This window comes from Serratia symbiotica, assembly GCF_000821185.2.
In the GTDB taxonomy this organism is placed as follows: domain Bacteria; phylum Pseudomonadota; class Gammaproteobacteria; order Enterobacterales; family Enterobacteriaceae; genus Serratia; species Serratia symbiotica.
The window spans coordinates 1-54,748 of sequence record NZ_CP050857.1; the positions used below are offsets into that span (position 1 = coordinate 1).

The 54,748-nt window shown below is 57.5% G+C and carries 65 protein-coding genes and 1 pseudogene (1 of these 66 cut by a window edge); 5 read left to right on the plus strand and 61 right to left on the minus strand.

The genetic code is table 11. From position 1 onward, the window contains the following. The 54 genes from SYMBAF_RS16755 to SYMBAF_RS16995 form a co-directional block, all read right to left on the minus strand. On the minus strand, positions 1 to 900 hold the full coding sequence (locus SYMBAF_RS16755; RefSeq protein WP_040264815.1) for a hypothetical protein: 900 nt from the start codon (positions 898 to 900) through the stop codon (positions 1 to 3). 638 nt (positions 901 to 1,538) lie between these two features. Further along, a complete protein-coding gene (locus SYMBAF_RS16760) occupies positions 1,539 to 2,069 on the minus strand; it encodes a phospholipase D family nuclease (RefSeq protein WP_040264750.1) in 531 nt (176 codons plus the stop codon). A gap of 60 nt (positions 2,070 to 2,129) precedes the next feature. Beyond that, complete coding sequence (gene trbC / locus SYMBAF_RS16765; protein WP_040264749.1) at positions 2,130 to 4,313, minus strand: F-type conjugative transfer protein TrbC; 2,184 nt, start codon at positions 4,311 to 4,313, stop codon at positions 2,130 to 2,132. 12 nt (positions 4,314 to 4,325) lie between these two features. Continuing rightward, a complete protein-coding gene (locus SYMBAF_RS16770) occupies positions 4,326 to 5,342 on the minus strand; it encodes a thioredoxin domain-containing protein (RefSeq protein WP_052447708.1) in 1,017 nt (338 codons plus the stop codon). A 3-nt stretch (positions 5,343 to 5,345) separates the two neighbouring features. Further along, entirely contained in the window at positions 5,346 to 6,566 is a 1,221-nt protein-coding gene (locus SYMBAF_RS16775; protein ID WP_052447707.1) for a secretion/conjugation apparatus DotM-related subunit, read from the minus strand. 114 nt (positions 6,567 to 6,680) lie between these two features. Then, the gene (gene excA / locus SYMBAF_RS16780; RefSeq protein WP_152609077.1) at positions 6,681 to 7,337 is read right to left on the minus strand and encodes a plasmid IncI1-type surface exclusion protein ExcA; all 657 of its coding nucleotides are present in this window, start codon (positions 7,335 to 7,337) and stop codon (positions 6,681 to 6,683) included. A gap of 66 nt (positions 7,338 to 7,403) precedes the next feature. Next, entirely contained in the window at positions 7,404 to 9,545 is a 2,142-nt protein-coding gene (locus SYMBAF_RS16785) for a DotA/TraY family protein (protein WP_040264747.1), read from the minus strand. A 65-nt stretch (positions 9,546 to 9,610) separates the two neighbouring features. Next, entirely contained in the window at positions 9,611 to 10,189 is a 579-nt protein-coding gene (gene traX, locus SYMBAF_RS16790; RefSeq protein ID WP_052447706.1) for a conjugal transfer protein TraX, read from the minus strand. Beyond that, entirely contained in the window at positions 10,164 to 10,910 is a 747-nt protein-coding gene (locus SYMBAF_RS16795; protein ID WP_237162999.1) for a prepilin peptidase-dependent protein, read from the minus strand. Before SYMBAF_RS16795 ends, traX begins: the two co-directional genes overlap by 26 nt. Before the next feature lie 34 nt (positions 10,911 to 10,944). Continuing rightward, entirely contained in the window at positions 10,945 to 12,165 is a 1,221-nt protein-coding gene (gene traW / locus SYMBAF_RS16800) for a conjugal transfer protein TraW (RefSeq protein ID WP_040264745.1), read from the minus strand. A 22-nt stretch (positions 12,166 to 12,187) separates the two neighbouring features. Further along, positions 12,188 to 15,241, minus strand: coding sequence for a conjugal transfer protein (locus tag SYMBAF_RS16805; protein WP_040264744.1), 3,054 nt, complete (start codon positions 15,239 to 15,241; stop codon positions 12,188 to 12,190). Continuing rightward, positions 15,213 to 15,833 carry a hypothetical protein gene (locus tag SYMBAF_RS16810; RefSeq protein ID WP_052447705.1) on the minus strand — a complete coding sequence of 207 codons (621 nt, stop codon included), beginning with the start codon at positions 15,831 to 15,833 and terminating at the stop codon, positions 15,213 to 15,215. The genes SYMBAF_RS16805 and SYMBAF_RS16810 overlap by 29 nt, the downstream gene beginning before the upstream one ends. 112 nt (positions 15,834 to 15,945) lie before the next feature. After that, positions 15,946 to 16,548: a hypothetical protein gene (locus SYMBAF_RS16815; RefSeq protein ID WP_052447704.1), complete on the minus strand. Its 603-nt coding sequence runs from the start codon at positions 16,546 to 16,548 to the stop codon at positions 15,946 to 15,948. Between the two features lie 230 nt (positions 16,549 to 16,778). Continuing rightward, positions 16,779 to 17,345: a GNAT family N-acetyltransferase gene (locus SYMBAF_RS16820; protein WP_226020497.1), complete on the minus strand. Its 567-nt coding sequence runs from the start codon at positions 17,343 to 17,345 to the stop codon at positions 16,779 to 16,781. 9 nt (positions 17,346 to 17,354) lie between these two features. Beyond that, positions 17,355 to 18,164 (minus strand): sulfite exporter TauE/SafE family protein, encoded by an 810-nt coding sequence (locus SYMBAF_RS16825; RefSeq protein WP_040264743.1) that lies wholly within the window; start codon positions 18,162 to 18,164, stop codon positions 17,355 to 17,357. Between the two features lie 7 nt (positions 18,165 to 18,171). Next, entirely contained in the window at positions 18,172 to 19,083 is a 912-nt protein-coding gene (locus tag SYMBAF_RS16830) for a TauD/TfdA family dioxygenase (protein ID WP_052447702.1), read from the minus strand. Between the two features lie 108 nt (positions 19,084 to 19,191). Next, complete coding sequence (locus SYMBAF_RS16835) at positions 19,192 to 19,578, minus strand: DUF6750 family protein (protein ID WP_040264742.1); 387 nt, start codon at positions 19,576 to 19,578, stop codon at positions 19,192 to 19,194. Between the two features lie 94 nt (positions 19,579 to 19,672). Beyond that, the gene (gene traQ / locus SYMBAF_RS16840) at positions 19,673 to 20,212 is read right to left on the minus strand and encodes a conjugal transfer protein TraQ (RefSeq protein WP_006709145.1); all 540 of its coding nucleotides are present in this window, start codon (positions 20,210 to 20,212) and stop codon (positions 19,673 to 19,675) included. Between the two features lie 10 nt (positions 20,213 to 20,222). Further along, positions 20,223 to 20,963, minus strand: a complete 741-nt coding sequence (gene traP, locus SYMBAF_RS16845) for a conjugal transfer protein TraP (protein ID WP_052447701.1) — start codon at positions 20,961 to 20,963, stop codon at positions 20,223 to 20,225. Further along, positions 20,956 to 22,281 (minus strand): conjugal transfer protein TraO, encoded by a 1,326-nt coding sequence (gene traO / locus SYMBAF_RS16850; RefSeq protein WP_040264740.1) that lies wholly within the window; start codon positions 22,279 to 22,281, stop codon positions 20,956 to 20,958. The genes traP and traO overlap by 8 nt, the downstream gene beginning before the upstream one ends. 6 nt (positions 22,282 to 22,287) lie before the next feature. Then, positions 22,288 to 23,226, minus strand: a complete 939-nt coding sequence (locus SYMBAF_RS16855) for a DotH/IcmK family type IV secretion protein (protein ID WP_237163000.1) — start codon at positions 23,224 to 23,226, stop codon at positions 22,288 to 22,290. Positions 23,227 to 23,235: 9 nt separating this feature from the next. Continuing rightward, positions 23,236 to 23,925: a DotI/IcmL/TraM family protein gene (locus tag SYMBAF_RS16860; RefSeq protein ID WP_052447700.1), complete on the minus strand. Its 690-nt coding sequence runs from the start codon at positions 23,923 to 23,925 to the stop codon at positions 23,236 to 23,238. 10 nt (positions 23,926 to 23,935) lie between these two features. Beyond that, on the minus strand, positions 23,936 to 24,286 hold the full coding sequence (locus SYMBAF_RS16865) for a hypothetical protein (RefSeq protein ID WP_040264739.1): 351 nt from the start codon (positions 24,284 to 24,286) through the stop codon (positions 23,936 to 23,938). Positions 24,287 to 24,311: 25 nt separating this feature from the next. Beyond that, a complete protein-coding gene (locus tag SYMBAF_RS16870; protein WP_052447699.1) occupies positions 24,312 to 27,773 on the minus strand; it encodes an LPD7 domain-containing protein in 3,462 nt (1,153 codons plus the stop codon). A gap of 27 nt (positions 27,774 to 27,800) precedes the next feature. Next, the gene (locus tag SYMBAF_RS16875; protein ID WP_040264738.1) at positions 27,801 to 28,091 is read right to left on the minus strand and encodes a hypothetical protein; all 291 of its coding nucleotides are present in this window, start codon (positions 28,089 to 28,091) and stop codon (positions 27,801 to 27,803) included. Further along, positions 28,084 to 29,253 (minus strand): plasmid transfer ATPase TraJ, encoded by a 1,170-nt coding sequence (gene traJ, locus SYMBAF_RS16880; RefSeq protein ID WP_040264737.1) that lies wholly within the window; start codon positions 29,251 to 29,253, stop codon positions 28,084 to 28,086. Before traJ ends, SYMBAF_RS16875 begins: the two co-directional genes overlap by 8 nt. Next, positions 29,253 to 30,077 carry a type IV secretory system conjugative DNA transfer family protein gene (locus SYMBAF_RS16885; protein ID WP_040264736.1) on the minus strand — a complete coding sequence of 275 codons (825 nt, stop codon included), beginning with the start codon at positions 30,075 to 30,077 and terminating at the stop codon, positions 29,253 to 29,255. The genes traJ and SYMBAF_RS16885 overlap by 1 nt, the downstream gene beginning before the upstream one ends. After that, positions 30,074 to 30,520 carry a DotD/TraH family lipoprotein gene (locus SYMBAF_RS16890; RefSeq protein ID WP_237163009.1) on the minus strand — a complete coding sequence of 149 codons (447 nt, stop codon included), beginning with the start codon at positions 30,518 to 30,520 and terminating at the stop codon, positions 30,074 to 30,076. The genes SYMBAF_RS16885 and SYMBAF_RS16890 overlap by 4 nt, the downstream gene beginning before the upstream one ends. A gap of 25 nt (positions 30,521 to 30,545) precedes the next feature. Next, complete coding sequence (locus SYMBAF_RS16895) at positions 30,546 to 31,061, minus strand: lytic transglycosylase domain-containing protein (RefSeq protein ID WP_052447698.1); 516 nt, start codon at positions 31,059 to 31,061, stop codon at positions 30,546 to 30,548. A gap of 127 nt (positions 31,062 to 31,188) precedes the next feature. After that, positions 31,189 to 31,530, minus strand: a complete 342-nt coding sequence (locus SYMBAF_RS18620) for a hypothetical protein (protein ID WP_082026897.1) — start codon at positions 31,528 to 31,530, stop codon at positions 31,189 to 31,191. A 198-nt stretch (positions 31,531 to 31,728) separates the two neighbouring features. Next, positions 31,729 to 31,923, minus strand: coding sequence for a hypothetical protein (locus SYMBAF_RS16905; RefSeq protein WP_040264734.1), 195 nt, complete (start codon positions 31,921 to 31,923; stop codon positions 31,729 to 31,731). Positions 31,924 to 32,228: 305 nt separating this feature from the next. Then, positions 32,229 to 33,203: a YadA-like family protein gene (locus tag SYMBAF_RS16910; RefSeq protein WP_237163010.1), complete on the minus strand. Its 975-nt coding sequence runs from the start codon at positions 33,201 to 33,203 to the stop codon at positions 32,229 to 32,231. Beyond that, positions 33,203 to 33,520: a hypothetical protein gene (locus tag SYMBAF_RS16915; protein WP_185899945.1), complete on the minus strand. Its 318-nt coding sequence runs from the start codon at positions 33,518 to 33,520 to the stop codon at positions 33,203 to 33,205. Before SYMBAF_RS16915 ends, SYMBAF_RS16910 begins: the two co-directional genes overlap by 1 nt. A gap of 75 nt (positions 33,521 to 33,595) precedes the next feature. Then, positions 33,596 to 33,886, minus strand: a complete 291-nt coding sequence (locus SYMBAF_RS16920; RefSeq protein WP_040264733.1) for a hypothetical protein — start codon at positions 33,884 to 33,886, stop codon at positions 33,596 to 33,598. A 204-nt stretch (positions 33,887 to 34,090) separates the two neighbouring features. Further along, positions 34,091 to 34,579 (minus strand): lytic transglycosylase domain-containing protein, encoded by a 489-nt coding sequence (locus tag SYMBAF_RS16925; protein WP_040264732.1) that lies wholly within the window; start codon positions 34,577 to 34,579, stop codon positions 34,091 to 34,093. Next, positions 34,564 to 35,172 carry a prepilin peptidase gene (locus tag SYMBAF_RS16930; protein WP_040264731.1) on the minus strand — a complete coding sequence of 203 codons (609 nt, stop codon included), beginning with the start codon at positions 35,170 to 35,172 and terminating at the stop codon, positions 34,564 to 34,566. The genes SYMBAF_RS16925 and SYMBAF_RS16930 overlap by 16 nt, the downstream gene beginning before the upstream one ends. Further along, on the minus strand, positions 35,166 to 35,606 hold the full coding sequence (gene pilM / locus SYMBAF_RS16935) for a type IV pilus biogenesis protein PilM (RefSeq protein ID WP_040264730.1): 441 nt from the start codon (positions 35,604 to 35,606) through the stop codon (positions 35,166 to 35,168). The genes SYMBAF_RS16930 and pilM overlap by 7 nt, the downstream gene beginning before the upstream one ends. Positions 35,607 to 35,751: 145 nt before the next feature. Next, positions 35,752 to 36,840, minus strand: a complete 1,089-nt coding sequence (pilV, locus tag SYMBAF_RS16940) for a shufflon system plasmid conjugative transfer pilus tip adhesin PilV (RefSeq protein WP_052447844.1) — start codon at positions 36,838 to 36,840, stop codon at positions 35,752 to 35,754. 3 nt (positions 36,841 to 36,843) lie between these two features. Further along, on the minus strand, positions 36,844 to 37,785 hold the full coding sequence (locus tag SYMBAF_RS16945; protein ID WP_040266450.1) for an ATPase, T2SS/T4P/T4SS family: 942 nt from the start codon (positions 37,783 to 37,785) through the stop codon (positions 36,844 to 36,846). A 45-nt stretch (positions 37,786 to 37,830) separates the two neighbouring features. Beyond that, positions 37,831 to 38,334 carry a type 4 pilus major pilin gene (locus SYMBAF_RS16950; RefSeq protein WP_040264729.1) on the minus strand — a complete coding sequence of 168 codons (504 nt, stop codon included), beginning with the start codon at positions 38,332 to 38,334 and terminating at the stop codon, positions 37,831 to 37,833. Between the two features lie 47 nt (positions 38,335 to 38,381). Beyond that, complete coding sequence (locus SYMBAF_RS16955) at positions 38,382 to 39,449, minus strand: type II secretion system F family protein (protein ID WP_040266452.1); 1,068 nt, start codon at positions 39,447 to 39,449, stop codon at positions 38,382 to 38,384. Further along, positions 39,446 to 40,825 carry a GspE/PulE family protein gene (locus SYMBAF_RS16960; protein WP_237163011.1) on the minus strand — a complete coding sequence of 460 codons (1,380 nt, stop codon included), beginning with the start codon at positions 40,823 to 40,825 and terminating at the stop codon, positions 39,446 to 39,448. Before SYMBAF_RS16960 ends, SYMBAF_RS16955 begins: the two co-directional genes overlap by 4 nt. A 189-nt stretch (positions 40,826 to 41,014) precedes the next feature. Further along, entirely contained in the window at positions 41,015 to 41,431 is a 417-nt protein-coding gene (gene pilP / locus SYMBAF_RS16965) for a type IV pilus biogenesis protein PilP (RefSeq protein ID WP_237163012.1), read from the minus strand. Then, entirely contained in the window at positions 41,382 to 41,867 is a 486-nt protein-coding gene (gene pilO2 / locus SYMBAF_RS18625; RefSeq protein WP_419789511.1) for a type 4b pilus protein PilO2, read from the minus strand. The genes pilP and pilO2 (SYMBAF_RS18625) overlap by 50 nt, the downstream gene beginning before the upstream one ends. Beyond that, complete coding sequence (locus tag SYMBAF_RS18630; RefSeq protein WP_419789512.1) at positions 41,807 to 42,412, minus strand: type IV pilus inner membrane component PilO; 606 nt, start codon at positions 42,410 to 42,412, stop codon at positions 41,807 to 41,809. Before SYMBAF_RS18630 ends, pilO2 (SYMBAF_RS18625) begins: the two co-directional genes overlap by 61 nt. Further along, positions 42,354 to 42,737: a type 4b pilus protein PilO2 gene (gene pilO2, locus SYMBAF_RS18010; protein ID WP_237163014.1), complete on the minus strand. Its 384-nt coding sequence runs from the start codon at positions 42,735 to 42,737 to the stop codon at positions 42,354 to 42,356. Before pilO2 (SYMBAF_RS18010) ends, SYMBAF_RS18630 begins: the two co-directional genes overlap by 59 nt. 5 nt (positions 42,738 to 42,742) lie before the next feature. After that, positions 42,743 to 43,435 (minus strand): type II and III secretion system protein, encoded by a 693-nt coding sequence (locus SYMBAF_RS18015; RefSeq protein WP_237163015.1) that lies wholly within the window; start codon positions 43,433 to 43,435, stop codon positions 42,743 to 42,745. Continuing rightward, entirely contained in the window at positions 43,374 to 43,658 is a 285-nt protein-coding gene (locus SYMBAF_RS18020) for a hypothetical protein (protein ID WP_237163016.1), read from the minus strand. The genes SYMBAF_RS18015 and SYMBAF_RS18020 overlap by 62 nt, the downstream gene beginning before the upstream one ends. Continuing rightward, the gene (locus SYMBAF_RS18025; RefSeq protein WP_237163017.1) at positions 43,658 to 44,017 is read right to left on the minus strand and encodes a hypothetical protein; all 360 of its coding nucleotides are present in this window, start codon (positions 44,015 to 44,017) and stop codon (positions 43,658 to 43,660) included. The genes SYMBAF_RS18020 and SYMBAF_RS18025 overlap by 1 nt, the downstream gene beginning before the upstream one ends. Before the next feature lie 96 nt (positions 44,018 to 44,113). After that, on the minus strand, positions 44,114 to 44,446 hold the full coding sequence (locus SYMBAF_RS18030) for a hypothetical protein (protein ID WP_237163018.1): 333 nt from the start codon (positions 44,444 to 44,446) through the stop codon (positions 44,114 to 44,116). A gap of 149 nt (positions 44,447 to 44,595) precedes the next feature. After that, positions 44,596 to 44,760, minus strand: coding sequence for a hypothetical protein (locus tag SYMBAF_RS16980; RefSeq protein WP_160289789.1), 165 nt, complete (start codon positions 44,758 to 44,760; stop codon positions 44,596 to 44,598). 446 nt (positions 44,761 to 45,206) lie between these two features. Next, positions 45,207 to 45,479 (minus strand): TcpQ domain-containing protein, encoded by a 273-nt coding sequence (locus SYMBAF_RS16985; protein WP_185899949.1) that lies wholly within the window; start codon positions 45,477 to 45,479, stop codon positions 45,207 to 45,209. After that, positions 45,479 to 45,910: a hypothetical protein gene (locus SYMBAF_RS16990; protein ID WP_185899946.1), complete on the minus strand. Its 432-nt coding sequence runs from the start codon at positions 45,908 to 45,910 to the stop codon at positions 45,479 to 45,481. Before SYMBAF_RS16990 ends, SYMBAF_RS16985 begins: the two co-directional genes overlap by 1 nt. Before the next feature lie 56 nt (positions 45,911 to 45,966). Continuing rightward, on the minus strand, positions 45,967 to 46,365 hold the full coding sequence (locus tag SYMBAF_RS16995) for a hypothetical protein (RefSeq protein ID WP_040264800.1): 399 nt from the start codon (positions 46,363 to 46,365) through the stop codon (positions 45,967 to 45,969). A gap of 693 nt (positions 46,366 to 47,058) precedes the next feature. Between SYMBAF_RS16995 and SYMBAF_RS17000 the strand changes: the two genes are divergently transcribed. Next, the gene (locus tag SYMBAF_RS17000; protein WP_052447718.1) at positions 47,059 to 47,607 is read left to right on the plus strand and encodes a helix-turn-helix domain-containing protein; all 549 of its coding nucleotides are present in this window, start codon (positions 47,059 to 47,061) and stop codon (positions 47,605 to 47,607) included. A 151-nt stretch (positions 47,608 to 47,758) separates the two neighbouring features. Beyond that, positions 47,759 to 48,457 (plus strand): 7-cyano-7-deazaguanine synthase QueC, encoded by a 699-nt coding sequence (queC, locus tag SYMBAF_RS17005; RefSeq protein WP_040264799.1) that lies wholly within the window; start codon positions 47,759 to 47,761, stop codon positions 48,455 to 48,457. Between the two features lie 3 nt (positions 48,458 to 48,460). Here the strand turns inward: queC and SYMBAF_RS17010 are convergent, their stop codons facing one another. The 4 genes from SYMBAF_RS17010 to SYMBAF_RS17025 all read right to left on the minus strand — a co-directional run bounded on the left by SYMBAF_RS17010 (position 48,461) and on the right by SYMBAF_RS17025 (position 51,425). Then, on the minus strand, positions 48,461 to 49,315 hold the full coding sequence (locus tag SYMBAF_RS17010; RefSeq protein WP_040264798.1) for a queuosine precursor transporter: 855 nt from the start codon (positions 49,313 to 49,315) through the stop codon (positions 48,461 to 48,463). Continuing rightward, positions 49,302 to 49,892, minus strand: coding sequence for a helix-turn-helix domain-containing protein (locus SYMBAF_RS17015; protein WP_040264796.1), 591 nt, complete (start codon positions 49,890 to 49,892; stop codon positions 49,302 to 49,304). The genes SYMBAF_RS17010 and SYMBAF_RS17015 overlap by 14 nt, the downstream gene beginning before the upstream one ends. Before the next feature lie 225 nt (positions 49,893 to 50,117). Next, positions 50,118 to 51,044, minus strand: a complete 927-nt coding sequence (locus SYMBAF_RS17020) for an Rpn family recombination-promoting nuclease/putative transposase (protein ID WP_162483244.1) — start codon at positions 51,042 to 51,044, stop codon at positions 50,118 to 50,120. Beyond that, a complete protein-coding gene (locus tag SYMBAF_RS17025; protein ID WP_152609086.1) occupies positions 51,045 to 51,425 on the minus strand; it encodes a DUF7609 family protein in 381 nt (126 codons plus the stop codon). A 245-nt stretch (positions 51,426 to 51,670) separates the two neighbouring features. On the opposite strand from SYMBAF_RS17025, the gene umuD reads away from it, so the two are divergent. Then, the gene (umuD, locus tag SYMBAF_RS17030) at positions 51,671 to 52,162 is read left to right on the plus strand and encodes a translesion error-prone DNA polymerase V autoproteolytic subunit (protein WP_082026905.1); all 492 of its coding nucleotides are present in this window, start codon (positions 51,671 to 51,673) and stop codon (positions 52,160 to 52,162) included. Positions 52,163 to 52,185: 23 nt separating this feature from the next. Then, positions 52,186 to 52,269: pseudogene (locus SYMBAF_RS17035) on the plus strand (Y-family DNA polymerase); the annotation flags it as partial. A gap of 6 nt (positions 52,270 to 52,275) precedes the next feature. Here the strand turns inward: SYMBAF_RS17035 and SYMBAF_RS17040 are convergent. Beyond that, a protein-coding gene (locus SYMBAF_RS17040; RefSeq protein WP_152609001.1) for an IS3 family transposase occupies positions 52,276 to 53,444 on the minus strand; the annotation gives its coding sequence in 2 pieces (ribosomal slippage) (positions 52,276 to 53,195 and positions 53,195 to 53,444; 1,170 coding nt in all). Between the two features lie 81 nt (positions 53,445 to 53,525). Here SYMBAF_RS17040 and SYMBAF_RS17045 point away from each other — a divergent pair. Beyond that, complete coding sequence (locus SYMBAF_RS17045) at positions 53,526 to 53,816, plus strand: hypothetical protein (RefSeq protein ID WP_040264791.1); 291 nt, start codon at positions 53,526 to 53,528, stop codon at positions 53,814 to 53,816. 127 nt (positions 53,817 to 53,943) lie between these two features. Here the strand turns inward: SYMBAF_RS17045 and SYMBAF_RS17050 are convergent, their stop codons facing one another. Further along, on the minus strand, positions 53,944 to 54,453 hold the full coding sequence (locus SYMBAF_RS17050; RefSeq protein ID WP_040264790.1) for a hypothetical protein: 510 nt from the start codon (positions 54,451 to 54,453) through the stop codon (positions 53,944 to 53,946). A gap of 88 nt (positions 54,454 to 54,541) precedes the next feature. Further along, positions 54,542 to 54,748 carry the 3' portion of a hypothetical protein gene (locus SYMBAF_RS17055; RefSeq protein ID WP_040264789.1) on the minus strand. The gene runs 108 nt beyond the window's last position, so only the last 207 of its 315 coding nucleotides appear in the window; the start codon falls outside the window, past its right edge; its stop codon occupies positions 54,542 to 54,544.

A 54,748-nucleotide genomic window follows, 5' to 3' on the forward strand; every position in this document is an offset into this window, starting at 1 on the left:
TTACGGCAGGGGAACACCCGCACGCTCTAGCAGCAGTCGGTAATACTGTTCAGCATCCGTGGTTTGCAGGTGGGGGAATTCCGTTTTCAGGGCGCTTTCCATTTTCAGGCGCATCACCGGTGTACAGGCGTCACTGGCCGTCCAGCGCCACCAGGCTTGCTGGTAACGCGTGTCGCTGCTGCGACGGGACGCGCGGCGTTGTGCGTGACCGACCAGCGACGCGTCAATCTCTGCGATGATACGCTGCTTCTCGGCACGCAGCTCCGGGCTGACCACCCAGCGTTTAATGCTCTTTAGCCGGTTTTTCAGCGAATGGTAGCGGTCAATATCAATCCCCAGGCGGGCCATCTTCAGTTGATGCCGTTCATATTTCTCCCGCAGGGATTCGGCGACGCCCGCCGCTATCGCCCACTGACGGTAGTTATGCAGCCACTGACGCACGCTCTCGACGGTCATCCCACGTGAGGTGAAAAAGCGTTCCGTCAGGAAAACCCGCATCGGCTTGTGCTGGCCAGAATCGCTGTCGCGGTCACGGTGAACCACCACGTAATCCAGTTGCTCAAGCACACGCAACGCATTGAGCAGCACGTCATACGCCTTGCGACCGTTGTCATACACATGCAGTACCCCCATGCGCCGCGCCATTTCTTCCACCGGCAGCATGACTTCAAACATATACTCGCTGTCCGGGCTGTAGTCACAGTTCGCCGCCAGCACCAGTGACAGGGCGCTGAGCGCCTCGCGACTCTCGGAGCGGGCGGTGATGCGCAGGGGTTTCGGTTGAAATGACCGGTCAAACATCCGCGAGTAGGGCGTATAGCCCTTTTGGCGCAGCGCTATCAGGTCTGTATTGCGCCGCCAGTCATGGTGACGAATGCAGGCCACGACTTTAGACGCCATGCCGCGCGGCGGTTTGCCGGTAAAGTGGGGTTGGTGGTTACGGTGTGTTTTGGTCTGACCTTTACGCTGGCGATTGGTCTCGCCACGCCGGGTCGGGCGATATGAAAACGGGGGGGCGCCTGAAGCGCTACACTGTTGTCATTCACCCTGTCCCAATCTTATGGCGGACAGGGGTTGTCTTCTGATAGGCATGCGTTATAATCCTTCACAGGCCAGCAGCCTGCTTACGACCCCTCGATATCTGATTCAGCCGCCAAGTTGACACAGAATCGGGGGGTTTTTGCATTCGGCGACCGGTTAAACCAGGCCGCGTCTCCCGGACGTTTAAGGATACGTCCCATCCATCAAGTCTGTTCCGCTGTCCGGAAAACGGGGGCACACATCGGTATAAGGCCAGAATACAGCCACCACACACATGATCCCGTCCGGCTAGGCTGATATTGGTCAACAATATTACAGCGCGTGCCAGAAAGCATACCTGCTAAATCGCCCTTGATCCAGCCCGATCCCCTATTATGGTGAAAAATACAGCGCATACGGGGTGAAATTAGCCAGGCAGGGTAGGGTGGGCAGCAGGGCAGGCAGACCGGGGCATATCACCCGCAGGCGGGCGGGTGATACCCAGCGGAAGTCACAGACTAGTAGGAAGAAGTCCAGTCGGCTCCCTCATCCCAACGTGACTGCCAGTGCGCCAGATAGATTTGGGCCAGCGCCGGCACATCACGCACCACCAGGACGTTCTCGGAATTGGCGCGGGCACGCCGTGTAAAGTTAAAGGAGCCGACCTGCAGATTCTGGCCATCGGTGACAATCATCTTGTCATGCAGGAGGGGGTAACGGTCATTGGTTCGCAGCGGTATCCCGGCATTAACGACCAGGTTCATCGCCGCCTGGCTGGCTTTGCTGCGGTTGCCCTTTTCGTCGACCCCCACCCTGACGTCCACGCCGCGCCGGCGGGCAGCCATCAGGGCGCGTACCACGTCTGGCGATGTAAAGCTGTAGCCCATTAGCCGAATGCTCGTCTGGGCCTCCGCCAGTAAACGGATAACCCGTTGCTGCGCAGTTCCCTCCGGTGAAAATCCGACATCAAAGGACGGCGTGGCCCAGGTTGCGCCCGCAGGCAAGATCAGGGTCGCCATCAGCGCCCCGATAAATAGGTGTTTTCTCATTCCTGTTTTCCTTGATGTTACGTGACCTTGTCACTCGTAATCTTTTATTCATGAGCAATATCAGGCATCGGCAGCCCCTGTCAGCACCACATGATACTGCTCTGCCTGCTGGATTGCCTTGATGCTCGTGGTCAACCGCCGGGGTTCGCGCAAACGGACGCGGTAACCCCGACCCCGTTTCGGCAGGCTGGCCAGGACCATACGCCACAGTACGGCCGAACGCACCGCCGCAGACGGCGGACGCGACCAGCTGTATTCACATTCAAGCTCAAACTCACAGACCGCCGCCAGCGCCGGGTCGGTCAGCACCAGGCCGCCGGTGTCCTGCGATCCCGGTTCATTGTCCAGGACACGCAGAATATGCTGCACCCGCTCGGCACGCACGTAGCCGCGGCGCTGCCTGAGCGGAGCCGCTGCCAGCAGGGCTGCCTCAGTTGGCGGGGCCACCTCCACGAAGCGGTTGATACGCACCGCCTCCGATGCAAACTTGTCCGCATCCTTGATATACAACGCGCTGCAACGCAGCAGGGTGCCGTTAAACAGGGTCACATTCTCCCCCTCCTGCAGCGCCTGCACTTCTTCCACCTCCACTTTTTTCTGCTCACGCAGGATCAGCCGGTTATCGTCACGCCAGTGGCTGCCCGTCAGGCCCGCCTGCTGCACCATGGCCTGCATCTCCGGCCGGTACTCCGTACCCGCCATCAGTTGCAGGATTTCCAGCGTGTCCTTCGGATCCCGGATCTTCCCCGTAATGCGGATGCCCATATTGGCGACAAGCGTCCAGATTTCGTCGCCCGCCGCTGATTTCAGGCGTTGTACCTCCTGACCAGCCAGCAGCAGGCAGTAGCCCAGTGAGCGGAGCTGCGTGGCCAGCTCGCCCAGCTTTTCGCTATAACCCGCCCCCACTTCATCAATGATCCACAGGAACGGAAACCGATCCATGAACTTGCGGATCTTCATGATATCCTGCGGCCGCCCCTCCAGTTTCTCACCCAGATCCTGACTCAGTATCATGGCCAACTGGGACTGATAGAGACGCCCCAGCGTGGCCCCTTCATTGGCTGACATCTCCAGTGCCGGCACCAGTACGGTCAGGATGCGGTCGTTGTGCACCACATCGCGCAGGTCGATATCACCTGCATCACGGGCGAAGACATGGCCATAGGTGTCATTGAACAGGCTCAGCATGCGGGTAAACTGCTGCATCAGATAGCCATGCTGGCGGAGCGCTTCCAGATCCCATTCAGACGGGGTGGCGACCTTGTCCATGTCGAAGCCGGCCAGCGTACTGAGGTAGTTCTCCAGGACCCGACAGATATCTTCATGCCACTGCTCTTCAACCGCCTGCGTGTATAGCCCGGCCATCTTTCGCAGCGGCAGGTGTGACTGGATGGTACGCTGTGACATCACCGTTCCTTCGCGTCGACACTTGTAGACCAGGGCAAAAATCAGCGCCTGATTCATGGCACGCGCCTTTTCCTGCCAGCTGCCATCACCACTGCCGGTTTTAGGCAGCATCGCGTCCATCAGGTTGACGATGTAGGTTTCCTGCGCGATACCAAAGGCGTTGGTGGTGTTGGTCTGGGGGCGTCCCCTGACATCCTCCAGTAGCTCCTGCGCCCGCGAGCGCCCGCCCGTGATGAAGTTCATGGTACGCAGGTCATCCTCACGCCCAAAACGCCGGGCAAGTGACGCCACGGCCAGCGCCACATCGTTCTGCGCCTTGTGGTCAGAGAAAATCACGCCCTTGCCCCAGCACAGGGCGTTAAACACCCACCCCAGCAGGGTCTCGGTTTTACCGGCACCGGTGGTACCGAACATCAGGACGTGCCGGCACAGATCTTCCATCGACAACCAGAGCTCGCGACCGGCATCCTTCCCTCGCAGATGGCCTGCGTAGAGGATACCGGCGGCCCGATCAGTGTGAATACGCATCCGCGTGATGGGCAAAAACCCCAGCATTTTCGTGGGAGCCTGCCGGGCGGTGGAGGGGTCGTCCCGGGTCATGTCGGTGGGCATACGCATCGGCATCTGCCAGCGATCGTCCAGTACGGAAACCAGTGACCAGAACAGCAGCACCGGCAGGCTAAACAGCAGCGTCGCCGGGTAAACCATACCGCCGGCCACTACCGTGCACAGGCCCCACGCCAGCGTACCCGGTTTTGCCAGCAGGTCACCCAGCCAGGGGTTGCCGACACGCCGCCTGACGCGGTCGCGATCAAGCGCAGTGGGAATGTCTGTCATATTTTTTTCCTGTCAGGACGTGGGGGTAGCGGGTATTCCAGACGCGCCCGGCGGTGCCGGTGTCTCCAGAAATGCGTCGAGTGCAGACGGCGAGCTCAGCACCGCCTGCGGAACGTAGCGGCCGTCATCGGACAAGATCCAGGGGGTGCCCGGCAGGCGGTAAGCGCGGAAGGCCACGTCGTTAACACCGAGGGCCGCCGTGGCGGTTTCGCAATGTGCCGCGTCAGCCGTGTGTCCCGCCTCCTGTCCCGGCACGGCGATGCCGACGTCGGCCGCGAACAGTGACGTCCAAGCCCCCGCCCGCGACGCGGCCGGCAAGCACAACACCGGGGTCAACCGGGTCAGGGAGTCGGTCCCGCCAACGGACGTGACCGGGAAAATCACCACATTGACACGGCCGGCGGCGGTCTCAATATGGCGCTCCATCCGTTGGCAGTTGATGCACGCCGGGTCGGCAAACACATACAGCGTGCGCGCATGACCGGTGGACAAGGGCACGGTAAAAAGCCCGCGCGACGCCGCATGGCCGAGCCTGGCGGGCAGGTGGGCGCGCACTGACGCCGACAGCGTCCAGTTATCCGGGGCGGCCGGGTTCCCCCCGGCGGACACCGCTGACCGGAGCGGCTTTATCCCGGGGCGGTCGTTTATCCGGACACGCTCCCTTGCCTGTGAGGGCCGATCATCCACCGGCGACAACACCGCCCACAATGACAGCGTCAGCACAAGGGCCATCCCCCCGGCAAGAAGGGCGGCCAGCCCGGCAATCAGGCGACGACGCCAGACACGGCTTTTTTCCACCGTGGCCAGTGCCACCGTAAGGCGATTCAGCAGCGTCACGGCATCGTCGCCACGGTACAGGGGCGTCAATGCGCCATGAGTCCGTTGCGCATGGAGTCCATCGCGATGTAACACCAGGCCCGGCAGGTCACGCAGGCGCAAGGTAAACAGGCAGATGCCGTGCTGGCGAGCCACAAGCAGGCCGCCGCAGATTTCAACGGTGAACGGATCGGTAATAGGGGGCGTTTTCATCAATCACTCCGGGGCGGGCCTGCCGCCATTGAATGAAACAGTCGTGGTGTCCTGCGGCCGGTAAAGGGCGTCCAGGGAAAACGTGTCGTGTTCAGGCTGAGGTCGTGGCGGCCGCCTATCGCGGGCATGGATCAGACCCAGGGTCTCAAGCTCCATACGCAGCCCCGCCACGGCCTGATCCGTCATCAGCGGCGGACGGGGCAGACCAAGCCGGCAGGCCTGCTGCTCCGCGCGGGCCTGGGCAACGATACCCGCCCCCTCAACGAAGACTTTTGCCGCGTCCGCCGTTTGCAGGCCGTACCACAGCGTCCGGTCGATCCCCTTGAGCCAGCGAAAACGGGCCGGGGGCAGACGCAGATCACGCCCATAAAGCCCGGCCAGCGCCGAGCGCACCGTGCCGTGCGTGGCCAGCCAGTCGCTGACCCCTGCACAGGCCAGGACTCGCGCCACCTGTGCTTCTGACACTGACCAGTCGGGCTGGCTGCGGAACACCGGAGCCCGGAAGGGACGGCGTACCAGGCAGGAACGATTCAGGCCATCAAGCAGGGTCGAGGCCGCCGCGCGGTCATCGGCAAACACCTGCAGCCCGAAGACGGCGAGCAAGGCCCGCTCATGTGGCTGCCACTGGTCAGGCGGCGTCATCGCCGGCCCCGTCTGCGCATCAAAAATGGCACGGGCCGCCTCGCGATCCAGCAGACGCTGGCCAACCAGGCCGTGCTGCGCCGCAAAATCCTCCGGTGTCAGCGCCCAGGCGTTCTCAGGCGTGGTGTCGTTCATCAATCCATCACCCTTGTGGCCTGCCAGCACCGGGATCACCGAAGGGGCGAAGGTGACCATCACACGCGGCAGCGTGTGAATGGTTAACCAGCGGCGACTATGAAAACCGAGCGCCGGATGGCGAGCGACTCCCCACCCGGCCAACATCAGCAGGGGGAAGCAGGGCACCAGCAGAATGTGGGCAGTGCCGTTCATGACAGCCAGCCACGTGCTGACGCTGACGGTCGTCGCCCCGTTGCCGGTCATGGCCAGCAGGTTGATGCGTTGAGCCGCGTAGTGGTGGATCTGCGGAAAGTCGGTGAACCGCCACAGCCAGTAGAGCAACCAGCAGCTCCAGTGCACCAGGTCGGCGAAGTAGAGCCAGCACAGCACGGCGGACAGGCACAGCGTGATCACTGCCACAGCCGGCTCATTATGACCGGCGGCACTGGGATAGGGCGTTTGCATAAGGGGATCCGGAAAGGGAAGCCGGGACGAACGGCCTGCTGAAATAATGACGAAAAAACACCGGCACGGAGCCGGTGTCAGTCGAAAAGCCTTGATTCAAGCCCTGATGGGCGCTCAGGCCACCTGCGGCACCACCACGTCGTGCTCAAATTCAATGAAGCGGCTCTGCTGCTTCACGTATTCCGGCCAGGCGTCCGGGAACGGATCGTCATAATGGTTGTGACTCATCGCGTCCAGGGTATCAAACAGTACCCTGGCCACCGACGGATGCGCATGGATACTCAGTACCGGCATATCGGGCATCCGGGTGTACAGACGCAACGCGCTACCTTCCAGTTGGCGTCTGGTCCAGTCCTTCATGGACAGGCCGATGACATCGATGACGTCTTTCTTCACCCTATGGATATAGAGGAGGGTGCCATGCCGCGTATCGATACCGAAATACTTGCCGTCACCGACATCCATCACCTGATGCTGTTTCTGTGGACTGAATCGGTCAGGACGGCTAAGCAAAGCAACCATTTTCTCAAGTTTACGACGTTGATTTCTAAAGCTGCAGCGACGTATAGCAAGAGGAATCAATATCGTCAGCCACAACATAGTCAATAGGAAATAGTCAGTGGTGAATAGTTTGAAAGAACTGCTTATAACAATAGGTAGTGTAATTACTGAAAAGAGTAATGCACACGGTAGCAAGACAAAATAGTAAAGCATTCGAACAAGTGCCCAAATAAAATCCAGCCAATTATCATGTCGTTGTACGGTTTGCATGGCATCCTCCTGCCACAGTTCTTCTGATTAAATTATACCCTAACCTGGGTATAATGCCAGGTGTAGTTACCGTACACCATCCTGGTTGCCCGGCTGCAAGTCGCGGTTGGGGGCATCCTGCAGTCCCGGTGTTTTCCGTGAGTCGCTCCCCGCCTGAACAAACATCCCTTTGACGTCATCCACCATGCCACCCATGATACCGGCCATGCGCGCCCCTCCCAGAAACGTAATGACATGATCGGCCAGCATGGCCTGCAAACCAAACACCCGCGTCACTCCGAAGGTGGCGATACGGGCATAAATCATCAACCAGCCTATCATCTTGAACAGGCCAATAATGGAGTCAGCGTTGGCATTGGCCAGCGCCGAACCAAACAGCAGGTCTAGCAGTGTGCCGCCCGCCATCACCGCCATTGAGGCAAAAAAGAACCCCAACACCATCAGCGAGGGCCGCAACATCATGTCGATCAGGAAAATATAGCCATAGGCGCTGCGACTCCCCCTGTCCTCCTCGGCTCCAAGGTGCGTGGCCGACCACATCGGCCCCGCCGCACACCCCACCATGACGCTCACCAGCCAGTTGAAAACCCCGACCATCCAGTACAGGAACGGCACCGCCGGCAGGAAAACCGCCAGCGAGAAGCCTATCGCGAACAGCAACAGCAACAGGAAGTAAAACGGGGGAGACAGCTCGGTCAGGACATCCTTGACCACGGCGGGCAGATTGATAAAGGTAAGCTTACCGATGGCACCCAGCACCGAGTTGTCCGCCGTCGAGGCGGCCGCCAGCGTCAGAGAGTAGGCCGTCAGGGCGCTTTCTGCCACGCCCAGGGTATAGTCTCCAATGGTCTGCATCTTGATAAGTGGGTTAACCTGATCAGAAAAATCTCCATAGGTTCCTATTTTACTTGTCGCGAAAAAGTTGGTTAGACGCTGAATTGGACTTCTAAATAAACCAACAAACACGGCATCCGGATCAGTGGCGCTTAGCGCCGCCCCATCATCAGGGGAGGTTTGCGATCCCAGCGGCGCGGTGTAAGGACTGTTCTGTACCTGCGCCCGGTAAGCTGCAAAGACCTGATGATACAGATCCCCGGTGCCCGTTTCGCCCTGCAGTCCCGGCCCGGTGGTGATCGGCGAGGCATTGGCCACCGCGTTGGTCTTGCTGTTGGCCGTCGCAAAGGTGTGATACCAGGCACCCAGCGACAACCAGCCCCGGGCTTTTAACTGGGTGGTCAACTGGCTCTGCAGGGCCGCGTGGTAATTCAGCTGGTTCAATGCCTGGTTCACGGTGTGTTCATAGGTGGCGGCCGCCGTCTGGATCAGGGTTTCCGCGTCAGCGAGCGTGCCGGTGTCCTGGTCGCGGCGACTCAGGTACGTATCAACAAACGCCCCCGCTGCGGCGTCAAGCGTCGACTGCAGGGTGTCCAGCGCCTGCCGCTCGGCGGCCGTCACGTTGTCGGTATTGACCGGAGACGCAAGGCTCCCCTCCAGCCCCCCTTCTGACGTTTTGGGGATACGGGCGCTTCCACAGCGCGCGCTGCCATTGTCAGTGAGGTAGGATCCGTTACCGCCCCTCGTCTCCATGGGCAGGGTGCGCGCCTGTCCGTCCTGATAGAGCATGGCCAGTTCGCGATTGGTGGCGTACTTGCAGAGGTTCATTTCAAACACGGCCCGCGCGGCCGAGCGGGTCGCGGGAGCCGTAGGCGGGACGACCAGGGACATGCCACTGCTTATCATGTCCGCCGCCTTGTCGGTGAGCTGGTTCGCCCCGCCGATCCCCATGGTCGAGGCCGCCCACAGCATCACCAGTTGGGAGAGTGACCAGCCCGACGCCGTGGGGATCAGGGTGATAAAGCCGGCGAAGCTCATCACGGGATGCAACATCGTGCGCCCGCTACGAAACACCTGCCCCTCCTGCCCCCCCTGGTAGAGCGATTTCAGGGTCACGACCAGGAACCACACCAGCGCCACCGTGCACAGCACGCCGTTGAGCATGGCGAAAAGCGAGCCTATCAGCGTGGGCTGGCCGGGCTGGAAAGGGGACAGCACCACGTCCCCAAATATCATCACCAGCGCCTGTCTGGACAGGTCACCCGTCTTCTGTGCGGCATCGCTGATGGTCTGATAGTCCACATCGGCGGCGAACGCCGGGCAGGATACGGCGCACAGCAGCGCCGCCGCCTGAAGGGGTTTCAGTAGCTTCATGGTAAACCTTAAGGAATGTGAGAGGTGAGACTGCAGAAATCGCCCGAGGGGCGGCAGGCAATGGGCTATCGCCGTAAACCGGCGGTGAGTACCCGGCGACACCAGCGCGTCTCCCGCAGGAAGGCCTGAAACCCGCCCTGCTCTGACGCCGAAACCCGCTGCGCGTCCAACTGCCACAGCCGGTAGTTTACTCCCAGTGCCTGCACAAAACCGGTGGCGCTCAGCAATCCCATGACCAGTAACACACTGCCGATGCGCAGCCAGCCAGTCGGGCTAACGCTCCCCCCCGCTGTCACCAGCATCAGCAGGAGCCCGATGGCCGGCAGGGCCGTCAGCCACATCAGCCCCCACCAGATCCACAGACTGAAGCGATAGTGCCGGTATAGCGTCGAGGCCGGCAGGCCGGTGTCCGCCACAGCCTGAGACCAGTTGGCGGGACGATAGTCATCCACAGCCCGGCACGACGTGACAGTCCGGATACGCTGCCAGAGCCGGGCAACGTTGTGGCCGGTGTAGCGCCCAACCTGAGCGATGTCGGAGACCGGCACCAGCACGTTGAGGGCAAACCAGCCTGCACGTTTCGCAATCGGTACGGGCGGTTTTTCCTCCGGGAGGCGATCACGCCCCCTGCTTTCTGTCTTCATGGCCCGCCCCCTGATGCGTCAATGTCGGTTGAAACAGCGTGAAGGGCTGATAGTGCAGCACACTCAACGCGCGCAGCGCCCCCGTAATAAAGGCGTACACCGCCATCAATGCGGGATCTTCCAGACAGCGGATCCCCGGTGTCAGGAAAAGTATCTGGCCAGGCCGGGCGCGCAGCGTTTCAAGCCGGAATCCGTATCCCGCCAGGAATGTCTCCGCCACGTGTGGATGGTGATAAACCGCCATACGCTCACGGATAGCCTGTGCCGCCTCACCGGCACCCCACTGCGTCAGCAGGGTCTGGGCTGCCTGCAATGCCGGGTGAACGCGATACTGCCGACTCCAGCGGGCAATAACCGCCCACAACCGCCCGGCCAGCGTCGGCAGATCGGCGCAGCAGCGGGTGTCCTCCGCAAAGGTCAGTATGCAGACCATGAGCCGATGCGTCAGCGACGCCGGCCCCTCACCGGGAAAAAGCGCCCCGGCCAGCGCCGCTACCCCCTCCTTGGCCTTCACCCCCTGCAGCTCGCGCAGAACGTCCCAGTTGTCTCCCTCCGGCGTCTGGCCGGGCATCAGTCGCCAGGCCTGCCAACATCGCCAGCGGCTCGCCTGCCAGAACTGCGTCCAGAGTTCACCACACGGATCCAGCACCAGTAATGGGCCGTCAGCCGCGTCCAGTGCCGCAGTCAGCGCGTGGCTGTCTGGCACGAATACGCTGCTCATCGTCATTTTTTGCTCCCTTTTTTTCCTGATGTCATCACGGTGACGTGACGCCCGCGCTCATCTGTGCAGACAGCGCCTGCAACTGCGGGGCATAGTCCGCCCTGGCGGCCAGTGCCAGCTGTTGGCCCGCCAGAATGTTTGCCTGCCTCAGCTCGTTTTTGATACCTAATGCCAGCCAGTTGCCCAGACTCTGCTGGCGCGCCAGTTCGCGCAGCAGGTTATCGCCGCTCATGGCCTGCAGGTCGGTGACCCAGGCAGTATTGGCATAACGGCGTCCCACCTCGAAGGCGTCGAACTCGCGTTCGCTCATCTCGCCCGTCTGCTTCACCTGCGCCGAGGCGGTCTGCTGGTAATAGGTCTCGGCGGACGGTGTCTGACGGGCTTCACTCAGTGCCTCGCGCGTGGCCGCCAGCGGCTGGCTCGCGGCCACCATATCCAGTTGCGGCTGCGCCGCCGCGCTCTGGATGGCCTTGTATTGCGTCAGCAACCCTTGATACGCCTGCCCGGTGGCGGTCTGGATCTCCCCCTTGCCCGGCGAGCGGCCCGCGTTATGGCGCGCCGTGTTACTGAGGTACGCCATCGCCGCGTCCGTCTGCTGGGGTGTAAACGTCAGGTCTGGCACCTTGCCAGGCGGCCCCGCGCCATCCAGCAGGGAGCGTATCTCGGTATCACCACCCGGCAGCGGTGACACACCTGAACACAGCCCCGTGCCGCCGTACGCCCTGGCCTCCTCAGCCGTACAGTAGGCCGCGTGTATGGCGGCACTGCGATAGCTCCCCTGCCGTGGCGACACCGGCAGACTGGCCAGCGTATCCCGCACAGCCGGGCTGCTTACGCCCCCGCCCGAGGTCAGGCGTGACGCCGCCGCCCGTGTGGCGCGGCTTACCTGTACCGCCGTGCCCGATGCTGACTCGCTGCAGATACTGTCCGGCAGGGTATAGGCCTTACGGGCTTTCTCCAGCCGGTCTGCCTGGCGGTTAAAATTGTCCGCCTCCCGCTGCATGCGTGCCGTCTCGGTGATGGCCGTGGTGATCTTTTCGCCGGACTGCACCACCGCCGTACCGGTTTCGGTCTCGGCCGAAAGAATTTCGCCGAGCGTGTCCTGTATCTTTCGCAGCGCCGGCATCACCTGCTGCTCAACCGGCTGACTGCTGACAACATCGACCGCCATGGCCTGAGCCTGTGGGGTCAGCGCGGCGAGCAGGCAGGTCGCCTGCAGCCCTTGCCGCACGCTTGCGTGTAATGCTCTGTTCATGGATTGGATCCTCCTGACGGGTTCAGAGGTCATAGCCCTGTTGCCTGACGAGTTCGTCCGCCAGTATGCGAATGGCGTTGTCGCTGCTGATCTCACCCGTGGTGCGCCGCCGGTGCGCAATGACTTTCGCCGCGCTGCCGCCGGGGAAAAAACGCCCGAGGATGCGTCGTGCCGTCTCATCGCCCACGTCTTTTTCCAGCATCTCGCGCAGCGCCCTGTCCTCCGGCGTGGTACTCAGCGCCCACAGTTCCTGCGGCCCCACGGTATGCTTCATGATATGCGCCAGCGTGCTCCCTCCCTTGATTTTAAAAATCCCCAGGAAGGGCACGCCGCTGCCGTCCGCCGCGGCCCCACTGCCCATGCGCATGAATCGCCTGAGCGTCACCGTAGGAACCTGGAAGCGATCCCGCAGCACCGCCTCATCATCCGGATCGACCGCCACCATATAGACCGAGTTGGCGGAGCGCTGGACAGCCTCCGGAAAGTCACGCAGGTACTGGGATGAGAGCACCGTGCGCACGCCGTGCTTGCGCTGCTCGCGGTCAGCGGTCTCCAGCATCGGGAAGATAAACGGCACATGCCTGGCGTTGTGCAGCTCGTCGTACACCCGGGTTTTTACCTCCTGGTCAAGCTGCTCCACGCGCGCCCTGTGCAGCGCATGCCAACGTGGGTTCAGCCCCGCAAACAGCTCACCGGCAAACTGGGGCAGGACAAAGTCGCCGCCCGAGATATGCCCGGCAAACAGGAACATGATCCCGGTCTGCAGGTGACCGACCCTGGTCTCCTTGCCGACCACATACTGCAGATCCACATTGATGACCCGCGCCTGCGGACTGATCATGAACCGCGTGCGGCCCGCAAACATGCGATACTGGCGACAGGCGTCGCGCAGACAGCGGGCGAGGTAGTCGACAAGCAACTCCCGGCTCCCGTCACGCTCAATGGTGCCGTAGATACTGGTCAGATCCGCGCTGCCAAGCAGCGGGGGCATGTCTGCCAGTTCCGGCACCGCCTGAAATTGCGCCCGCTGCGCGGCAAGCGTTTCCCCCACATCCTGCAGCACATCGCACAGCTCATACCAGCTACAGTTTTCGCGGTAGTCGGGAAACCTGTCCCACAGCGCGGTTTTCTCTATCGCCCGATCCACCTCCGGCACCAGACCAGGCTCGTAACGACGTGGCGTGTTGCGGGCGGCGTTGAAGGCTTCGCACACCAGGCGTCGCAGGATCACCCCGGTGTCTTTGCTGTTAGGCGGATCACCCGTGGCCGGATCGATGCACAGTGCCGTCAGCAGGTTCGTCATGAAGTCTTCCTCGTAGCCGAGCGGCGCGCGCAGGCCGAGCTGGATATCGAACAGGTTACGGCAGTACGCCGGCTCATTGCGCAGGATGATGTTCAGCACCTCGTCCTGCCGCGCGAGCGGCAGCGCCGATCGCATCAGTGAGACCATGCCCGTTGCACTCAGCCCTTTATCCGTCACTGAAACGAAGGGGAGGTGATGATTCGCACTCGTGGCCATGATGGTGGTCAGCCGGTTGAGCAGCACCGATTTGCCGCCCCCGGAGTCGCCCGCCAGAATCGTGGTGAGTTTGGTCTGCTTCGGCGTGGCAAGCCCCACTGGCATGATTTTGCCATCGGGCGTTGGAAACAGGGCGTTGCCGTCTTCGTTCCACGCCGAGGCGGGCCGGGTCAAGGGCAGCAGGTTCAGTGCCGCTGACAGGGGCGGGTACAGCAGACAGGGGCCACTCGCCGCCGATGAGGCGGTCAATGTGGCCACCCACGCACGCACCGGGTCACCGAAGGTCTGCGTCACGCCACACACGCCCCAGGAGTCCAGCGCCTGTTTCACTAGCGTCAGATTGCGCGTCACCGTTTTGGGCGAATCGCCCCAGGTGGCGACAGTGATGCTCATCACACACACCGGGTCGTGCCTGTCGCGTGCCGCGAGCAGTGACACCGACTGCCAGATAGGCTTGAGTCCCGGCACCCATTGGGTGAAGTCCAGCACGCCGTGCTTGAGGCCCAGCTTGCGCATGCCGCCGGGCATCAGATCCAGCCGAATGCGCCAGGGCACGCCACGGGGAAGCAGCTTGCGCAAACACCTGAAACTCTGCGGATCCTGCGGCCCGAGGCTGACGGCCAGCGTGCCGTGCCAGACGCCGTTGATTTCCAGCATGTTGTTGCGGATCTGCTGCACACCCGCTCCCATCACCTGCACGTTCAGCCAGGGGGCCAGCAGCGCCGTCACGTCCTTACCCTGACGCACCCCTCGCGGCATCACGGGGTCGTCCGGCAACAGCGGCTGCCAGTCATTCCCGGTGCCCAGTGGGTCGGTCTGCGCGCGCAGCACGCGGCCCACCTCGTGTGCATCAAGGCGACGGAGCAGCACGCCCTTGCCGCTGTCGCCGAAGGCACGCTCCACCTGGGCAATGAAGGCGTCGTGACGGATTTTGAGACCCGCCAGGTCTGTGAGCAGTGGGTTCTGGCCGAAAGCGGCCGGCGGACTGGCCTTGATCAGCTCGCCCAGCCGCGCGTTTTCGTCGCGCAGCTCGTGCCCGGCCAGCACGCCGCGCCCGGTGTAGCACACAAGCCAGGTACGCTCGCGGTTCACCCAGGGGGCCAGTTTCTCTACCTGCTCGTCGAGCAGATACGCCAGGTCGAGGCCGGTACGCGTCAGCGAGCGGTACTGGGGGGCAAGCAGGTGTTGGATTTCCGCGCGCCCACCGTCCGGATCGCACTCGTGCACCAGACTGATCTTGTGCCCGGTTTTACGGTAATGCGCTGTCAGGGCCTCGGTCATGCGCGCGAGACGCCCCTGCCAGGCATCCGTCTGCCCTTCGGGCAGCGTTTCGTCTGACTCGCGATAGCTGCCAACGACCTCGTACACCGTCAGGTAGTCGCCGTTATGCGTGACCATAATATAGGGGGCTATGAGGTCGGGATTGTGAACGCGATCGTCGTCAGTCAAGCGGATAATTGTTTGCAGGTCACAGTAGTCAGGCAGATCACGGGAAACGGCAAAGCGCGTAACAGCGGTGATGACATCTTCAGTCCAGCGGATGAGGCGGTTTGGCATACAGGTCGCTCCGTGTGTAGGTCTGCCAGCAAGGCGTCTGCACCGCGTTCTCCGCCGTGCGGCCCTCTGGCAACAGCAGGGTCAGGTCGTCAAAAACATCAGGGGGAAGGATAAGCACGCAGCCTTCGAGGCGGTGCTGCATGGCCTTGCGGCGGGCGGGTGACAGTCGCTGCATCGCGCGGGCGAACTCTGACGCCCGTGCGGTGCCCCACATGTTCACCACTTCCCGCGCATGGCGGGACAACCAGTTCCACACGCGTCGACCGTCCCTGCGGGTGGCGCGGTCATCACTGCGCAGCGCAATCAGCGCCCGCCGCTGCAGATTTATCAGGTCAGCGGCGGGCGCATCCGGGAGCCACGCGAGGTGCCCGTGCAGGGCCGTGGGACTGTCAAGATGACCGGTGAGCCAGCAGAGCGTGCACACGGGCAGGGCATGCGGCCCCTGCCACAGCCGCTGTGCATGGGTGGCGCAGCCACAGCAGGCCGGCCCGGCCGTCATCGGCACCGGGCGCGGCGGGTCGTCTTCGCCGCTGATATCCGGCACAAGTGGCAGCAGCCCGCCTGCCGGGGCGGGTGCATCAAAAACAGACATGAGGAGTCCTTACAGGCCGGGCCTGATGAGATAAAAAGACGGGTTGGGTCAACGTTTGACTGTCAGGGGTCATCCCGTCGTTATGGCAGATGCACTCCCGGGTTGAAACTTTTCAGAGGCCGTTTGCTGCGGTGTAAAAAAACGCCAAGGCCAGCCCGACTGCCGTCACGAACAGCACCGCCAGTGTGATCGCCGCAAACAGAGGTGAAAATTTGTCCTGGCTCAGCGTTTCCGCTGCCCCTGCCAGCAGGCCATAAACAATCAGCGCCAGGACGCAGAACCGGGTGGGTGGCAGGTACAGAAGCAGCCCGAAAAATACGGGCGACATCAGCATCAGTATTATGCTGGCCAAACCCGCCCACTCACCGTACCTGTGTGACCGTGACACGCTGACGGGACGTGCCTGAAGCGCGGCCGCCTCCAGCCGTTTCAGTGCATCAATCAGACACTGAATCTCCGCCGCCGCTGAATCACCTCTGCCCCGCTCGCGAACGATGCGGAACTTCTCGTCACGGATGCAATGGATCAGCATCGATATATCTGCAGGATCCGGATAGCCTGAAGGATGTGCGCTCAGACGCATTGCAGTAACCTGCCTCAGCACATTGTTTCGGGCTGTGATGTCTGCAAATTCATGGGCACTGGTCCACTTTATGACGTACCACAGGTACAGACTGATGTTTTTCTCACACGGCAGGGAGAATTGGTTAATCACAATTTTGCCCCTATAATCAAAGACTTTTACATGCGGGATTAAGTCGTGGAAAAACGCGATTTCTGATCCGTAGAGCTGATTAATCGACGGTGACGCCGGTCTGTGCACTCTGGTTCAGCACGGTCAGTATCTGCTGCAGGCGGGCAGCCGGATCTCCGTCAAGAGAAAATGGGGGGTGTTGTTGCACCTTAATCAGTCAAATGCCCAACTTTTCGGGTGCAGGTCAGTATTTAATCGTGCAGCGTGGGGATCACCAGCATATGATAGTTGTTGCCGTTGAACTGAAATTCACCAACATCAGCAAATCCCGCACGCATATGGAAAGCATACGATCTCGGATTGACCTTGTTGACAAATGTCACCACCAAGGGAAAACGCTTTCCAAACAATCGTCGTTGATACTCCAGCAATTTTTCACCAACTCCTTTGCTCCGGTATTCCTCGGCAATACAGATCGGACCATACTGATAGGATGTTTGCTTATTGAGCCGCTCCCCATCAAAAAGGTAATCCCCTAAAATCCCCTGCATATAATCAAACATTTTCCATGGCTTTAAAAAATCCCATGATGCGCCAATAAGCATACCGGCAATCACGCCGTTTGAGGCATCAACAGCAATCGTTACACCTTGCTCTGTGTGACTGAGCGCCTGTAGCTCAGCAATTGTCATATCGGTGGTAACAAACCCGTTGATTTTCGACTCATCAGTCAGGTTTTTCGCATGGTAACGCTCTAATAATGCTTTTACCTGTGGAATATCTTCATCCGTTGCACATCTGATCTTGATGTCTAACATTTTCACCCCTTAATGACCTGAAATGTATTTCACCAGTAACGTGACCATCATTGATCCTACTGATAGATAGAGCACTTTCTTAATGATTTCGCCATTGGTCTTAATCGCGTGCAAGCTGCCAATGTGATTTCCTAGGAGGCTGGCCACTATCATGGGAATACCTATTATCCAGGCCATCTGACCTGCAATAGCAAACGCAACGAAAGCACCCATGTTTGAGGAAAAATTAAATATCTTACTCGTGGCAGAAGCTTCAAGCAGACAAAACCGGTTAACAACTGCAAGCACAACAATGAATAAACTCCCGGTGCCTGGCCCAAAAAAGCCATCATAAAAGCCCACAACAAAGCATACCGTAAAGATTGCAATCGGGTTGGTTGTAGGTGTCTGATAATTTTCCTTCAGACGACTTTTTACTGTAGCGGCCACAAGACCAATGGGCAGAAGGGCAACAATCACAAGTGACAGTGCCTCTGAAGGTAAAAGCAGAATTACGCGAGCGCCAACAAATGCCCCTACTAATGCGGATAGTATTCCTGCAGGAACCACCTTCCAGATCACAGAGCGGTTTTTGACAAAGTTTTTTATGGCCGCAATAGTGCCAATGGTACTCACAAGTTTTTCCTGGCCCAAAGCCAACTGAGGAGGCAAACCAGTCAGGATAAATGCAGGGATGAGGATTAACCCTGCACCACCTGCTACAGCATCGATATAACCCGCTATAAATGACGCTACCACCAGTAGAAATACACCAATGAGGAAAAACTGAGCGATCAAGCTTCCCCCAACGAAAATTGAGTGATCAATAAAATTAAACATGGCTTGCCTATACCGTTCTTAAATTATGTTCGCAACTTTCAGGAGTAAGCAGCTGCGTGCGGAGGGGTTTATTAAATATGCCGAAAACACGCAGTAACCAGCGATCTGTACCGTCATAGCGGGGGGTAAAAGCATTGCGTGTGTGTAACGTTCGCTGATTGAGAAACGTCACAGCAGTACCAGGCACAAGCGGCACATTGTGCCATAACTCATTATTGAGTGTTGTATGACGCAACTTTTCTAGCGCGTGCTCTGCCGCTTTTGTCATGCCACTGACATTATGCCAGTCAAAGCGAGAATAATATAACCCCTTATGCTTGACAAGCACCGGTAAGCTTTTAATTACAATGGTGTTTTCGAAACTTTCTGGCCGTCTAACCTGAAATTCAGGGCGTTTTAAATCGGTAATTGTTTCAACATCAAGACGTTTCAGCACTTCATCAATTAACAAAATGCTTGTGTTTACACCTGGCTCATCACGCAAACAAAGCAAAGTCAATGTGTCAGGACAACACCCTAAACGAGGCTTGATAGCTTCGCCTGTAATGCGCAAATCAGGATTATCTACGTGAGGATAGAAATCATGTGCCCCACCCTGAGAGCTAATAGTATCGGCTTTCGTTAGCAATGGGCAAACATGCCGGATTAGATGGCCATTATTCTCGCCCTCATACACCACTGGCCATAGCCCTACATCAAAATGAGCGCGCAGTAGAGCGCCATGCAGATCCCCATTATGCTTCTCTACATAGTTGGCAAAGTCTGGCATCACTGGAGTATCTGTAAGCTGATATCCTTCAAAATCATGCAGCTTCCAGACTATATAACCATTCTGTAGTAAAGACTGCTTAAAATCGTGCGGCATTGCTATTTGTGCTTCACCCTGCCGCGCCTTTGCAATAATGCTTTGATTTACCACTTTCAAATCCCATTGAAATATGATGGTTTATTAAACATGGAGGTTTAAACCGGAGCGCCATTCTGAACCGCCATATCGAGTTGTGCCTGGATCAGGACATTAACGGATTCAGAAGGTGCTCACCGGTGTCAGGCCCATCTGCACCTGTCCACGTTTAATCAGTTCCGGGATGGCCATCAGTAGCAGGCTGACCACGAATCCCAGCCCCACGTGCCAGGGGCGGATTTGAGGATTCACCTTCATCGATTTGAGCGCGACGAGGCTACCCACGATACCGACGACCCCGATGAACTGGGCAATCGTCAGGGTACTGCCTGTGCCGGTTTTAGCGCCTTCCGCCAGGCGATTCAGCATGTCGGCCACATCTCCGTCTGCCCTGGCCAGAGGGGCGATGAAGGCCACAGAGGCACAGAGCCCCCGCACAACCAGGTGACGCAGAAAATCGGCCAGTATCAGTGCACGCGCGAGGGCCGCGCAGTAAAGGCGGTTTAACATGGTATTTTCCTTATGGGTTATAAACCTGACAGGGCCAGACGTGGCCGGATGTATTGCCCGACGCAGAGCGGGCACGGGTATGTGGGTCGCGCCGTTAGCGCGTCCCAAGTGTTTTTTGCAACGCGTCCAGCAAAGAGGGACTGCAGCACATCATCACACCGATAATGAACTTCACGTTACCGGTGGTGACATCATTACCAGCCGACAACCCGGTGTGCCCCTCCTTGCGTGAGCGCCGCCACAGCAGGACACCCTGCAGACAGAAGTAAACCCCTGCCATGTTCAGCAGGGTCAGCAGGGCGTTAGCCGCCACCGCCCCTTGGCCAAAGGTGCTCACTGACACATAACTGATGGCATCAAAAGAGACCTGCCACCCCATCTGACGCCCCGCCGCGCTGATCAGTTGCTCAAGCCCGGCCAGTCCGGCGCAGAGCAGTATCCAGGCAACCATGCTGCCGCCACTGGCCGCCTGTCCCGGTGCCTTGCGACCAAGCCAGGACTGACGCGCCAGGAAGCCTGCGGCACCGAGTACCGCGACCAGCGTGGCCAGCGTAAAGGCAAAGTGAATGGCCGCCCCATGCAGGTGGGTGGCCAGATTCGACAGCATCGTAATGCCGTCTGTCATCGATCCCATCTTAACCTCCTTAGCGCAGCACACCGCCGCTGGTCAGCACCTGACGCTCAGCCGCGTTAACATCCTTCACTCTTACCGGCCCCAGCGGGTCGCCGGCCTGTACCGCCCAGGTTCTCCCCTGCCAGTTAACCCAGGCCATCCCGCCCTGTACGCTCTCCAGTCGCATGCCGGCCAGCGGTGAAGCCTGCGCCGGGTGCCGGGGACGCTTTTCACCCGTGGGGACGGCCACGGTTCGGGCTTCCAGCACCGTCAGCCGGTTGAGTAACGCGTTATGCCCTGACGCCCAGTCCGCCATCTGCTTTTGCAGCGTGGCCAACGCCGCATTCTGTGCCCGGACGGTGTCTGACAGGCGGCTGATGGCCTCTCGGTTGGCGGTAGCGAAGTCGTGCCCTGCGTGGATCATCCTGACCACCTCCTCCGGTACGCGGCGGTCAGTGGACTCATCCGCTCCTGTTGCCGGAAGGGCGTTATCGGCAACCGAGGGGGGCGATGGAGGCGTGCGTGACACAGGCTGAAGACCTGGCGCGCCCTGCGCCACCTCACCAAACGCCAGCCGGTTGATGTCGGGCACAGATACCGGCCAGAACAGGTACCAGGCAGAGCCTGCCAGTACCAGGACGATGCCGACCAGCCAGGGCAGTGACAACCCCAACAACCGTGGACGCGTCAGCAGACCCGACCGGGGTAGCGGCGAATGCGGGGGCACGGGAGTCGGGCGATGATCGGCGGTGGGTGACTCAAATTCATTCACGGGATTCTCCTCTGTGTTGCGCGGCGCGGATCCGCGCCTGCGTATCGGCGTGAAGCTCGGCCGCTGAAGGGGAAGGATTGGTGTACTTTTCCTGCCCCCGCGCAACCGTTATCGGTAGCGGGCTGGCACCGGACATGCCCGTCAGCGGCTGCACATCCGTACTGTAAACCCCACGCATGAACTGGATGGCTACCACCTCCCCCGGCGTGACCGTGACGGTGCGATCTGGCAACCGTGCAGCGTCGCTCGCCAGTACCTGAGCCGCCTGGCTCGCCGTACCGCCGGCAATCACCCCGGCGACAGCCGAGCCATCTGGCGAGGACGGCCGGGTGGTCACCGAACTGAAGCCGGTGCTCAGTACCTGGGTGTTGGCCTGGGCATAGAGGTCGCCGATGCCGCCGATCCCCTTCAGAATGGACGGCAGAATGCGCCGGACATAATGGTGGTTGACGTCGGTGGCAATATTCGCCACAAGACTGTCGTCCTGCAGTGCGTAGGCGTCGATCGTATAGGTCTGCCCTTGCCACGCCATCGCGGTAAAGTGGACGACCACGCCCTCACCGGCCAGCTTCGCCCCCTCGGGCGCGGCCAGAATGGCACCGGCGTACGGCCCCGTCGTAAAGCGGCCCAGCACCGGCGTGATACCGTTGTCAGAATCTACGCCCGTGTAGATTTCTCCGGGCCCACGCCAGTAAGGCGGAACCACTTCCATGGGGAGCGTGACAGGTGCCCCGCCCCGCTTGTCGCGTTGTGCCGCCCGCTGCACTGCGCTACCCGGCAACGAGTCACGCCAGGCAGACCAGCCGCCTTCCTTGCCCCCCAGCCCTTCTGCGGCAGGCAGATCACTCTCGGTTACCGGTGCCTGCAGCCGGGCAAGCAGCCCGGCCAGCGCCTTTTGACGCGTGTCAGTCAGTGCCTTATCCTGCGCCTGCGTCCGTGGCGCTCCCTGGCTGTCTCCCCGCAGGGTGACCGGTACAGTGGCACTGGTCGGCGGGGTGATCGGGGGGGGCGGCACAATAACGTCCTGCTGTAGCGGAATGCTGGCAATAAAGCTGACGTTCTGGCGCTGAGCCGCCTGCGCGCCGCGCGCATTGTGTTCCCGCAACAGCTCACGGTAGGCAGGAGACTCCTGTGCGCTGGACTGCGCACTTCCGCCGATGCGGTTCAGATCGAGCCGTGACTCGGCAGGAGGGGGGGCGGCATACCAGCTCCACAACGCGTAACCGCCGCCAACCAGCACAATGGCCCCGGCCACAACCAGGCCGAACATCACCCCGACATGTCGGCTGCCGCGTTCGGTATTTTCTTGGTCACTCATGCGAATTCACTCCAGAACAATACTCAGGGCCTCGGTGTGCCCATCAACGGAGAACGCCACACGGGGCGTCACAGGCAGCGTCCACAGGTGCGTACCGTCTGCCGACGACAGCGTGGCATCAAACTCGTCGCGTATCTCCGCGCGTGAACGGAGGTACAGGGTATCGCCCAGTTGCCACACTTCGGTGTCCGGCACCCTGCCCGTGCTCTTCAGACGCCTTGCGCCCTGCGGCGGAACGCCGTCCAGAAACGCCTGCAGGATGCTGTCATGCAGACCGATGCGCGCCGGGGGGGGCGCGTCAGCGGCCGCGCCCGGACCACGCTGCGGAATACGTAAATCAAGACGGGCATCGACGACCCAGGTCTTTTTCGCCGTGTCCGGCTCACCGCTCATCACGCTGATCGTGACAGGCACAGCCAGTCCTTCCAACGCCACCGTCACGCTGGTGTTGATGAAGTTACGCTTCGCAATCAGTGTCATGACAGACGTCCCCGGCAACCACTTCACGATCAGGGCCGATGCGCCGCTCACCGGCTCGCCGAGGATTTTCCAGGGCGCACCGGTGCTGTCGATAAAGCTGATCGTGGCGGGCCAGTTGACGGCATTGCGCACCAGCGGCAGGCTGGCACCCGGAGCCAGACTCACGGTCAGGGCGCTGATGCGCGGCACCACCGCCACCATCGGCGAGGCGATCGCCCGATCCTGATCTGACTGTTGCTGCCGAAGCCGTCGTATCTCATCCGCAGTCAACGGGGCCACCGTGGCCTCCGCCTGGTCATAGGACGCCGAAGGCGGCGGCAACGCGTCCCCCGGCTGTGGCCCCACCGACTCGCGGGTGGCCGGTGTCGTCACCGTCGCACCCTGCCCGTCAGCCTTAGCGGGCGTCGCCGCCGAAGTGCAGCACCACAGCATCAGCCCCAGCGCCTGATAGCGTAAGTTGATCATCGGTTTCCCTTATCCTGCGTTGCTGGTGATTGTCTGCGTCACTTCAAGTCCCTGCGGCTTGAGGCGCACATCGGCCTGCTGAATACGCAGCGTGAAGATGAAGCGCAGGGGTGGGCTATCCGAATTCTGCCCCTGCAGACGCAGCGTCACCGGGTACTGGAATTCCCAGGCATAGCGGTCATCGATAACGCCCCGGCGAGTAATAACGCCGGGTTCGACGGAGACGGTGAGGTTCATGCGTTTGTCACGCACCAGACTCAGCACGTTCGAGCGGGTCACTGCCTGGACGTACCCCTCAAACCCCGCCGCCGAGAAACGTGGCGAAACCGCCGTCATCTGGTTGCGGTAGTGCACGAAGTCCAGGGTAAAGGCGGCGCTGAGGGTATCCGCACCGAACTGACGCACATCGCCTTCACTCCAGGCGGGCCTGTCCATCGGATAGACCTGCTTGATGCGCCCGTTTTCGGTGGCAAAGTAGTTCACCGGCATGTGCATCAGTACCCAGACGAGGCCGCCGATAACGACCATCTGGATCACATTGCCGGACAGGCTTAACATCAGGTTACTGAGGCAGCGGCGGGCAAACTCAGCGCCGAGCGAGCGTGCGTGCTGCGCTTGTACGGCGTGCGTGTAGGCCTCCGGATCGCTCAGAACCACCGCCGCCTCCTCAGGCGGCGCGGCAGGGTGGGGATTCTGCATACGCTACTCCTTACATCCCGTACGACTGCCACGGATCGATGTTGTCCGGCAGGTAGTGGTTGATTTTGTCTGTCATGGCACTGCAGACCTGCTCTGACGCCTGGTTAATCATGTCTTGCAGGTTGGGCAGGTGCGGCAGGCTGATAGAGATATTGCGGATCCCGTCCAGGCAATGCTGCACCTGCCCGGCGGTCTGACTTTCGCGCGCCGCCCATGCATCGCTGGCCTTCTTCGCGGCAGTGTAGCCCGCCTCGCTCCCGGCCTGCGCGGCGCTGCCGGCGCGGCAGTGGCCGGCGCTGGCCGGCAGTGACGTGCAACAGATGATGGCCACCAACAGGGTGGCCGTTGTACGGTTACTCATGTGAAATCTCCGGTCGCGTCGATGTTCAGGCTGGACGGGGTGGCGTGACTGGCGCAGCCTGTGGCGCTGCTCCCGGTCGTTCCTTTGGGTAAGCCACCTCGGCCTTGTAGCGTTCGTCAAAGCCCAGGCGGGCGTGCAACGTGGGAGGCAGCGCGGCGGGGGTGTCGAGTTTGGCAATGCGCGGCTGCTCGTCACCGGTGAGGCGGATAACCACATGCTCGCGCGGCACGGGCTGACCGTTTGAGCGATTGATGCCATTGCCACTGCCCACGGGCACGGCACCTTCAGGCGTCAGCATGTTCACCACCATCGGTGGAGCCCCCTTGCTGTCCGGCAGACTGACCAGCACATGTTGATAGACACCTGCCTGCCGTACCACACCCTGCAGGTAATGCCCCTCTCCCTGCACCAGATAGAGGTCAGGGGTTCCATCGGAGGCCCAGGCCGACATCACCGGCCCGCCCGCCTGCGGGTTCTGCGCTGGCCGCTCGGCCGATAATGCATCGCCTGGTGCGGTGCTGCCCTGCCCATCCGGCCGCACCCAGTACAGCCCCTCTGACGGTATGGGTGGAGGGGGCATATCCAGTTGCAGCCGGGCAATGACCGCCCGCTGTACCTGCGTGAAACGACCGGCGTCATAGGCGGAGAGGGGCACCAGCGTATCGTCACCCGTCTGCACGCGATCACCCCGCGCCGGTGCCAACACCCACTGGTTACGGTGGCGCTCAATGGATTCATAATGCGTCACTGCGCCAGTGTCGTCAGTACGCGGCACCTTGACGGTAACCGGCTGTTTACCCAACCACTGGAGTGACACCATGCGTCCCGGCTGCAGACGGGTCTCACGCAGCAGCCCCGCGAGCTCCTTGCCCCAAAAAGTCTGTGTGCCCGCTTTCGTCCGCAGGGTGATAAAGGTACTCTCGGCCGCCTTCGGCTCGAAGCGGAACGGTGCCTGCCCGCAGGCCGTGACCTTCCCGGTGACAGCTTCGCGCGCCTTCTCTGCCGGCGTATGAACCGCCGAGGGGGTTTCTGGTGTCCCTGCAGCGGTACTCGTCGCCTGAGGGACACCTGCCTGCGTTGACGGTATTACGGGCGCGGCGCTGCCCAGGGTGGCCGTAGGAGCCGGTGGGGGGGGCGTCGCGTTCGGTGTTTTCGCGCCGGCGCGTGGCACCGCCGGCTCCCCCCTGACCGCATCCAACGGTGTGGTCGGCTGCCCAGCGGCACGGCGCGCTTCATCCAGCGCGGCCTGCTGGCTCGCCACTTTCATGCTGACGTCCAGTCTGTTGGCCACGATGACGCTGAGGGCAAACGTCTTGAACGCGTCGCTGCCAGTGAGTTCAATCCGTCCATGATAATGCCTTGCTGCGGTAAGCAGAGTGGCGAGCACCTTCTCCTCGTGCGCACTTGCCCCCTCTGCCATCACCAGCCGGTTGCCAAAATCAAGGAAGGCGGGTTCGCCATCGAGCTTGTAGAGCACGCTTTTACCATCCGGTTGCTCCTCGTACGTGACGCGGCTCAGGAGCTTATCGGCATCAATGCATGTCTGTTTGCGCGTCTCTGGCACGTCATCATCTGACGGAGCAATGCGGCGCGGGCCAGTCAGAATGGCGTTCTCCTCGTCGGGGATCGCCCAGTTTTCCTCGTCAGCACCGGCGGCCGTTGCCTGCTGCACGGGCTGAGAGGACGTATCACGCGCGGCCGGATCAGGCGGGGAGGCGGCGGCAGTGGGTTCTGCCGCTGCGGGTGCGACCGCCTTCGCGTCAACAGATGGCGCGTCCGGTACGGGGGACACCGGCTCTGCGTTCAGCCTCGCCGGCTCAGCGGCCTGTTGTGGGCCATCTGACGGGGCAATGCGGCGCGGGCCAGTCAGAATGGTGTTCTCCTCACCGGGGATCGCCCAGTTTTCTTCGTCAGCACTGGCGGCCGTTGCCTGCTGCATGGGCTGAGAGGACGTATCACGCGCGGCCGGATCAGGCGGGGAAGCGGCGGCAATGGGTTCTGCCGCTGCCGGTGCGACCGCCTTCGCGTCAACAGATGGCGCGTCCGGTACGGGGGGTACCCGCTCTGCGATCAGCTTCTCCGGCTCAGCGACCTGTTGCGCGCGCAGGAGGCGGTAAACACTCGTCTGCCCGATCGCCAGTTGCCGGGCAATCTGCGCCGGCTTCATGCCCTGATCACGCAGGGCGAAGATCTCGGCCGCTTTTACCTGTGCCGCCCCCGGTCGACGGCGGGCAGGCCCAGGCAATGCAACAGGAGCAGCGGGTGTAAGGGGGGAAGGCGCGCGGGGCGCATCGTCGGGTGTGCTCATGGGGGGATCCTTATCGTTAAGCCGTTCAAGGGCCTGGTTAATATCTGGCAGCAGGGTTGCCCGCAGGCGCTCAGCGCCTCGGGACTGGTGCAGATCGTTGAAGTCGGTGAGCCCCCGGGCGATATCTGCGGCAGTCAGATCCGGGAGCAGCACCGCCCCGCCAGTGGCGGCGGCCGCATGCTGGGCAGAAAGCACGCCCTTGTTTTTTTCTTTGGCATGATCTACATCAGCCATAAACAGGTGCGGGCTGTCGGGGTAGCGGATTGTCAGCACATCCGCCACCACCGGCATGTTCCCGGCATCAATGGTCATCACCACCGGACGGCCGGTAACCATGTGCAGGCTGCGCGCCGTCGCGTAGCCCTCGGCGTAAAGGATGGGCTCACCGTTACGCAGCTCGCCGCCCTCGACGCGGAAGTGTCCGGATTTTGGTGCGTCCTTGTACAGGTACTTCCCTCCGTCAGGCGAGATGTACTGCAGTGTACGAAACGTCCCGTCCACGTCGTAAAACGGGACGACCAGCGTACCGTTACGCGTCTGCCGAATATCGGTGGCAACCGTAATGCCCTTGCGCGTGAGATACCCGTGCGCCGGATCGGTAGCGGGAAGCCGGTCGTAGAGCGCCTTCGCCCTGGCGGTTTGCCGGGCGTAGCGTGCCGCCTGATCGCGCGCAAAACTGTCCTGCGACTGACGCATGACCGCGCGCATGTGCACGCGCGCGACCGGATCTGCCTCGCCGGTGTGGCCGCTGGCCTTCCAGCGCGTGATGTCCTTGTCGTTATCCGCGCGGTGGTAGTTGATGAACCAGCCACCGGGCTTGATGCCGTCCAGAAAACCCCGGTACACACCGTCGCGGTTGCCCCTTTTGCCCTCTAACACGGGCACACGGTGACGCTGCCCGTCCATCACCGGCAGGCCGTCCAGCACCAGCCCGGCGCGGGTCAGCGCGTCCAAAAACTCAGACTGCGGATCTCCGCCCCCGCTGCTGCGGATACTGCGGTCAGGCATCCACGCCTGAAGGCGGCTCAGATCCGCGCCCGGGCGGGCGTACCAGAGCTGGTCTGCCTGACTCCAGGCGATGGCGCTGCGCCCGTCGGGGAGCTTTCCCGCGTCGGTGCGCGCCGCATGACGCTGATCTGGCATGACAGCCAGCCAGACCCGATGGTGAGCAATACTCATGTTGCCTCCAGGTTAATCAGCACACGGCTATTCGCCGTCAGTAAAACGTCGGTACCACCAGGGGCGGCCGCTGAGGCTTTTACCCCGCATCAGGCGGACACCGCGCGCGGCAAGCACACTGACCGACCAGCCAAATGCCTGCAGGAGACGAAACACTGCAATGACGGCTGTCACACTGTAGAGGGTGTTCATGGCGGGAAAACGGAACCAGAAGAGGTAGAGAAAGAACAGTCCCCCGGGGACACCGTACACATTCAGGCTGCGCCCGGCATCTCGCCAATAACCGGGAGGCCAGCGCGACGGATCGTTATCACGCATCACCCGCCTCCTCAAACTCACGGCGCTGACGTGGCGACATCACCACCGCCAGCTCTGTCACATCGATGCGCCCGCGCCGGTACAGCGCCCACGCCTGGTCAATGATGCGGCGCTTCTCCAGCCGGATGAGGGCATTGACGTGCCTGCCCCACTCCGGCCAGGGGATGTCGCCGAGCTTTTCGCGCAGAGGGTGGTCGATAATGATGTACTCACGTACCGCCACGCGCGTCCCGTCAGTGGTGCGCAACAGCGTTTGCACCACCACATACTGCAGTACACCCAGCAGCGCCCAGGCCATGGCATCACGGCTCTCATGCGGAAATTCGTTGATCAGGCGGGGAAAAGCGTCACCTGGCGAGTCGATATGCGTGGTGGACAGGCACAGGTGGCCCAGTTGGCCTGCGCGGATACCGGCGTCAATGGTTTCACGATCACGCATCTCACCTACGCCGATCACCGAGGGGGCTCGGCGTAGGTCTGCCCGGATGCCGGTGGCAAAATTCGGGATATCCTTCCCGATCTGCGACTGCACCGGGGGGAGAATATCGCCCGGTTTACCCAGAATGAACTCGATGGGATCTTCTTTGGTCGTGACCTTGCGATCCGGATAGTGATCGAGACACCAGCGGTAAATGGAGGCCAGGGCGGTGCTTTTTCCCGACCCGGTCACCCCGCCAAACAGCGCCAGCCCTTTGGCGGGCAGAATGGTATCCATCAGCGCCGGGGCAAGTCCCAGGCTACCCAGTGGTGGGATATCAGCGGGGATCACACGCAGCGTCCAGCCAATGGTGCTGTCCTGTCGGCCGGCCGTTCCCTGGAGCAGATTAACGCGATAGCGGACACGCTCGCCGCGCGCCAGCCCGTAGCGTCCCTCGGCATTTCCCTCCAGTTGCAGCGCCCGATCCACCGATACCCCGCTGCGCACCAGGGGACGCAACTCGGGCGAAAACACCTCATCCATCAGCTTGGCCAAGGTGTCATCCGCCACCACAAACGGACTGGCGCGCAACAGGCGGCCATGGCGGCTGATAACCAGGTGGTTATCCCCCTGCAGGTGAATGTCGCTGGCCCCCTGATGGGCGCACCAGACAAAGAAATGACACAGGGATTCGGCGGTCAGCCCGGCGGGAAAAGGGTATGGCTGAAAGTTTTCCGTTGTCATCAGGGCTTCTCCGTATTGATGAACGGTATCCATTTTTCACGATCAGTAATAAACGTCGCGTGCGCCGCCAGTCGACGCTCACGATCACCGGTGGTCAATTTATGGCTGTCACCGGTGACGGTCCGCTGACGTTCCGTGACCACCGGGGCGGTAATCAGGTTCTGGCGGCGCAGCAGCACGTACTGCAACATGCCGTTATAGTCACGCGTCAGGCGGTTGACGTTGGCGGCCAGCGTATCGTCAGCGCTCTGCCGCCCTTCCTCCCACCCTTTTTTTAACGCCGCCTGCCAGATGTCACGTTGAACGCTGTTCTCCGGGATCAGTGCTCTCTCCGGCTCTTTCGGGGGTGTCATCATCAGCCCGGCCAGCAGCCATGCCCGCCATGTAGGCGGATTACTGACAAAGCGCTCCGGCTTGATGATTTCGTATACATGACTGGCAGTGCGTATCTGGTCGGGCGTCACATGCGCCACACCGATTGCCTCGGTGATCACCGGGGGCAGCCAGCCGCGCGCGTTGATGAGTGGGCGGAAATCATATGTCTCATCCAGTCGCCTGGCCCGGACGTCCAGGTCACGCCTCAGTTCCCACGCGCGTTGCACCTTGCCCCCCCGAAAGCCCAGCGTGCGGGCCGCGTCGGTGAGCATCTCGCGGCGATTATCCGAGACGGCAGCGGTGTCACGTTTTACCGGTGAAAGGTAGGCCTCGGGGCCCGGCGGCGGAAGCGCGTCAGTCCTGGAGGACTGGTCAGTCTGAGGCGCGTGTAACCCCGTACAGCCCGTCAGCAGGGCGGGCAGCAGGAGCAGGCAAAACCAGGCTTTCATCGTCCCCCTCCCTGCCGCTCCGGGATAGCGGTCATGAATTGCAGCACAAGTTGGCCGGGATACTGTGCCAGCGTGGCGCGCCACGCCGTCTGCATCTCAATGATGCGCAGCAGGTTCGCATACGTGACACCCTGCACCTGGATGTCCACAGGCAGCGGCAGACGCACACCGACAAAGCTGAAGATCTGCCCCCGCACATGAGCCAGATGGCCAAGCAGCTCCACGGCGTCTCCATGCCAGGCCAGCGTAACGCGATCGCTATCAGCCCGGATGACCGCCACGGGTCGTGGCGTGTCAGCAAACATGTCGCCTTCAAGCCGCAACTGTTGCCCCGACGCAACCCGGGAGGAAGCCGCAACTGATGAAGACGCCCGGTGGTTGAGTGAGGCTGTCTGACAGCCAGTCAGCAGCAGGGCCGCCATACAGGGAGCAAGGATGCTCATTTTCATGATATCTCCGGGAATGTTATCAATCCTTCGCAGAAGGGGGCATTTTGCCGGTCACGGCGGTGTTGGGGGAGCGGGCTATCCAGGTGGCATAGACCTTTCTGGCGTACCGCATCCGGCGGGTCTGTTTGCCGTCGGAAAAACCGGCGTTATAACTGCCAAGGCACTGCCAGGTCAGTCCGCAGATCTGCAGGTGACGCGCCAGTATCCAGGCCCCGGTCTGCACGTTCAGGCAGGGCTGGCTCAGCAGGTCATGCGCGTGGCGGATCACACCCATCGCCTTCAGTTGCGGGATATGCGTGGAGTTGATCTGCATCAACCCATAATCCCGGCTGGTGATATGCCCCTGACTATCGCGGTTAACACCCACCGCATGAGGGTTCATGTTGCTCTCCACCTGGGCGATGGCTCGCAGCACCTGTGGAGAAATGTGATAGCGCGCGCCGGCGTCATTAAAGCAGTCGGCCTGAGCATGAAATGACAGCATCAGGGTTGCAACGAACAGTGCCGTCGCAAACACATCAGAAAGAATACGCATACAAAAGTTCGCTGACAGGGGGAGGCCGGAGTGCCGTTCAGGCGTTAGATTTCGTCGAGTTGACGTTCATTATTTGTAATGCGGGTGAACTGCATTTGTAATGCGGGTGAACTGCTGCATCAGATAGCTAATCATCATCGTCAAACGTGACGTCGATAGAGTCCATGGCAGCCGCTATCATTTCCGTTGTCGGGACAAGTGGCACCACCACGCAACCCTCCGGAATTTCCGGATAGTTGCTTTCATCGTGGCGATTTGCGACCACATCCACAGCGTCCCTAAAACCAAACCAGTTACTCCATTTTGGTCGCTCGCCTGTGGCGGCTTCAAACATGTCAGACAGTGCATCCTCTGCGTGGTCACGTTCCTCAATCAATTTTATCTCGCTCGCTTCTAGCTCGGCGATACGTGATAGTAGTGTTGAGACGTACTCTTGCGGGTAAAGCGGGATTGTTGGATTATTGTCCATCGCTATTGCTCCAGTCGTTATCCCATACTGCATAGGCGTGGTCTTCGTCGACTTCTACAGCGCCAGTACTACCACATTGGGGGCAAGTGATTTTGTCTCCATCGTATAACCAGGGATCACTACCGTCCTCTGTCTCTACCTTGAGTATGTCGTTGTCACATAGTGGACATATGCCAACCCATGAAATATTCAGATTCTTCATTGGACTACCGCCATTTTTCCATATTTAACGGTTTCACCAGCATTCAGACCGGCATCAATCAAAAATGACAATGCAATAAAAATGTCATCTTTATTTTTGCAGTGGCACGAATTAACAAAGTTTTCGATGGTGCTTTGTGCCAATGCTTTTATTTCTTTCTCACTTAAATGTGGCTGGTTATGCTTCTTCATGATGTTACTTCCTTCCCCTATCACAATTCCAAAAGGACTTAACTTCTGCCTCGCTATTCCCCGTAAAAGTAATATTTCCCCTTATTAAATCGCAGTAGTGATTGAGCGTGTATGAATGTATTCCAGCGTTGCACCTATTCGGGCTAACATATGTTTCGCCGGATTTACAAAATGGGCAGGGATTTAATTCAATCATCTTGTTATCCTCTGAGCGCTAACCAATCCCTCTAAAAGCTGACGAATTTCAATTTCGTCAAAGCCACCGGGATATTTTGCTTTTGATTCATCAGACATGTTTTTCTCCTCTACCATCCACCGCCGACACCCACTGCCAGAGCGGCGTTGTCTGATGAGTCCAAAGACACATTGAGGCGGATAGTCGTGTTGGGTGAAGTTTTGTACTGGATACCCCCTGCAAGGGCATTAGCGGACTGGTAATTTCCTACCGCGACCCCGTAGGAAAAGCGGTTGCTGGCCACATAGGGGATCGAGGCTATCGCCGCTACACCCGCTATCCCGGCATGCAGGCGCTTCTCCGCCCGCTCGATACGCGTGTTTAGCTGGCTGAACTTGCTGTCGGTGTAATACCTGGCTTCATTGGCCCGCGTATCGGTGTAGGTCTGCGATTGGCGCAGCGTGTCAGCGGTGTCGATATTCAGGGTATCAACCCGCCAGTTGGTATAGTCGTTTGCTGATTTCAGCGTCGCGGCGTCACCGTCTCTCCGTGCCTGGGACTCGTTGGCAATGGCTTCATTGCGGGCCGTCTGCTCCACTTTTAACAGGGCATCGGTACGCGCATTGGTGGCTGTCTCACGCTCGTCCGTGTGTGACCTGGCAGCACGCAGCGTATCGGCATTCCCTGTATCGCTGTGAGCATTAGCCACGGCCAGCGTGTTGGCATTGGACACCTGCACCTGCCCCACATTGGCGGCATCGGTTTTTGACGTCCCTGCCTTGACGCCGCTAATAAAGCGCTCACCTACATTGACCTCATCAAACCTTGCGGTGAGGGAGCCGGTTCCCAGCGCAACCCCGCCGTTTGTAGCATTGGCCCCGTAGCCCAGTCCCACCCCGCCATAGCCTGCGGTCGCGCGGGTGCCGACTGCCACCGAGCCTTGCCCCTGCGGGCCAGAACTCAGGGCGGCTGACTCAGCCCCAACGGCCACGCCGAAGCTGGCTTTTTCAGTCGTGGCCCCCTGGCCAACGGAGACCGCGTTATAGCCGCCTTTGGCACCATTCCCCACGGCAACACCCAGCGCCTTGCTGGCGTCACCGCCCACTACAACACTCTGTTCATCGGCGACCCCGCCCTCACCCAGGATGATGGCCCGGCGTTCGCCTGGTTCTTGTCCCCGATGATAATCCGGGGATGATTTTCTGAGGTGTTGTACTGTTTGGTTTCGTTCTGCTGCCCAATCACCACAGAATTATCCTGTGGCACCGTGTTCTGGTTCCCGATAACGGTGCTTTTGCTGCTCGGCACGTTATTCGCCTCGCCGCCGTCAAGGTTAATAGAGCCGTCAGCGGAAAACGCGGAAGCTGTCATGACAGCACAGACAAATCCCGCTAGAATAATCAGCGTTATTTTCAATTTCATTTGACGATGCTCCGTAGTATTGGATGGCTTTGGAAATGACGGGCGTGGTGTGCTGGAACACACCACGCCAACTTTTTATGGGTAGTTATGGGTGATCACCGCCGCTTTTTTTCCTTCACTCAGCCAGCGAAACGTTATCTCCGGTCGCCCGTGTTTCTCTGTTGCCTTCCCACGCCACTGATCCGAGCAATCAATCTCTCCTGTGAAAGATGTTTTGCATGCAGGTACCACGATAGAGCCGGTAAAGCGGATCTGCCCGGCGGCGATTGGCGAGGACGCGAGCGCTGGCAATGCCATTGTGGCGAACGCAACAAGAATAATTACAACGGGGTTGATTGCGGCTAAAGTGTATTTCGTTGTTTTCATCGGACTCTCCTTTCTGTATGAAGCAATGCACCGGGGGTACTGCCATACCCCCGGTACCTGCTGCGTATCAGTCACGGATGCGACCAAATTTTATAACTAACTCCCCTTACGCTTAGTTGATACTGATGATGATTTAACCAATTATTGTACAGGTTATAGTCAATGCTTTTGCCGTTTTCTGTGAAAGGGCGTGCCTATTGAACATCAACGATCTCTTGTGCTGGTCAGTCTGAGATAACGGTCGTAGACCTTACGGGCGTACCTCATTCGGAAAGGGGCATTGGTATTTCTGAATCCGGCGTTATAGGCCCCCACTGACGTCCAGTTCACGCCGTTCTGTTCAATATTCCTCGCCAGTATCCAGGCACCTACGTGGATGTTCTGGCAGGGATTGTTCAGTAACACCGCGCGGGTGATCCCCAGGGGCTTCAGCGCGGGCAACCAGGCGGAATTTATCTGCATCAGTCCAATGTCTTCGCTACGCACCTGGCCGTTTTTTTTATTCAGCCCGATGACGCGGGGATCCAGGCCACTTTCCACTTCAGCAATAGCCAGCAGCAACCGCCAGTCCACGCGGAATTTCAGCCCGGCATCCTGGAAGCATCGAGCGATGTCCGGCGTAAGCGTCGCCGCCCGAAGCATGCCTGACGTGGCTACCAACAGCAGCAAGACGCCAATCACCCGGTACCACATAATGAAACCACCATGAAAACGGAATAAAGAATGGGAATAAATGGCACGCTGCGCGCGAACTTCCCGGCTATCGCGGCCAACACAAGGCTCCCCCCCAAACAGGCCGCCGCCCATTCTGGTGTCAGCCAGGCTCCCACGGCGGGCAGCACATAAAGGTCACCCGCCGCCAGCGCCGGCGGCTGTGACCGCCACGCGGTAACCAGATTCAACGTCAAGGCCGGAAGCAGCATCACCGCCGCACCGGCCAATGGCGGCAGGGGATCTTTCCCGGGCAACACGGCGCTGAGCGCCACCCAGGACAGGGCGAAGATCAACATGTCCGGTACCCACTGCGTAACACCATCAATGTAGGCAGCGCTGCCCAGCAGCAGGACAAACAGCGTAAACACCGGGTTACTGGACACCAGAGCGACGGACAGCATACCGCCGCCCAGCAGCAGAATGGCGAGACAGGAACGGATGCGGATCGGGTTCTCCCAGCCATCAGTGGTCCGGTGCGACTGCGCAGCTGACTGTCGGGCGCGTTCATACAGCGTTGGCGTGGCATAGGCCAGCATCAGGGAGAAAATAATCAGACTTACTACGGTCAACATCGGTTTTCCCTCAAATAGACCACGTATCCAACCGGAATAAAGGCGGGCCGGGGCTGCCAACCTGTTGGCGTAGTAATCCCCGTAAGGTCGGACAAGCCGAAGTGCGTGCTGTTTTCCGTGTCCTGCAACAGTTGCGAAAACAACCCGGGGACTGCTGGCCTGAACGCATAAGCGATGTCGCCGCTGATGCGGAGCGCTATGCCGCTGCTTTGGGGAAGCCAGGCCGGCAATGTGACGCGGTCTGACACATCTCCATTTGTGGGCATAGCGGCGCACAGGGCGTTATCAAGCGCTTCAACGTAGTGAAGAAACTGGCTGGACTGTTGCTGCTGCTTTACCACAGCCAGGGGAGATTGCTGCATGTCACTGACGATGGACAACAGAATGCTGGCCGCCATCAGTAAGGTGGCGGCAAGGAATAGAGCGGTTTTCATTGATAGATATAAACCCAGAACGCGCCCGGGGAACACCCATGCGTCGGGTTAGGGTCGGATACGATCCTGTACCCCGTGTTCCCCGGAACCTGAAAGCTGAGGAAACCGGACTTCGCCCAGTCGGTATTGTTGTCGAATGCATTCGCTACCAGCGTATCACCGACGTACCCTGCCAGCGCCCAGGCGTTTCTGCACGACCCCCCGGAACCCACCTCTTTTGGCACGACAGACGTGCCGCCTGATGCGTAAACAGTGATGGTATGTGAGGTCTGATTATGTCCGTCATATTGGTTAACGTAGTGTCCAGCACCTGTATAACGGCCAGTGGATCCCCCCCGTGCCAGATACCAGACTGACAGGACAGGATAGCGCCGGCATTGTCACGACTTATCGCTCCCCAGGTATCGCAGGAGGCTCCCGCCGTGTTCACCTGCTGCAGCTTGACGACCCCCCCCAGCACCAGGTCATGACTGCCCCGTAGCATGCCGTTGGCTGTCAGGTCTTTATTGGCCGTGATAGCACCACCCGACTGTACGCTTTCAGAGAAGTAACCATTTCTGGCATTGACATCCCGGACAGTGGTGATGTCGTTGCCGCCCATATTCAGCGCCGTACCCATGGTATTGAGCTCCGGGTAACCCGCCACCGCGTGACGGTAGAGATAATCATTGACCCGCGCCCCATTGGCGTAAAAGCCCGCAATGACTACACTGCCATCACCTGGGTTATAACCGCCAAAGGCTGACAGGTTTTCCTGCCAACTTCCCAGCGCCCCTTTTGCCACACCGTTCTCGATATAACCCCCTGCCGCCCCGATACTGTTCGCGAGCTTGCGCGCCTGACTGAGAGAAAGTGGCGTACCGCCACTCATGAACGTCATGCTATGAAGCCGGTTCGGCACGGGCTGGAAAATCAGCGTGCGGTATGTCGCGGTATAGGGGGTCGTTGAGGCAAACCCGGCGGGCAGATAACCCGCCGTTATGAGCATGGGTACCGTCAGGGTATAGCCCGACGACACACTGCTGCGCGCAGCAATGACCGCATGCTGATCGGCAATATAGTGATTAACGGCCTTCTGGACGGTATTTGCCTGCCCCGCCGCGATGTTGAGACGGTACGCCTCCGCAGCCCACTGACTGAGCGGGATCAACACGCTCACCAGAATAATGGCCACAATGCCATACCCGATAGTGGCATCGGTTATCTGCGCGATGCCCCGCTTCAGGATCTTCACGCTCTAGCCCTCAAAATCGTAGGTTAAGGAGGAAAACTGATCGCTCAGGGCCGGGAAACTGCCTGACGCGATTTTTGCCTTGATGGTCGCGGCCGCCGATGTATTGCGGAGATTAAACCCGGTGATATCCACCTGCCGCCGATTGCTGTCAGGCGTGATCCGCAGGGTCTGGTGCGCAAGCACATACAGCGTACTGGCAATAGTGGATCTCGCTGTCGGGCTGACTTCTTCGCAGAACATCACATAGCGCTCCAGTGCCTCAATCACTGAGGAGGCGTGAATAGTCGATACCACAAACATGCTGAGGGAAGCCTTCAGTACCTCATGTGCCGTGGCCCCATCGCGAATTTCGCCCAGCAGAAATGCCGAGGCACCCATGCGATAAGCTTTGCGTGTTGCACTGGCGTACCCCTCATTTTCCCTCACTTCAAGCTGAATGCAGCGCCCCTTGCCATGGCGGCCTTGCAACAGGGTTTCCGCCGGATCTTCAATGGAAACCCCCAACTGGCCGGTATGGGCAATCCGGTGGCGCAGCACCGCAGCCGCCGTGGACGTCTTGCCCGCGCCCATTTCGCCCGCAATCAGGAACAGCCCGGACGCCCCGGGCAGTTCAACGGATCGGCGCAAGGGCGTACTCAGTGGCACATCACTGAATGCAGGTATTGATGCGGGTGTCTGACGTAACACCATATCCGTCCGGCCAAACAGATCTTGCGACACCGTAGCCCGGTACAGGCGCTGATCGTAAAAACAGGAAAACTCGTTACGTCCGGCATCCCTGTGCTGATCTGTGCAGCGCTTGTGAAGCTGTCTGACGTCATCCATAAGAGGGGCAGGCACGGGAACGAGGAAACCGGTGGCGCCGACCATGCCCTTGATTTCGGCATAGTCCTCGCCGAGATAGAGGTCGATGAAATCAGCCTCACGTAGCGTGGTGGCAATCATGATGTGTCCGGATACAGGGGCCGCTGCAGGCGGCGAGGGGAAAGGTCAGGATTTGGTGGTAAATGTCAGGGTGTTATCCCCATCAATACAGGCGGTAGCAGCCCCGGCACCAGTCACCTCAGTGGTAAAGGTGGTGGTGTTGATTTTCGTGGACAGCAGATCAGCCGTGCCGAGGCTTTTGGCCACTTTCACGCAGTCGCGTTGCTGCAGTTGCGAGTCGGTGACGGTAAATCCAACGCCATTGCCGACCACGGTGATTTGACCTCCGGACTTGTTGTAAATCCGGTTATCCGACACGGTATAACTTCTGGAGATACTGCCGCCCTTCACCAAGGCAGGCACATAATCATCCGTCCCATAGCCACTGGACGAACGCAGGTTGCGCGTCTCATTCATCACGGTGGTCAGCAGCGTGACCTCACTGGTACTGTTCACATAGAAATAAGCCAATGCGGCAGCGGCCACCACCAGACCAATCACCACGATCATGATCCCCAGCGCCGCGATGGCGTCAGTAATATTTGAAATACCTTTCTTTAACGTTTTCATGGCACTGCCTTGGTTCAGGAGCATACTCGACGGGAGACGCCGCCTGCTCAGTTGAAGAAAAAAGCCTGCTGTATCAGGCCGAACATGATCAGCATCAGAGCCGCTACCAGTACACCGCAACCCAGCAGGCTGCCAATGCGCATCCGGTCACCGGTTTTCTCGACATCCCCCACCGTCTTTTCCAGCCAGGTGTCGGCAAAACGTTTTAGCGAGCCCTCGCTGTTTTTTGTCTCAAACAGACTCTGCATCTTGATGATGGCCTGCTCATCCGGGAAGTCATAGCCCGTCACGTCCAGGGCCTGCCCGAGATTCATTTCCCCGGCGCTGATGGCCCTTTCCAGCGCATCCAGCCGCTCATACAACCAGGCCGAACGGGTCGCCTCTTTCATGCTGGTGACCGCCTTCTCCATCGGGATCCCTGCAGCGAGCATGGCATTCACGTTCATGATAAAGGCCGCACCGTGAATGCGCCGGTAGATAGACCACGGAGGAAACCGATCGAGAAAGAAGCGAAGCCGGCCAGTCAGCCGGGGCAGCGACAGCAGCACCAGTGTGACAATGCCACCCAGCAGCAGCACCACCGCCCACCCGTACTGCGTCAGCAGAAGATAGAAGTAGTACACCCCGGTCTGCATACTGTTCCACTGGCTGAGCGGCACCGCCTGCATGATCACCGGCACCAGCATGACGCAGAACAGCGTCACGATCCCCACAGACAGCAGTGTCAGGTACCCCGAAATCATCACGGTGGCCTTCACGGTACGGCGTATGCGTCCGGTTCCCTCGGCAATCCCCATCGCGTTCAGGAATCCCTCCTCTGGCCTCCCGGACAGGTCGCAGGAATCAATGATGCCGAGTTCCTGATCGGGGATCCATTCACGCAGCGACTCCCCCAGTCCGAACCCCCCGTCGAGATTTTCCGCACACTCTTCCAGGATCTGCGCAATGGCATTGCCCGGATTTTTCCCGCGTCGGCTGTAGTTATCAATCAGCTTCTGAAAGGTTTCCTTCGCAGACCGGCCATCCAGCAGGTATTGCCTGAAATCGTCATAAATCTCTATGCGATCCTGTGCGTTGAAGGTAATTTTATAGATAAAGCGCGCCAGTCTGTTCACCGTTCACTCCCCGCTTTCAATCTGGCGTCGCGGTCAAGATTGCACAGGCGGCGATGCGCCCAGACCGGATCGGCCCGACCTTCGTTAATCAGCCGCGTGAGGTTCTGGCAGAGTGTCACACCTCCCTTTGCGATCCAGTCCAGATAGGCGGCCATCTTGCCCTTTTCGGCATAAAGCCGCATAAAGGCATTGTTCGTTTCAATGACCTCGAATACGCCAATACGCCCGCTGATGCCGGTGTCGCCACAGCCGCTGCAGCCGCCGATTTTACGCAGGTAAACATGGGCAGGATCGGCATACGTCTCCACCAGATCCTGCATCACCGGGCTGATTTTTTCCCGTCCACGTTGCCAGGGTACCTTGCAGGCTTCACACAACAGGGGGACCAGCCGGAGGCCGACAAGACCGGAGATGATTGTCGGGTCAAACAGCAGATCTTCATCCACACCAAATCGTCTCAGCCGCTGAAGAATGTCGGCAGGCGAGTGGGTGTGAATAGTAGTCAGTACCGGGATGCCGGTATGAATCGCCTCCACGCACCCGTGTGCCGAACCGGCATCGCGGATTTCTCCGATGTAGAGCCGATCAGGATCCATGCGCAACAGGTTGGTAATCGCCTCGGCAAACGTCTGGCTCCCCAGTGGGGTCTGGAATATGCCTTCAATGGGTGACTCAATCGGATCTTCCACCGACAGAATATTTTCCCCTTCATCTTCGGCCGCCAGAAATTCTGCTGAACACTGGCAGACAGTGGATTTGCCATGCCCGGTAGGCCCACTGTACAGCGTCCCGCCAGAGCTGTTCAGCAGCCGACGCAGCGTGATTTCTTCTTCCGGAGTCAACCCCAGTTGATCAAAGCGCAGACTCTGTTTGCGCCGGCTCACGAGGCGCAGCGCCACCGCGAGCCTTCCCTGCCCACCTGGACGGCTCGCAAAACGGCAGGTGCTGAGGCCAAAGCCGTTGACAAATTCCTCACGTACCCGTGCGTCAGCGGGTTCGGTATAGCTCAGTACCGGAATGCTGTGCTCATCACACATGGAGTTGTACAGGGCATTCACCAGCCGCGTGCCCCATTTTACCGACTCGGTACGCACGCGGCGCAGGTTGCCATCTACCCGGTAATAGACCCGCGTAAAGTTTGTCTTGATCCGGATATGTATATCTGACGCGCGCAGACTCACCGCCTCGCTGAAGAGGCTGAGCATCAAGGTCTGAAAATCGCTGGCACTGGCCACGGTGTCACCGACTGCGCTGAACTGATGACTGATTTTCTCCAGCTGTTGGCGATCGCACCAGGTGACGCCTGTATCTAGCCCCTGTCCTCGCAGTTGCTGGCGTAGCTCAAAGAACTCCGTGTTCTGATCGAGTTCGCTCAAGACATACAGGCAAACAAACTGCGTCTGATTGTCGCGGATCAGCCGGACATTATCCCGGATGGCCGCCGAATAGCCCCGTCCCCCGCCGGTGGAGGCAGCGGAAGCAGGCTGTGGGTCTGGTCGCTGATAGTCATCATGGGAGGTCGCCTCAGTTCAGTGTGAAGAGATGACCGTCACGGGTACGCCTGATCACCACGCCCGCAGAGAAACGGACACCACGCTATAGCCCCCGGCCACGCTGTCGCCTGCACGCACCTGCGCACTGGTGCCATCTGCAAGGTCAAGCGTGGCCACCGCGCCCGTAATTTTTGCCAAGGCGGGCAGGGCGCTGACGGAAGGGGCGGTCACGAATGCGCCCCCCTGTCCGGCCGGAGACGGACTGACCACCGGGGTCATGGCCGTGTCGGCCAGACCGGCGGCCATTTTTGCCTTGTTGAATGCGGCCTGCGCGTCGTAATACACGCGGCCACTCTGCAGGCGATCTAGATCACCCAGCGTTCTGACGTCCTCCTCGGCCTGCACGCCGCCGCACGACAGCAGAAACAACAAGGCGTACTTAACGTTTGCCATAAAGCACTCCTGAGATTTTGTATCTGAGTGAGCCATCTGAACTGTTGAGGGCGACGGTGATGTCGGAAAGGCGGAGCCCTGTGTAGCGGTCACCGGCAAAGATTTGCTGCGGTGAAATGTCTGTCTCTGCCGAGAACGTGTAGGCCAGCCAGTCCTGCAATGGCAGCGCTTCACCCTCGCTGTTCGTCTTCACCGCCTTAATCGGCACGGCCATGATGGCGAGATCGATATTCAGCGCCTGAAACAGCGACATGAGATCCATCAGGCGTTCTTCGGCCGACCCCATCGGGTCGTCCCCTTCCGGGGGAAGCCGCTGCGGCAATGAAAATGAGGTCAGACCGCTTTGCTGAAAGTTAAAATCTGCCGACACACCAAACCGTGCCTGCACAGCACGGACAACGTCGCGTGTTGTCACCGCCGAGTGTGTTCTGCGCACAGACTGAACGCTGATATGGGTGTCTGTACACACCACCGTGGTAGATATCCAGCCCTTGATCGAGACAGGAATACGATCCAGCCCTCCCGACAATGGCGGATAAACGTGGAGACCGACGGTTTATCGATCCAGGGGTGTCGAAGCCCGGCCAGGGCTGTCTGGTAACGGGCCTGCCGGTTAAGCTCGGCCTGCCGGATCCGGGCGCGCTCGATGGCCAGCCGTGCAGCGGCTTCCCGCTCCCCCACTGCGTGCAGGTATACCATCAGCCCGGCCAGCGCAAGGATGAGGGCTATCCCTGTTGCCACAAGCTGTGCGCGGGTCATCCCCCACGTCAGGGGACGCAGCCTGAACTGCTTGCTGAGCGCCTGCGGGACAAGCAGCGTCGACAGATCCAGGGCCGCCGTTACCCATGGCAGTGACAGGTCACCCTGGACAGGGACATCCAGACTTCCCTGACTGCCACGCAGTTCATTACGCAGGTCGATGATCCGCTGACGCAGCTCATCCGCTGTGTAGATTTTATCAGACCCACGGGTGGATACCCCCGCGCTCGGTCTTGCCAACCAGCGTGTACTGCGCAATACCCTCAGGGCTGTCACCCAGCGGCACCACGGCGATACAGCAGCCTTCCAGCAGCGAGGCCAGTGCAACAATCAGCGAATAGGCCCCCCGCAGCCGCTGACGCGTCTTGGGGGCAAAGCCTGCCTGAATGCTGTCACTCTGCCGCACCGCCACCAGATCCAGCCCCTGCGCTTTCCCAATACGCCGGATCTCTTTCATGGGGTTACGCTGCGCGCGGATGGTCTGCCAGACTAGCCCGACCACAAAACGCCGTTGATGAAAGGTCAAGACGCGGATCTGACCGGCACCCTGTCCCGGTACCGGCTTTGGACTCTTTTTTTTCATGAGTGTTACCCGATATAGGGTGTGACGGTGATGACGAAGGACTGGCGGGTGGTTGTACCGGAACGGTGTCCGCCGGTGAGGAGGTTATCCGGTGATCCGATACCCTGTTTACTGGCGTTATCCACATTCTGCTCCAGTCCGCTGATGATGACGGTCTGTCCAGGCTTCAGCCAGACGCGCTGTGGCACTGAACGGGAATCCACCTCTGGCGTCTCGATTCTGTTCGCGCCCTTGCCGCTTTCACGCAATGTGACGAGGCTGGAAATATTCAGGAACATGTTGAGCATCATCCGTTCACCCCCATCGAGAATTTTAGGGAAGAGGGTGATGTTGGTGCCGGTAGTGACCGTCCCTGGCGTCAGCGTTTCTGAGGCAACGCTGCTACTGCCGCTGACAAACGGCGTGCTGGTTGTACTCTTGAGATAGGCAATCTGCCGCCCGACCACCACCGAGGCAGCAGCCATGTTGGTGGTCATCAGCGGGATGGTTCTCACGTCCGCCACCTTCGCCTGACTGGACAGTGCATCAAACAGGAAAGAAGATCCGGCCAACTGCTGCGCCCTCCCCGTTGCCGTGTCCAGCACAGAGACACTCAACGATCCGGCGTCAGCGATCGTTCCGGCCGGATCAGCAAGGTTAATGCCATATTTTACCGGCCAGCGTCCTGTACAGGACGTTCCAGTTGATACCCACTGCATCACGGGTATCGCTGTTCACGGTGTAAATGACCACTTTCAGATTGACCTGACGGCTGAGCGCCCTGTTCTCGGCGGTGAGATACTCACCGATCCGCCTTACTACGTCCGGCACATCAGTGACGACGACGGTGCCGGTGGTTCTGTTCATGTCAAGCCGTCCCACTCCTGGGGTCAGCATGCTCTGCGCGGTCAATTTCAGGTCATCATAAAGATTGTTCCCCATCACCACGTCCGACTTGAGGTTGGTGCCACTCTCCCCGACACGCCCCCTGAACCGCCGCTGCCGGAACTGGACGCCCCGTCTGAGCTGCTGCTGTTGGAGACGCCGCTGACTACCGAGCCGGTGAGCGCATATCTTGCGTCAGAAGGTTCAATATCAAATCGCGCGGTCTGCAGATAAAAGAAGGTCACCCTGCCGTCCTCATACTTCCAGGAAATCCCCAGACGCGCGGTAACGATGTCGAGCAGCCCCCCGAGGTTACCGTTGTAGCGGATGCCGGAGAACGTTCTCGCCGCGCCGCCGTCGTTCGCTGATGTGCCAGCGGTAACGCTGCCGCTCCCGAATGACCCCAGCGGCCGCATATCGCCGCTGGCTGACAGGACTGGCGAGGGCGCACTGTCCAGCCGCTGCGTGGGAGATCCCCCACACTGCCCCGGCCCGCCAGTACGGCCATCGCGTCAGGTGTTACACGGGTACGAATAGGGCAGAAGGTCGCAATATCCTGACTGAACTGCATGATGTCTACCGGTTTTTTTTGTCAGGTAAGGCAGGGTGCAGTTGACCACCTCCCGGGGCGCATCATACTTCGCGGCAGGCAATGGCACCGGGCTGACAAACTGGCTGTTCTGAAACTGGACGACCGGGCGGTTCTCGCTGGCCTGGCGGATCATGGAAGAGGTCGCGTCAGCGGTTGCTTCCGCAGACCGGTTAACATCGTTGATGCGCTCAAAAGCGCAGCCCGGCAGCAGCAGTGAACCTGTCAGCACTGCCAGGGCGTGTTTTTTTAACATGGCTCTTTCCTGTTACGGTCTGTCAGGTCAGATACCACGGCAAAACGCGGCTGACATAGTCTGACGACGTGAACATTAGGGTGAGGAAACCGCGATTTTGGTGGTGTGGGCCGGGTGATGCTCGACTGTAACCCGGGTTGATTTTGTTGTTAACAATCCTTGTGCTCACGCTGATACAACGCCAGGAATGCCTTGGTGATAAAATCAGCACGTTCAAGCGTGTTGTCTTCGTCGTATACATTCATCGCGATGATCTGGCTAAGCGTTTCCGCTGCAACCACTTGCACGCCTTCTGGGAGATCACTTAATTTCATGGCTACCTCGATTTAAATCAAACGGGTTTTGGTGATGTGGTGAGCAGGCATTGCCCCTGGTGTTGGCTGTATCTTATATCCAGCCCACCACACCCCAAAAACAGCTTGGAAATGGTTCGCCACGTTGTCGGTGGCTGCCGTAGAGCGCAAGGCTTGTTGTGAAAGAGCAGTTAAAACAGAGCAGACTGGTTAATCTGCGTTGGTTTAGTGCCTGGTTTACTTCTCCACCTCAGGCTGCAGTGTTAGTCTCGTCGTTTTGTGCTTACTGATGCGTTAACCGGGCGCAAACCGGCACTGAGTGATGCCCTATGCCTCCTTTCCCTCACTGCGTCGCCATGGGAACCCGACCTGTATCGCCGTCGTCGCGTGTCCTCAAATCAATCAGGACGCATGCGGTCTGTCCGCCTTGTTACTTCAAATCGGTTTCCTCCCGGAAAAATAGGGGTTCAGCGCCCTTCACTGACAACAATCAGACATTGCTGGCGATAGCCGCTGACAAAAAGCGGCACCTGCGCGTGACGCCAGAGGGTAAACAACTGTGCCGTTGCCGCTTCAAGATTTGCTGCGGAGAAGGAAAGCGCGTAATCGATGGGGTAGTCCGTCCCTGTATCCCAGCGAACTGTCCATTTTCCCTTGTCCAGCGAGCAGCGTTCTTTTGACATCCACAGGCTGTAGCCCTGCCTGAGCGTCATGCCTTTATCAATTTTCCAGACTTTCATCACCGGTGACGGTGCACCTGTGGGGGCGGCTCTGCCTTGCGTCTTGTCGCCGTGGAAAGGATTAGGGCGGGTTGTGGGTAAGGAAACGGGGTGACTCCCCCGCTCTGCCGGATCACGCCTTGATACGTATGAGAGGTATCCGCCGTTGCCGCCGCACGCGGTGGGGAAGATTTACCCGCTGCCGTACCCGCAATGACTGGATGAGTCAGCAGCAGGGAAGAGGCGTCGGTGCCTGCCGGCGCGGCGGGACGTTGTGCAAACAGCCCACTCTGATGGAGACGAAATTGCATTGCACTGATTTGGGTAGCACTGCGTGTCAGGTCATTGTCCACGACGTTGCCCGAAGACGATCCGGCAACAACAACCGATGGCGATGCACAGCCGGTTAGCAGCAGGGCCGGAAGCAGCCCTGCCTGTTTACTCAATGACATAAAGGACACTCCGGAAAATCAGGGCAGACACAGGCTGCCCGCCACCAGATTGGGCGTTAGGCGGCTGAATCCTGATACTGGGAAGACTCGGTTGATATGCGTTGAGCAGAAGCCGTCACAGCCGCATATTTCTCAAACCAGAACTCCACTGGCGCGGCCGTCTCTCTGACCAGCCCAAAACGCATCGCGGTGCGGAAATTCACACTGTGCCGCTGCGCCCGGTAGACCTGCTGAGACAGCAGTACGCGGAACGCTTCTGCCGAGGCATTCCCTTTTGACGTTCGGCACTCTGTGCACACGGGCATGAGTCCGCAGCATTCACCGGGCAACAAGGCAAAATCCGCTTCACACCGTTCCGCATGCCAGCCTCGTGCCGGCAACTCACTGCCACAATAGGCGCAGCATCCACCAAACTTCCTGCGCAACACGTCACGTTTTGTTTTCGTTAGCTTCATGTGCCACCTCCAGTTTTACCAGTTAGGCAAATCAACAATAACTGTCCAAGCGGTTCCGGGCAGACCCACTCCAGCGAGTGGGCCTGCACAGACTGCTTTATGTCATTTGGCGCTATGTGGTTTGCTACCGTCAGGGATGCCCGTTCACGACCGCATGAAAATGCAGGGCTAATCTTCTCCACAGACAGGGGTCCCGACGGATCGCCCCGAGAGCCTGCTGCAGATACATCGAATTTGTACGTAGGGGTATAACGGCAACTCGCCACAGTTCCGACTTTCCAGTGTCCCGGCCAGTATAAGAGTGGACAAGGTCCAGGCTCTCATTACTGCCCCACCTCCCGGCAGGTTCCCCTGATGTATGTCAGGCCATGACGTAGCCTCCGGCCATCTTCCGCGCATCAGCATTGCATACCGGCAAGAGAGGACCTTGAGATCAGGGTTCAACGGGCACGTTGTTAAAGAGCAGGCGTCAAAGCAACGTACTTAGACTTTGACGACGGAGCCGCCTGCGGCGGAAAAGCTTGAGACTTTTGCTACTTACAAAAAACTTACACCACAAAAATTAATATTTCAAACAAATTTTAGTAGTATATTAATTTATACTTAAATATTAAAAATAACTCATAAAATACAATTACTTATAAATAACTATTTACTATAGTTAATGACTAATTTTTAATTTGGAATAAATATATGATTGATATCTCACCAAAAACACTAGGGGAGAGATTAGAATTAGCTCTTGCAGAGTCCAAGCTATCGCAAGCACAAGCGTCTGCGGTAACAGGGGTTCCCCAAGCCACTATCAGCCACTTGATAAGAAATAAAGCTAGGACATATAAAAACTCGCGCGCCCTAGCCGACGGACTTAAAATAAATCATGACTGGCTCGTATATGGACGTGGAGGGATCCTCAACCACGATACCTACTATATTCCTATAATTCATGACTATTTTCGGCTTCGTTTATATTTATCTGAGAAATTCCTTGAAAAAAGAACTCATTTTATTGTTACTGAGCAGAATTACGGCGAATGCATGTTTGCAACAGTTTTGGATACCTCATTGCTGATATGTTCAGAGAAAGAGGAAAGTGAATATATTTACAGGAACTCAGAGTTACTATCATGGACTGAAAGTAATAAATTAATTACAAACAACCATTCTCAATGGATTGGGATTTTTCTTATACATGAAAAGCGCTCATATAATATAACACCAAATTTCTTAATTAGAGAATAATTCATTAACAAAATATTTTTCAATTATGCTCACGTATCATATAGATTTACTACATGAAAAAAAGTGTAGATACGAGGGTTGAAAAAATCAACAAAAAAACATAATTTTGTTTAAAAATAATTTTTTATTCATATTTATCAAGGTGATACTTATGAAAAATTCATCTGTTGTGGTTTTTAGTGGTGGACAGGACTCGACCACATGTCTCCTACAGGCTATCAACAAATACAATTCCGTTCATTGCGTTACTTTTGATTATGGCCAACGCCATAGCCAAGAGATTGACATAGCGAGGGATATTGCGAAGAAATTAGGGGTGAAATCACATAAATTCATTGATGTTTCCATAATTAATGAGCTTTCAGCCAGCAGCCTAACAAGGGATGACTTGCTGGTTCCTGAACCCCATATGCGCAAAAATAGTGATTTACCTCTTACCTTTGTTCCAGGCCGAAACATTATTTTCCTAACATTGGCATCGATCTATGCTTATCAAGTTCAGGCGGAAACAATCATTACAGGAGTATGTGAGACAGACTTTTCAGGCTATCCAGATTGTCGTAATGATTTTGTTGTTGCGCTTAATAAGGCAATATCATTAGGCATCGACAGAGAATTAGTTTTTGAGACTCCACTTATGTGGCTGACCAAAGCTGAAATTTGGGCATTAGCAGACAAACTTGGGATGCTAAACTTTGTTAAAAATGAAACCATGACTTGTTACAATGGAATAAAGAGCTTCGGATGTGGTAAATGTGAAGCCTGCAACCTTCGGAGTAAAGGTCTTAAAGAGTATCTAAACAATAAAACAGTCATAAGAAAAAAATTACAAAGCAAACTATATTTATAGATGCTATTCAGCAAGGTATCTGTTAAAGAGATATCTTGCTCCATACGCTGGAAAAACATTAATTAGTGCGTAAATAAGCTTCACAGCTATTTGAACACAAATAATTTGTAATATTTGGCCCTGCTCCATAACCCCATAAAAAGCTATAAAGCAGAATATAATGCTATCTAAAACAGAAGCAACGAACGTACTTGAAATTAATCGGACATACAAATACTTAGATTTAGTTAATTTTTTTATCTTTATTAATGTATAGGAGTTTGCTAGTTCAGAGCAAAAAAATGCTAGTGTTGAAGCAATAAACGCTGACTGAATTTGTGTTACCAAATTTTTGTATGAGCTGTTAAAAATCCATTCTGGAAGAACTGGCAAAGATAAGGATAAAGATAGTAGCAACAAAAGGAGAGCATTTGAACACACACACATATATATAGCTCTTCTTGCCAACTTAAAACCATAGAATTCATTCAACAAATCTACAATCAGAAACGTCAGTGGATAAACAAATACACCTGGAGTTACTAACACTCCCAAACCTGAAAAAAAGACTGGCTTGACTGCGGAAATATTACTAAATATGTAGCAAACAGTAATTATTAGGCAAAAAAGAGAATATAGTATCCATTGTCTTTCGGGACGACTTGTAATGTCATATTGTGTATCTACCTGTTGGCCTGAACTATACGCCTTCCTATAAATTGCCTCGACTTCATCACGACTTAGATCATCCATAACATCTGTGTTGCGAATATCATAGAAATTTGCTGACATAATACGCCCAGTGTTTTTAATCATAATCTTTATTCTGTTAGTGACTGGATCAAAGCCAAGCAATTTAAATCTTTCATTGTACTCCATATCTTTCCTCTACTATTGTTCCAACCAACTCATCAGAAGCTGAGGAAAATCTACCATTCCTAACTACCCTTAGTGTCATTTTAGGAGTAATAACCAGAATGTTGCCCTCTCCCTCATTTACCCATCGCCTCACAATCAAAATATCTCCCTTATTGTAGTAACCCCTTATTTCCTTGGATAGATGGATGCCAATTACATTTGGTCCTTCACCAAAGAAATAAGTTATTTCTGACGAAACAACCAAATTACCTATTTTTGCTTTCAAGGCTGACATTAGGGTTGTATCAGTAACAATAGGTACAGCTATTGGGTTCATATTCCCATCGAGGGCAATTAGATCATTTGAGAGTTCTTTTTCTCTTAAGTCTAATGTTTGAATTTCGCTGAAAGAAACACCAAAGAATCCGGCCACCTTTCTAACGGTACTACTTTGGACTCTATCAACTTTACCTTCAAGTATATTGTAAATTGTTGTTCGATTTACGCCTGCTCCCTCACTAAGGGAAATCTGTGTTTCTTTTCGTGATTTTAAAAGGTAGTCGATGTTACTTTTTAGGTAGTTTTTATTTTTAGTCATGACGACCCTGCTCCGGCCTTCCACAGCTCACTGAAAGACAAGTGGATTTGCCTTGTCGAGGAGATGAAGTTTCATCAGTGTAAAAATAAGCGCGTTCAGATTGTTCTACGTGTGATGGGTCGGCACGTAGAACAATCTGACATATTTCCGTTACCGGGAACAGCGTTAATCGAACCATCTTTTTCCCGCCTTGATACAGCAGTCACTCTGGCAAGGCATTTTATGCTAATGCTGGATTTTGGCCAGGTCATCGGCGGTCAACCCCGTCATCTTCATGACCAGGTTACGATCAAGACCGTTGGTCAGCATTGTGCGGGCAACGGCAAGCTTGCCTTCTTGGCGGCCTCTAGCTTCGCCAAGTTGAATGCCTTCCTGACGCCCTTTTTCAATCCCTTTAAGTTCCAGTTTTTGTGCAACGGTCATAAGCACCTCCTCATGTTGTGGCGCACGACGCGCCAGTTCGCGGATAAACGCCTCCGGGGCTGCCGTGTCACCAACCTGTAGCATGTAATTCATCAATGATGTCAGTTGCTCCTGCGTAGTATATCCGGCCAGCAGCAACGTGACCAGTTGTTCCAGCAGGTCAGCCAGGTCGCGCTGACGGATGTGTTTCTGTAAAAGCTCCAGGATGGCCATACGGCGATGCTGCATGATTTGCTCATCCGGGATGACTGTGACATCGACCAGGGAAAACGCTCCCGCATAAAGCTGTGTGGCCAGTTCAGGGTCACCAAACTCATCCAGCCAGCGCATCGAGTACGGATAAGGCGTCACCTGACCGTGATAGAACAACAGTGGAACCACCAGAGGCAGCTGCTCGTTACCCGCATCAAGATGGCGTTGCATTGCCGCGATACTGTATCTCATCAAGCGAAAGGCCATATTCTTATCAGGGGAACTTTGGTGCTCGATAAGGCAATAGACAAAGCCGATACCCTTCCCCGCCTTGAGTGAATAGAGCACATCGGAATAATAGGCACGCAGGTCTTCTTCAACAAAGCTGCCCGATTCCAGCTTTAACGTACTCAAGTCACAGTGTGTGAGCACTGCCGGCGGCAAATGCAATTGCAGGAAGTCACGCGCTGTTTCTGGATGGGTCAGAAACTGCTTGAACACGGCGTCATGGGGAATGGGGGTCGTTTTGCTCATCAGTTACCTGCTTCGGGTGACGATGGCCTGGGCGAACAGGCGGCCTGACGGGTAAAGCACCAGGCTGCTCTCGATATTATAGACCTGGCCGGTACGTTTGGTGGCTTCGTGCATGGCGGGTACCAGCAGGCGGCGGGCGCGTTTTTTCAGACTGTTGACGTCCTGGACAAGTTGTCCGGCGGCACAGTCGGGGGAGAGTGGCTCCGAGTGGGTATGGGACATGCCGGGCTTGAGCAGCACCATCATGGCGACGGTATGAGCAAACGCCTCGGTGTCGATATCGATAATCTCGTCTTCAGCACTCTCTGGCTGGACAGGGTGGTCAGTCATCAATTTTTCAGCTGGCGGGGTAATGTGACCAAAGTATCGCATAGTCCGTGCCATTGAGCACCTGTGAGTGACCATCATTGCGCAACACCTGCGCATCACTGAAGGACAACGGCCTCCTGGGCATGCCCACTTTCTCCATCCAGTTATACACGGGTTTTGCAACATATCTGTGGATAATCTCGCCAGTATACACCCTGGACTTAAGTGCAGCTTACGCCCGGTTGCGCAATATTATACTGTTTATACGTCCAGTACAATATTAATGCTTAAGTAAAATTCTGACCAGGAAAGTACACATTGTGAGCAACACCTCCCAGACCATCACCGCGATGGCCCTCCCCACCACGCCAGCAGTTCAGCGACCCGGCGTTCATCCAGGTAAAACAGCCCCTTCCCCTCAGCGCCAGACAGGGGTCAGACTCCATGATACCGGTATCGCCTGTGGCTTCCCCTCGCCCGCTCAGGACTACCTGGAACAACGTCTGTCACTGGATGATATCTGCATCCGTTTCCCGGAAAGTACCTACCTGGTGCGAGCCGACGGCCATTCAATGCGGGACGCCGGTATTCTCGACAGCGACCTGCTGGTCGTTGAGTGCTGTTACCCGGCACGGCACGGCGACATCGTCATTGCGACGGTCGATGGCGCATTCACCTGCAAACGCCTGCAATTGCATCCCCGCCCGTTACTGCTGCCGGCCAACCCAGCCTTTGCGTCCATCGACGTGGATAATGAGGACATGGAGACGGTCATCTTTGGCGTGGTTCGCTACGCTATCCACACGCTTTGACCCTTGCCAACGCCTGTTAAGCCATGTTTGCCCTGGTTGACGTCAACAGCTTTTATGCCTCTTGCGAGACGGTGTTTCGACCTGACCTGCGCGGTAAACCCGTGGTGTAGTGGTCAACTAAAACTGGCCACCGCGTTAGAGTTTTTCCAGTATCGGTTTTCCGATTCGTTTGGTGGTAACCCACCGTTATATTCATGCGGCCTGAGCGCGCTGTAATACCCAACGATATAGTCCGTTATTGCGTGGGCTGCATCGCTGAAGTTTATGTAACCCGTCACCGGTACCCATTCGTTCTTCAGACTCCTGAAGAAGCGCTCCATTGGGCTATTATCCCAGCAGTTTCCACGCCGACTCATACTCTGTCTGATCCGATACCTCCACAGTGACTGCCGGAACTGTCTGCTTGTGTAATGGCTGCCCTGATCGCTGTGGAACATCACTCCGGCTGGTTTTCCCCGGGCCTCCCACGCCATCTCCAGCGCTTTGATGGTCAGCCTGCTGTCCGGTGAGAACGACATTGCCCAGCCCACCGGTTTTCTCGCGAACAGGTCGAGAACAACGGCGAGGTAGGCCCAGCGCCTGCCTGTCCAGATATAGGTCACATCGCCACACCACACCTGATTAGGCTCTGTCACTGCGAACTGCCGCTCAAGGTGATTCGGGATAGCGATGTGTTCAAGGCCACCGCATTTATACCGATGAGTGGGCTGTTGACAACTGACCAGCCCCAGCTCTTTCATGAGCCTGCCGGCGAGCCATCGTCCCATCCTGAAGCCCTTCATGGTTGCCATAGTTGCGATACTCCTTGCGCCAGCAGAGCCATGGCTGACGCTATGCAGTTCCAGTACCTGGCTGCGTAATACAGCTCGTCTGCCATCTGGTTTTTCAGGACGGTTTTTCCAGTATTTGTAGCTGCTGCGATGAACCCCGAACACGTGGCAGAGTGTGACCACCGGATAATGCGCTCTGAGTTTCCCGATTATCGAGAACTGTTCAGGGAGTCTGACATCAAGAGCGCGGTAGCCTTTTTTAATATTTCGTTTTCCATTTCAATACGTTGTATTTTTTTCCTCAGCTCACGTATTTCAATTTGTTCAGGAGTAATGGGAGAGGCTTTAGGTATTTTTCCCTGCCGCTCATCACGCAACTGCTTCACCCATCGCGTCATTGTGGAAAGGCCGACATCCATAGCACTGGCTGCATCTGCCACGGTGTAGTTCTGGTCAACGACCAGTTGAGCGGATTCGCGTTTGAACTCTGCACTGAAATTTCTTTTTTTCATTGAAGCACCTGTAATGTCCTGAGGTGAGCATATCACCTCTGTTCAGGTGGCCAAATTCAGTGTGCCACTACAGTTTTAACGATGGCGGCAAGAAGATTTTTTACACAGATGGAAGTCGATGATGTCAAAGAAAATCTCGAAAAACTTCCAGATTTATCCTCACAAAGGATGACAAGAAGGGATGTTCTTGAACATCTCAAGGAAACTATAGTGATGCTGTCGAGGGAAAAAGGCTACAGCACAGAAGATATAAAATCAGCCATGGATGCCATGAACTTTAACTTCAGTGAAAAATCCATTGCAGATATTATCAGGAAAGAGGCTGGCGATAAAAAACGCCGGACTAAGAAAGATAAGGAGGGCATTGTCTGAAAAAGGAAATACATCATTAGGGAGACAGGTGATTGAACAGTGGCTTTAAAGTCCCTACCCCACTCTAGAGTAAATCTTTCGCTATTGGCGATATAGTATGAACCTGGGATAAAGAATCTGGATTTTGTTAAACCCACAACCACAGTGAAGTAATTTGATGCTGAATAGCCAGCTTTGCCACATCTCGATCAACGGGTGAAACATCATCAATCTTCGCTATCGTTTCACCATAATCCCACCTATCTGAATCAGATAAATACTCTCCTCGACCTCGATAATCGACCATTTCTTCCTCCAGTTTATCCCATAATGCCTTGAGTGAAGGGGCGAAACATATCCGCGTAGAAGAAAATTCCATATCCCCTACATACTCCAAAATTCTCACATTAAAGCAGGTCATTTTAGACATTACTGTATCCCAGGCTCTCCTTATCTGAGTACCACCAATGAGACCAAATGAGCGTACATGTGAGCCATCTTCATAACAGGGAAATTTGTCTTCTGCCAGACTAACAGTGCACCTGTGATACAAAGTGAAAACCCGCTCACTCCGAGAGGTGGTCATCAGGAAATAGCGATCGGTTGCCTTGATGATGTCAAAGGTAATGCCCGTTTTTGAGGTCAGTTGTAGGGTCATTTTTGATTTACGCCCAGAGAAGTGTTTTTCCTGTGAAATGAGATAAAAAAACAGGGGAATGAAGCACGAATCATCACCTTTGAGGGCGTTAAGGAAGCCACTCGGCGATACACCAATCTATCCACACGGCCTCATCACTGGCGGCAACAGGCCAGCCATCAACGAGCCAGACCGCCAGTGAATCAAAATCACCCAGTTGGATGGACAGATACTCTGCATCTGCGGGTAATGCCGGCGACTCCAGGGTGCCGATAGCTCGCCCACCACAGGCGTGGCATACATGACAAAAAAGGTC

What these genes read in the sequence shown, in the direction of transcription:
- traX (WP_052447706.1), bottom strand. Translation starts at nt 10,189, where the DNA reads ATGAAGACAGAAAGCAGGGGGCGTGATCGCCTCCCGGAGGAAAAACCG.
- SYMBAF_RS16985 (WP_185899949.1), bottom strand. Translation starts at nt 45,479, where the DNA reads ATGAAAGTCTGGAAAATTGATAAAGGCATGACGCTCAGGCAGGGCTAC.
- SYMBAF_RS18030 (WP_237163018.1), bottom strand. Translation starts at nt 44,446, where the DNA reads ATGTTAAAAAAACACGCCCTGGCAGTGCTGACAGGTTCACTGCTGCTG.
- SYMBAF_RS16795 (WP_237162999.1), bottom strand. Translation starts at nt 10,910, where the DNA reads ATGAGCAGCGTATTCGTGCCAGACAGCCACGCGCTGACTGCGGCACTG.
- traW (WP_040264745.1), bottom strand. Translation starts at nt 12,165, where the DNA reads ATGAACAGAGCATTACACGCAAGCGTGCGGCAAGGGCTGCAGGCGACC.
- SYMBAF_RS16905 (WP_040264734.1), bottom strand. Translation starts at nt 31,923, where the DNA reads ATGAAGAAGCATAACCAGCCACATTTAAGTGAGAAAGAAATAAAAGCA.
- SYMBAF_RS17050 (WP_040264790.1), bottom strand. Translation starts at nt 54,453, where the DNA reads ATGACCCTACAACTGACCTCAAAAACGGGCATTACCTTTGACATCATC.
- SYMBAF_RS16810 (WP_052447705.1), bottom strand. Translation starts at nt 15,833, where the DNA reads ATGTCTGTTTTTGATGCACCCGCCCCGGCAGGCGGGCTGCTGCCACTT.
- SYMBAF_RS18015 (WP_237163015.1), bottom strand. Translation starts at nt 43,435, where the DNA reads ATGCAGTGGGTATCAACTGGAACGTCCTGTACAGGACGCTGGCCGGTA.
- traQ (WP_006709145.1), bottom strand. Translation starts at nt 20,212, where the DNA reads ATGGGATCGATGACAGACGGCATTACGATGCTGTCGAATCTGGCCACC.
- SYMBAF_RS16860 (WP_052447700.1), bottom strand. Translation starts at nt 23,925, where the DNA reads ATGCAGAATCCCCACCCTGCCGCGCCGCCTGAGGAGGCGGCGGTGGTT.
- SYMBAF_RS16870 (WP_052447699.1), bottom strand. Translation starts at nt 27,773, where the DNA reads ATGAGTATTGCTCACCATCGGGTCTGGCTGGCTGTCATGCCAGATCAG.
- SYMBAF_RS16890 (WP_237163009.1), bottom strand. Translation starts at nt 30,520, where the DNA reads ATGAGCATCCTTGCTCCCTGTATGGCGGCCCTGCTGCTGACTGGCTGT.
- SYMBAF_RS17025 (WP_152609086.1), bottom strand. Translation starts at nt 51,425, where the DNA reads ATGGCACGGACTATGCGATACTTTGGTCACATTACCCCGCCAGCTGAA.
- queC (WP_040264799.1), top strand. Translation starts at nt 47,759, where the DNA reads ATGAAAAATTCATCTGTTGTGGTTTTTAGTGGTGGACAGGACTCGACC.
- SYMBAF_RS16995 (WP_040264800.1), bottom strand. Translation starts at nt 46,365, where the DNA reads ATGAAGCTAACGAAAACAAAACGTGACGTGTTGCGCAGGAAGTTTGGT.
- SYMBAF_RS16925 (WP_040264732.1), bottom strand. Translation starts at nt 34,579, where the DNA reads ATGTGGTACCGGGTGATTGGCGTCTTGCTGCTGTTGGTAGCCACGTCA.
- SYMBAF_RS16775 (WP_052447707.1), bottom strand. Translation starts at nt 6,566, where the DNA reads ATGCAAACGCCCTATCCCAGTGCCGCCGGTCATAATGAGCCGGCTGTG.
- SYMBAF_RS16980 (WP_160289789.1), bottom strand. Translation starts at nt 44,760, where the DNA reads ATGAAATTAAGTGATCTCCCAGAAGGCGTGCAAGTGGTTGCAGCGGAA.
- SYMBAF_RS16895 (WP_052447698.1), bottom strand. Translation starts at nt 31,061, where the DNA reads ATGCGTATTCTTTCTGATGTGTTTGCGACGGCACTGTTCGTTGCAACC.
- SYMBAF_RS16865 (WP_040264739.1), bottom strand. Translation starts at nt 24,286, where the DNA reads ATGAGTAACCGTACAACGGCCACCCTGTTGGTGGCCATCATCTGTTGC.
- SYMBAF_RS16820 (WP_226020497.1), bottom strand. Translation starts at nt 17,345, where the DNA reads ATGTTAGACATCAAGATCAGATGTGCAACGGATGAAGATATTCCACAG.
- SYMBAF_RS16755 (WP_040264815.1), bottom strand. Translation starts at nt 900, where the DNA reads ATGGCGTCTAAAGTCGTGGCCTGCATTCGTCACCATGACTGGCGGCGC.
- pilO2 (WP_237163014.1), bottom strand. Translation starts at nt 42,737, where the DNA reads ATGAAAAAAAAGAGTCCAAAGCCGGTACCGGGACAGGGTGCCGGTCAG.
- SYMBAF_RS16930 (WP_040264731.1), bottom strand. Translation starts at nt 35,172, where the DNA reads ATGTTGACCGTAGTAAGTCTGATTATTTTCTCCCTGATGCTGGCCTAT.
- SYMBAF_RS18020 (WP_237163016.1), bottom strand. Translation starts at nt 43,658, where the DNA reads ATGGGGAACAATCTTTATGATGACCTGAAATTGACCGCGCAGAGCATG.
- SYMBAF_RS16945 (WP_040266450.1), bottom strand. Translation starts at nt 37,785, where the DNA reads ATGATTGCCACCACGCTACGTGAGGCTGATTTCATCGACCTCTATCTC.
- SYMBAF_RS18620 (WP_082026897.1), bottom strand. Translation starts at nt 31,530, where the DNA reads ATGGACAATAATCCAACAATCCCGCTTTACCCGCAAGAGTACGTCTCA.
- excA (WP_152609077.1), bottom strand. Translation starts at nt 7,337, where the DNA reads ATGCAAACCGTACAACGACATGATAATTGGCTGGATTTTATTTGGGCA.
- SYMBAF_RS17010 (WP_040264798.1), bottom strand. Translation starts at nt 49,315, where the DNA reads ATGGAGTACAATGAAAGATTTAAATTGCTTGGCTTTGATCCAGTCACT.
- SYMBAF_RS17045 (WP_040264791.1), top strand. Translation starts at nt 53,526, where the DNA reads ATGGCGGCAAGAAGATTTTTTACACAGATGGAAGTCGATGATGTCAAA.
- SYMBAF_RS16770 (WP_052447708.1), bottom strand. Translation starts at nt 5,342, where the DNA reads ATGAAAACGCCCCCTATTACCGATCCGTTCACCGTTGAAATCTGCGGC.
- trbC (WP_040264749.1), bottom strand. Translation starts at nt 4,313, where the DNA reads ATGACAGACATTCCCACTGCGCTTGATCGCGACCGCGTCAGGCGGCGT.
- SYMBAF_RS16835 (WP_040264742.1), bottom strand. Translation starts at nt 19,578, where the DNA reads ATGTTAAACCGCCTTTACTGCGCGGCCCTCGCGCGTGCACTGATACTG.
- SYMBAF_RS16885 (WP_040264736.1), bottom strand. Translation starts at nt 30,077, where the DNA reads ATGAAAGCCTGGTTTTGCCTGCTCCTGCTGCCCGCCCTGCTGACGGGC.
- SYMBAF_RS16950 (WP_040264729.1), bottom strand. Translation starts at nt 38,334, where the DNA reads ATGAAAACGTTAAAGAAAGGTATTTCAAATATTACTGACGCCATCGCG.
- SYMBAF_RS16990 (WP_185899946.1), bottom strand. Translation starts at nt 45,910, where the DNA reads ATGTCATTGAGTAAACAGGCAGGGCTGCTTCCGGCCCTGCTGCTAACC.
- SYMBAF_RS16805 (WP_040264744.1), bottom strand. Translation starts at nt 15,241, where the DNA reads ATGCCAAACCGCCTCATCCGCTGGACTGAAGATGTCATCACCGCTGTT.
- pilP (WP_237163012.1), bottom strand. Translation starts at nt 41,431, where the DNA reads ATGGCTCACTCAGATACAAAATCTCAGGAGTGCTTTATGGCAAACGTT.
- pilM (WP_040264730.1), bottom strand. Translation starts at nt 35,606, where the DNA reads ATGAAAACCGCTCTATTCCTTGCCGCCACCTTACTGATGGCGGCCAGC.
- SYMBAF_RS16915 (WP_185899945.1), bottom strand. Translation starts at nt 33,520, where the DNA reads ATGAAATTGAAAATAACGCTGATTATTCTAGCGGGATTTGTCTGTGCT.
- SYMBAF_RS16855 (WP_237163000.1), bottom strand. Translation starts at nt 23,226, where the DNA reads ATGATCAACTTACGCTATCAGGCGCTGGGGCTGATGCTGTGGTGCTGC.
- SYMBAF_RS17000 (WP_052447718.1), top strand. Translation starts at nt 47,059, where the DNA reads ATGATTGATATCTCACCAAAAACACTAGGGGAGAGATTAGAATTAGCT.
- traO (WP_040264740.1), bottom strand. Translation starts at nt 22,281, where the DNA reads ATGAGTGACCAAGAAAATACCGAACGCGGCAGCCGACATGTCGGGGTG.
- SYMBAF_RS18025 (WP_237163017.1), bottom strand. Translation starts at nt 44,017, where the DNA reads ATGCGGCCGCTGGGGTCATTCGGGAGCGGCAGCGTTACCGCTGGCACA.
- SYMBAF_RS16760 (WP_040264750.1), bottom strand. Translation starts at nt 2,069, where the DNA reads ATGAGAAAACACCTATTTATCGGGGCGCTGATGGCGACCCTGATCTTG.
- SYMBAF_RS16785 (WP_040264747.1), bottom strand. Translation starts at nt 9,545, where the DNA reads ATGAAGCTACTGAAACCCCTTCAGGCGGCGGCGCTGCTGTGCGCCGTA.
- SYMBAF_RS16920 (WP_040264733.1), bottom strand. Translation starts at nt 33,886, where the DNA reads ATGAAAACAACGAAATACACTTTAGCCGCAATCAACCCCGTTGTAATT.
- SYMBAF_RS17015 (WP_040264796.1), bottom strand. Translation starts at nt 49,892, where the DNA reads ATGACTAAAAATAAAAACTACCTAAAAAGTAACATCGACTACCTTTTA.
- SYMBAF_RS16875 (WP_040264738.1), bottom strand. Translation starts at nt 28,091, where the DNA reads ATGCGTGATAACGATCCGTCGCGCTGGCCTCCCGGTTATTGGCGAGAT.
- traJ (WP_040264737.1), bottom strand. Translation starts at nt 29,253, where the DNA reads ATGACAACGGAAAACTTTCAGCCATACCCTTTTCCCGCCGGGCTGACC.
- SYMBAF_RS16825 (WP_040264743.1), bottom strand. Translation starts at nt 18,164, where the DNA reads ATGTTTAATTTTATTGATCACTCAATTTTCGTTGGGGGAAGCTTGATC.